The sequence below is a fragment of the Bacillus salitolerans genome (assembly GCF_042680805.1).
Lineage (GTDB): Bacteria > Bacillota > Bacilli > Bacillales > SA4 > Bacillus_CJ > Bacillus_CJ salitolerans.
On the sequence record NZ_JBHUEM010000046.1, the window covers coordinates 70,414 to 128,084 of the forward strand.

Below are 57,671 nucleotides of genomic sequence, written 5' to 3' on the forward strand. Positions count from 1 at the left end.
TTTAAAATTCACTGAAGCTACTGTATTTGAAGGTAAAAAACTAAATGAATTAGTTATTGGTGACACGGTTAAAACTTGGTACGGCAGTCAACCACTGGATAGTAACCCTATGCAAGCATCAGCTTCAAAAATTTCATTCGTTGAGTAAGATTTTATTACGAACTGGTGCGAGAGTGCTGAACAGCAGACACTATTCTGCTAACGGGAAAGGTTTGTTGAAGAAGTAGATCACTCTTTTTTATTGGAGTAGGATAAGCAGATTTAGAGGTTTTTATAATGTTCAGTTATATATTTATGATGGGGGAGATAGTATGAATTATATTTACCACATGGTTCCAAAGAATATGAAGGGTTCGGAGCTGCATCCATTGAATGAACTTAAAAATGAATATCCTGAACTCTTTGAAAGATATATTCAAAAATACTTTGATCATCCTGAGAGACCAAAACTTCTAGAGAAGAAAATACCTAAATTGGATTGCTTATGGAATGATGTATTGCACTTTTTACCAATACACCCCTACCACGTTTATAAAGCTATCACTGACTTAGGAATAAAAACTAAAAAGGAACAACAGTTTTACAAAGTACCTATAGATAAACTGCAGTCAAATAAAACTGCTATATATCTTTATTCAAAAGAAAAATATGACGGCCCATCTGCTGATATTGATATGAGTGAGATTAAAATTTTAAATACTGACGAGTATAAAGAACTAATAGAATTACCAAGAGATACTATAGAATATTATAGAGTTGAGAACGAGAAAGGAAATAGATTTGGACTATTTCCTTATATCCCACATATTCTAAGCCTTGGAAAAGTTAATGTAGAGGATGTTGAAGTTATAACATGGAATGAAAATCAGAACAAATAATTTCATTATTAAACCAGCATATAGAATCTCGTTTCATATTGCGTTAAAGGGTGCGATGATCCAAGAAGGATTATCGCCTATTTATGTTGAAGGTATTAAACAAACGGGAAAGGTTTGTTGAATAACAGATCTATTTAGTGCATAATCCATGAAGGATTATGCTTCTTTTATCGAATACTATCACAAGATAACAAGGAAGTTAATAAGAAGAAATGGTGTGATTTTCTTGAGGAGATTTATTTAGCAGTTTTTGTTACCTGAGTTTAGTTTGAAAAATAAAGTAGTTTCATAAATAAGGGGGAATTATGAATGGGGATTTTATAAGGGTATAACCTTATTTATATTCTTGTAGGTTTTCTATATTATTTTTCGTGATTGAGTTAGCTGTCCGTCGTGGCATTGATAATTCAGAAACAAATGAAATAATTAAAAAACTAATCAGAGAGAAAGATAGAGAAGATAGTAAAAAGAACAAGAATTGAATAATAAACTAGGCTGATTGTAAAAATGGGAATCGCTCATTGCGTTAACGGGGGCAAGAGTAGAATAAGGATACGAGCTACAAATAGAGTAGAGATGCTTCTGGCAAAAAAAAACGAAGAAAGAGAATCACTCTTCCTTCTTACTGAATTGAAGATAATCAAGTTTATTTGAAATATCTTTTAGAACAACATTTCGCTCTCTTTGAGCTCTAATAAGGCTAACAGCAAACCAAATTGCAAATATAAGACCTGCTAAGTATAGAATAATCATTAATAAAAACGGGATTATAGCTAATGCCTCCAACGTAGTACCTCCATTTATGTAAGTTACTAGAATTATAACACATTCCTTTGTAAGGTGATTTTACTGAGTACAAATGAAGTGATCTGTAGTTACATTTAACTCTTATCGCACTATTTAGTACATCCCTACAAGGATAACGGTTCTACTTCAACTATAGGGAGCAATAATGTAATAAGAAGTTGTTATTTCAAAAGTTGCACTGAGTTACGATTTTCTTCTAAAAAGGGAGTGATAAAATGCTTTTAGAAATAAAGGACTATGATGCTTCTGGTTTTTTAGAAATAGAAGAACTTCACAGTTTGAGGTATGAGGGGGATATAGAGTTTAATTTCTTCTTAACCCCCTATCAATAGGAACTAAGCAAAATGAAGCTAGTAATTTATTTTCGATTTTAATAATGACTCCCCATGCAAATCAAGATAGTCCAATTGATAAAGGTAATAAACGTTTCGTGGTAAAATATGGTGATGATTGGAAGACTATCTATAATTCACTATCTGAGTTGGTAAAAGGTTGTAGTGCTGATACTTGGGAAGAATCAGTGATAAGGTTAAGAAATCACTTTAGTTGGGAGTATGAGGGTATTCGATAAGGTGTTTTTTATTGAACTATAGGGAGCTATTCTTCAACAAGGAGAATAGCTTTCTTAATTGAGGTAATGAGCCAATAGATTTGTAACGAAAAAGGACACATTTCGTCTATATAAGGAAGATGGTTAAGGGAGATTTTTTTATGAAAAAAATGAGTTTGGTCTTATCTTTGTTTCTTTTATCATTTGGATTATTTGGTTGCCAGGAAAATAGTGAAGTAAAGGTAGATAATTCACAAGTTAACACCGAAAGATTGGAAAAAATTTCTATTGATTCAACGGAAAGCAATTCCGAAACACTAGTTATCAATGCTACAGAAACAATTGAAATGATTAACGAAGCGATAGAAAATGCTGAAAAACAATTAGGTATTATCAATATGGCAGACCCTGAATTTAAAATTGAAATTGGGGAGGAAACATATTTCCTTTGGATTGATGAAAAGTCTGGAACCATTATGAATATAGAGGATACACATACTATTTACTCTTTATCTGTTAGTTCGGTTAATCAAATTAACGAAATCATCTCATATAATTATTTGAACATTAGAGAAACTGCTTGGAACTTCTTAAAAGAAAAAGGTTGGAGTGATAGTGCCAAGGGAGAGTGGAAAAGTGCAACAGTCACTAAAATCATAGTTAGTGAAGAATATGAGTTGTTAGATAAGAGTTATGATGGTAAAGAGGTATTCTCTGTTCAATTTGAAGATAAAGAAAATGTTGTAGCAAGTACACCAATAATATTGGTTGATTCTGATACAAACAAAGTTATTGGGTATATACCAGGAGAATAACATTTACTTATTAAACTACCGGGTACAAGAGTTCAATAAAGGGTGTGATTATTACGGACAAGAAATTAATCGAGATATATGCTAATTGGCAAGATAAACTTGATGTAGACGAATGGTATTTTAGTAATGCATTTGAAGCACTTTCAGAGGATATGTCCTCTGAAAGTGCTTTTAACTATATTTCAGAAGTTATATATATGATTTTAAATTTGATGAGGATTTTTTATTTTGGGAGACACTTTATTTTTTAATCGACTTATATAGAATTGCGGAAACCACTGAAATACATCCAATACTTGAAAAGAATTCGTCTGCTTTGAGAGAGCATATACAAAAATATAAGGATTCATATTCTACTCCATTTCAAGAATTGCAAAGAATTCTTAGGGCTAATAGATAGTTCAACTTATTCAACAAACGGGGGCGAGAAATGAAATAGAAGAGGCACTGATCTATGAAGGATTAGTACCACTTTTTGTTGAAGTAGTGAGCAGGATTGTTTAAGAAGATATTGAAAGGTGGAGGTACACTGTTGGAATTATGGGATGTGTATGATATAAATCGAGGTAAAACCAATCGTACATGGGTTCGAGGAATAGAGCTTGAACCTGGGGATTTCCATTTAGTTATTCATGTATGTATTTTTAATTCAAACGGGGAAATGCTCATTCAACAAAGGCAGTCCTTCAAAGAGGGTTGGCCTAATCTGTGGGATCTCACTGCAGGAGGGAGTGCCACAGTTGGGGATACAAGTCAAACTGCTGCGCAAAGGGAATTGTATGAAGAGATTGGTTTGAAAGTAGACTTTCAGAATATACGACCTCACTTAACAATTAACTTTCAAAATGGATTTGATGACATTTATTTAATCCAAGAAGATGTGCAATTAGATATGCTTACTTTACAGTATGAAGAGGTTCAAAGTGTTAAATGGGCAAGCAAGGAAGAAATTTTGACGATGATCAAAAATGAAGAATTTCTCCCATACTACGAAAGTCTTATCCACTTACTATTTGATTGCCGAAACAAGCGTGGAACTATTCAAAGGTAAAAGAATTAAATAAACAACATGAGGGCGACGTTCCGCCCTCCGTTGAGTAATGACCAATAAAATTCGAGTTGAGTAAAAAGGGGATTGTATTATGAAAGAATGGTGCGGCTCAGCTGCAATTTGCATAAATGGAAATGAGATACTCATGGTAAGGGAAAATGGTAGTGATAAATGGGCTATTCCCTCTGGTGGAATGGAGAAGGGTGAAACTCCTGAACAATGTTGTCTAAGGGAAATGAAAGAAGAGACAGGCTATGACGTAAGAATTGTTGAGAAATTATTTGTTAAAGAGACTGTTATAAAGGGGATAGATGTAAAAACATATTATTTTATTGTAGAAAAAAATGGTGAGAGTGAAGGCATAAATGATCCGGACAATACTATTGTTGAAACGAGATGGTTGTCTGCTCCAGAATTGAAGAATATGCCCCAAGCATATCCTGAAGATTTAGAAAGACTTCTATCTTTATTAAGCTAAAGGATGCGAATGTTGAATAATGTCATCGCCTTTGTTTATTCTGTTCAAGAGGCAACCTTTGTGTAATTAATAGTCTTATTTATTGGGAGGTAGTATATGAGCAAAATATTTTTTATATTAGCAGTTGTCTTGGGACTAACAATTGTTGGTTGCTCAAAAGGTGAAATGCTAGATTCAAATCCTCCAAGTGTTTATCTGCAAATAGATCAGGAAAAATATCTAACCAAATTAGGAACTTATTGTTGGAAAAACAAATGCGCTGATGTAAAAGCTCCTCCAACTGAGCGGTTAAAAGGAAAGGAACCTATTGTAGTTACTCCTGGGGAGGTAATTTCATTGCTCATGGATTATGAGCCAAAGCCAAACGAGGTTTATTTTGCACAATACATCGATGTAGAAAGAAAAGAAGTCCAACTTAAAGACAATCGTTTCAATGCACCTATACATAAAGGGGTTTATTATTATTCATACCGAGTAGCCTGGATGGATGAAGAAGATAAACATTTATCTCACGGAGATGCATCTTATGATTTCGTTATAGAAGTGAAATAACCCTCTTCAACAAACGGGGGCAATTTTTTAATAGTGCCAGGGACTAATTTAGCAGGATTAGTCCCTGTTCTTATTGAAGTATTGGGCAGCATTCCTGTAATGATTAAAAATGGCATTTGAACAAAAAAATAACCTCTTGGTATGATATAGTGTCCGAAGCTGGCCAGCGAAAGGACAAATTATATATACCAGGAGGCCTTCATAATGAATTATAACCAAAATAATAAGATTGCTCAAATTACTTCTCAAACACTAATTATTGGTGTTGATATTGCGAAATTCAAGCACGTAGCACGTGCTCAAGACTTCAGAGGTATGGAGTTTGGTAAACCTCTATACTTTGAAAATGCGAAAGCTAGTTTTGATACATTTGTTGAATGGATTAGAGAGATTCAGGATCAACAAAACATGATTAATGTAATCATCGGTGTTGAACCTACGGGACACTACTGGCATAATTTAGCTTATTATCTTAAAGAAACTAATCTTAAGCTTGTGGTTGTCAATCCTAAGCATGTCAAGAAGACAAAGGAATTAGATGATAATTCCCCAACTAAGAATGATGTGAAAGATGCAAAGGTCATTGCTCAATTAGTGAAAGACGGAAGATACGCTGAACCTAATACTTCCAGAAGGAATATATGCCGATCTCAGAATCGCTAGAAAAATACGCGATCAATTCAATTATCCGTTGATCTACAAGCAGTACAAGGACAGGTTCACAATTGGATTGATCGATATTTTCCGATTCTTAACAGTTTTCAAGGATTGGGAAGGGCTATCAGCTCTTCAAATATTAAAGCTAAATCTACTACCACATGAGTTAGTTCAACTCCCTGATCAAGAGTTATTAGCTCATATTAGAAAAGCTGTGAAACGTGCAGTGGGCATAAGTAGAATAAAAGAATTAAAGAAGGCAGCCAGTGTTTCCATTGGAATCCGTGAGGGTTCAGATTTGGCCAAATTAGAGTTAAGCACGTTGTTAGATAAGTATGAACTCATTACTAAAAAGTTTGAACAACTAGAGGTTAAAAGGGACGAGCTATTAGAACAAATACCAGGAGTACACCAAATGCTAGCGATTACCGGTATAGGAAAAGATACGATAGCTGCGTCCTTTTGCGGAGGTTGGAGATCTACGTTACTATTCACACCCTCGTCAAATTATTAAACTTGCAGGATTAAGCTTGATGGAGCACACTTCAGGCAAACATAAGGGGCAAACAAGAATTACAAATCAGAGTTGTTATGCCCCTTGTAGCTAAGAATTCTGCTTTTAAAGCCTTGCATGAATACTATACAAAACGACCTGACAATTCATTGAAAAAGATGCAGTCACTAATAGCTTTATGTAATAAATTGATACGAGTTTTATTTGCAATAGGCAAGAAGCAGTTTGTGTTTAGTGAAGACAGAATGTTGAAGGATATTCCTCATATGGCTGAATTGCCAAAGGTAGCATAGTTTTCTCGGTAACTACGTAAAGAACATGGTTTATAAGTAGAGTATTTCAACAATTAATAGACATTTGAAGCATGGATTAGTCAGTAAATCAACTAAAATACGGACATAGATCCTGTCGGGCAGCATAACTGACATCTACCTCTGGAAAGGTTGGACGAAGGAATTTTGGAGCATAGACTCTGTGAGATATGGGAGGGTTGACCACCATGAGAAATGTAGACATCCACCAGTGCGACCATACTTTAACTAATTATCCACTTTTTGGATAGGGGTGGTTTAGGTAGCTACAGTCTTTTTTGCTTCTAAACTCCAAAATTTAACTGAAATACAACTTTATTCCATGTTATCAATGTCTATTAAAAATGGAAGACTATGAAATCATGAGAAAAAACGAGAAATCGAGAGATTTACCTTTATATATAGAGGGAGTTTAGTTGAAAAAATGATTGTCATTAAATCCGAGGTGTACTCAATACAAAGTTTATTATCTGTCGATTGATAGAGAGATATGTCAGAGGAGATATGTTAAATGATAGGATTGTATATTTTATGCTTAATTTTAATGTGCTTTATGGTGGAGTTTATGTTTATTCGTATGCATTTTAAAAAAGCGGGTTATAATCATGGGCTAAAAAGAGATGTTATGATTGTACTTGGTTATCCCGCAAAAAAGGATGGAAGCATGTCTCCAATTTTGCGAGAACGGGTCAATAAAGCAGCAGTTCTCTATCACGCTGGAATTGCTGAAGTAGTTATTTGTTCGGGTGCATCTGTCACAAATAATCATGTTGAGGCAGATGTCATGGCACGAGCCTTAGTGGAGTTAGGAGTGGATGGTAGCCAAATCATACGAGAAACGAAAGCAAGGGGCACTTATGAAAATTTGGTAAAATCCCGCGAAATCATGCACGAGAGAGGATTGAAAAAAGCGGTTATAGTCACCTCACCCTGGCACTTGCGAAAAGCCAGTTCATATGCGTTTCGGTTAGGAATAGAACATACCTTGGAAAATTCTAAAGTGCCAAAAGAATTCATCATAGGAGTAGGAATCATTTACGTTTACGTATACATACAGATGTTCATAATTTATTTACGTTTTCATAAAGTAAGACAATGAACCCTACTACATTAAAAAGGATGAAAATGTCTCTGTTTTATTCAAGAATAGATATAACAGTATGGGTGATTCTTCAACTACTATAAAAAATAAATTATGTAAGGAAGGAAAAAAGGCAATACTTAAGAAGACGCAGCTATTCATTTTTTTTAGGAGAGCGCCTGATTCATAGTCTATTAGAAAGCAAATCTTGAGACTGGATCAAGATGCTTCTGTATCTGTTTCTGTTTCTGTCAATGAAATGGTATATCCTACGCTTTCGAGTCGTCGTATATAGCTAGCTCTTATTAACCCATGACGAAGGAGTTTAGCAATCCACTCAGCATCATTTACATCCGTTTTCCTTCCAGGAACAGCCTTAATGTGTTGTGCATTTACTACAAAAAATTCAATTCCCTCACTTTCTAGTAAATTTACGATTGGTTTCCAGTAAACACTGGTGCTCTCCATAGCAACATGAGTACAATTGTGTTCCTTAATCCAGTCTAGTAGTTTCAACAAAAATACTGTTTTCGTCGAAAATGTTTGAATCTCCTTTCCTTCTGGTGTAAGAATACATGCGGTAATAGAATCTTTATGAACGTCCATCCCACATGCTTGTTCAATGATTACATCCATTGTAATCTTCCTTTCTACGACAAATTATGGAGGCTGGTGCAACAACCAGAACAGGATTAATCTACTATGAGTGCTTCCGCAAGGGAGCAACAGTCAGTGGTGCACCGTGGATGAAGGAGTCAGACTAAAGGATGGGCTCTAACGCACCATAGTGTATCGACCTTCCTCTCCCAGCCGTAGAACAAGTAATGACAGATCCAGAACATTTTCCTTCTCTGTGGTGCAGCGCCGATCTTGCGATGCATGGGAGGCTAAAGGGGGCTTTACACAACAGCTTATATTACAAAAAAGCAATTCTATAAATAGTAGGCTATGTTATAGGAAAAGGTTGATTTATCGTAAAATGGTAGGGTGACTTCTATCTTACATCTGGTTTTATAATTTCCAACTGAACTGGATTTTTATGTTAAAATAAGAATAAGTTTGTGAAGGTGACAGAGGTAAATCAGCATTCTTTAGTAAGGAGGGATTCTTTGAAAGATATAGAGTTAGAATATAAGATAGTTGGTAGTGGGAAGTCTATTCTTATCTTAGAAACAGGGATAGGTGGTTCGTTTTATAATTGGTATCCTTTTATTCAAGAGATTAAAGAAGACTTTACGATTGTTATGTACCACAGGGCTGGATACGGGAATAGTCCAGTTTCAAAAGAACTTCGAACAACTAAAAATATTGCTGAGGAACTTTATGAACTTATTGAAAGAATTGGTATTACTGAAAAATTTGTTCTAATTGGACATTCTTTTGGAGGATTGTGTGTACAGCAGTTCTCTAAAATGTACGCTAACAAAATAAAGGGACTAATCCTTATAGATTCTACCTCGTATAACTTTAACAAGTTATACAATCTTGATATACCTGTTATGAATTCCTTAATTTCAATAGATAAGATGGTAGACAACAATATGGAGAACTCTAAAAAATCAAAAGAAGAACTGAATCGGAAATTCAACAAGATGATTGTTCATTACGAAAATATTTTACCTTACAGCGAAGCAAAAGATTATGAGGAATTGATAACAAATCCCCTATTCTTTAAGACAATTGCTAAAGAATTTGAAAACTGGGGTATAAGTAGCAAAAATATTTTAGAAATGGGTGATTTCCCTGACATTCCACTAATAGTAATCGCCAGAGATATAGAAGTATCAGTAAAGTCTTTTGTTGAACATGACATACCTGTGGAAGAAGCAGTTTTATATGAAGAGGTTTGGCGTGAGTTGCAGATAGAATTATCTCAGCTGTCTAAAAAAGGCGAGTTAGTTGTCGCTGAAGGAAGTGACCATGACATTCACATAGATAGACCTGATATTGTAATTCAATGTTTAAAAAGGTTTTTATAACAATGAATTTCTAATAGGATAGGTATAAAATGAGCTTGGAAATACATTTTCCCAGCTCATTTTTATGTGCATTCTTAATTATTTTGAAATAACATTTGTTATGGTGTAGTTTAGTTTAAGAGGAACATATGAAGATAAACTCGAATAGATACTCGAAGTTACCTTTTATGGATTGCTTTAGAGGTGAAAGATGATGTAAAAGATATTATATGGTTTTGTCGTTATAATTTTATTAAGTATGCCATCGTTTACGTAAATGCTAAAAGTAATAAAATCGAAGAGAACTTGAAAAATTGTTACAGAAGTCACTTGCTTAAGGGGATTTAAAAGTAGCATCTCCATACTTGAATTACTACCATTTAAAAGATGACGCACTAATAAATTTAGGAATAGAAACATTAGAAAAACGAATAGAAGGAATCATAAGAGCCTATGATTTACGAAAAGTTGGATTTATTGTAAATGAATAGCAAAAGAGTCTTAATCCGACGTGAGTAAATATTCGCACGTACCTTTCTCAAGCAATAGCAACTGGCCACATGAGAGGGAATGCTATGGTAAGCAGTGATTATGCAATAAAGGTAGTTAATACTCTGACAAATAATTCTTTAGATGCTTCAACGCACGAAAGGAAAGACAGTTTAAGATAATAAATGATTTATTGGATTTAAGTTACATACATTGTAAAATAGTGTACTTAAATTAACGGGGAGCTAATCTTAAAGAAGGAGATTGGCTTTTTTCTTACAGTAAAGAGCAGGATAACTTACCAAGAAGAAACATAGTATTATTAATTGTATATAATAATTGGAAGTAAGAGAATACAATCCCGACTTATTGACTTAATAGAAGATGGTAGAGGGATAATTCCCCTAGAAAGCAATTCTGGAAAGAGAGTAAATGATGCACCAGTTGGACAAGTTAATGTCCCAATTACATTTCCGTCGAGTGGTATTTGGGAGATTTCCTTAATGGTTGATAAAAATGAATTTAGTAACTTTAAACTTTTTGTTCCTGAAAAGGCTGAAAAACTAAAGAAGCTAGGAAAAATACCACCCTTATTGAAGTATCGGGGCAAGAGTGGAATAATGAGTTGTCGATATGTCAACTTGCAATGGGATCAGCTGTAGGCTGATCCTTCTTTTTAAAGGGTCGATTAGTTTAGGAAGGAATTTATATTAGTTAGTCGAATATTACCTTAATATTACAAATGGAGGATGAAGAAATTTGATAAAAGAAATTGATCCTTTATAGTTCCTAGATTATTACATATGAAAAATTTCATAAAATGCATTTTAGAAGAATGCAAAGAGATAGGGATGAAATTTTTTTAAGGAATTTTAATATGTCCAAGGATGATCTTGAAACATTGTTGTACTTTGGAATGATAAATATAAAAAGAGACATACATGTGTTAGAAGAACAACTTAATAAAATGTATAACTGTAATTTTGAGAACTTCATTAAAACAGAACTTGTTCACTTACAGAACAAATACCCTACCAATAAGACTATCCATTTAGAATTATATTAGATATTGAAGATGAGTTTGCTATCAGTAAGCTGGGGGGCGTTTCAGCTTTTACTGATTGGAATGGAAAAATGTGTTTTATCGTTCTTCCAGAAGAAAACATTCGTAAAACTTTACAGTCTGTTAAGCACATGAATTTCATCATCACTGGCGAATAAGTTCGTTAGAAATGAATGAAGAAAAAGAAACATTACTAGACAGAATGATCCTTGAAGGATTGGCAGAACACTTTGTTGAGAAAGAACTAGGAACTGATTTCTTAGGTCCACACAAAAGTGTTCTAACAGAAAAACAGGCTAAATTCGAATCGAACATTGAACAAATTAATATTTATTTAGAAAACACCCCCAAAGTTATGAACAAAATATTTGGCGAGTATTTAAAGAGATTTATTTAAAAAAATTTGAAGTTAATAGAAAGATTGTGATTGTTGATGAAACTTTTCTTTTAATGGAGTCTCCTTTGTTCTACTTTCAATAGCAAGATTGTGAAAAAATGTACTTATTAACGGGTGCGATTATGGAATAAGGAAAGGTACTGTACAAGCAGAATTAGTACCTTGTGGGAGTAAAGAAGCAGGTTAGATAAAGAGTCATGGTAAGTATTCTAAACATTCTGTTATAATCAAAAAGATTGATTTGGAAAGGGGGTTTTACCAATGATGATAATCGAACAATAATAAATAGGAATAAAGTTAGACAGAATCTACTTGTTCAAGCGTATTCCTTTTTATTTAACCAGGTTAATAAATGAATAATAGTAATTATCGGGAGGAATAGCTATGAACAAAAATATACAAGAGAAGGTTACAGATATTCAAAACAAGGTTGATTTTTCAGGTTCAGTATTTGTTGGAGACAAAGATAAGGTGTTGCTAGAACAAAACTTTGGTTATGCAAATCGTTCTGATCAAATAGAAAATAACTCTGCGACACGTTTTGGAATTGCATCTGGATGTAAATTGTTTACTGCAATAGCGGTCTGTCAACTTGTTGAAAAGGGGAAAATCTCTTTCGACTCTAAATTGACCGATTGTCTTGATATTGAACTAAAACGCTTTGATGAAAAAGTGACTGTCCATCATTTACTGACACATACTTCTGGAATACCAGATTATTTCGATGAAGATGAAATGGATGACTTTGAGGAACTTTGGGTTGCAAATCCTATGTATCACATAAGAAAGTTAAAGGATTTCTTACCACTGTTTCAAGATGAACCTATGAAAGCAAAAGTAGGAGAATCGTTTCACTACAATAATGCTGGTTACATATTATTAGGGTTAATTGTTGAACAGGCAAGTGGACTTGAATTCTCTGACTACATTCAAGAACACATTTTCAATAAGGCTAATATGACGAATTCTGGGTATTTTGCATTTGATTCTCTACCGCCAAATACAGCATTAGGCTATATCGATAAAACTGATGGAACTTGGAAAACAAATATTTATTCATTACCTGTAAAAGGTGGTTCAGATGGTGGTGCATTTGTAACTGCTAATGATATGTCTAAGTTGTGGACAGCACTTATGAATTATCAACTTTTAAATGAAACGTACACAAATAAACTTTTATCCACTCATACACAAGTAAATGACAGTGGCTATTATGGCTATGGTATTTGGATTAAGAAAACCATAGAAAACAATATTCTTAAATATCATATAATGGGTTATGATCCAGGAGTTAGCTTTCACTCTGCCCATTATCCAGACTTATCCATTAATGTAGTTGTTTGTTCTAATAAGTCGGATGGGGCGTTTGAAATAATGAGTGGAATAGAAGAAGAATTGGTAAAAATAAAAGACTTAAAATAGAGATGTATTAGAAGAGCCCAACTTTTTAGGCTCTTCTTTTTAAATACCTAAAAGATTGTGCAAAGATGCGCTTAAAGTAACGGGTAGCTTTTGCACAACAATAGCTTATATTACGAACGGGTCGGATAGTGTAATAAGAGAATCCAGTTGGAAAATAGGGTTAAAATCAATTAATTTACAGTTAAATCGTGACTATATTCGCCATTTAAAGTGATTCTTTTCTTTTTAAAAACTTCTTTTAGAAAATTTAGAATTTAATATGGATTATTATGGTAATATTCTTATATATTACTATTGAGGGGGGCTGTATGATTAACGCGTATAAAGCACTTAAGTTTTTTTTATTACTTATATTATTAGTTATTCTTATAAGTGGATGTTCAAAAACAGCTGTTGAAACAGTAGATACAACAAAACTACAACAAGAGTTAGAACATGCAAAAGAACTAGTTAGTCAAAAGAATACATCACTATATGAATTAGATCAGAAATATAAAAGATTACAATGGGAAGCAGCCAAAACAAATGAAAAATTAAATGAATTACAACAACAAATTAACACATTGGAAGCAGTTCAACATAATTTTTCTATCATTAAAGGTGATATTATTCCTTTACATAATTGGAAGCAAGAAATTAACTTGGTAAATATTCTTGGAGAGCCATTATCAGAGGAGCTCACTTCATTAAGTGGAGATGGATTTTCTGGGACGTTTATAAAAGAAGTGAACTATGAAGGTTTAAAAATTGTTTTATTTTCACCAGATGGAGACTCTTATTGGATTATGAAGATGGATATTGTAAGTAATGAATATATGACTCCAAAGGGAATTAAGGTTGGCGATCATATAGATGCAGCTAAACAAGCTTATCCAAATTTAACAATTTCACTGGATGGGATTAGTAAGGAAAATATCGGCTTTTATGAATTAACTTATGATTATAATTATTTAATATTCAAGGTAGAAAATAGTTTTATCAAAAGTATCCATTTAAAATATGAAATGCCTTAAGTCATTTTTATTTAACTATCGGGGGGGGGGGGGCTATTGCACAACAGCTATATTCGAACGGGATAAGAATGGAACAAGCAACGGGTCAAAGACTCGTTGCTGTTTCATCCGTTTAAAAGTATTTTTGATAAAACTCTTTTCTCAGTTTTCCGCTCAGTTGAGCATAAATACGAGTAGTCTCACTTTTCTCATGCCCTAGAAGGCTTTGAATGACATCGATAGGTGCACCATTATTTAACAGGTGTGTAGCAATAACTATGCCTCAATTGATGAGGATAAATCTCTTTATTTATACCAGCCCTGTTTGATATTCTCTTAATAACATATCTCATTTGTGCGATGATCATTCTGTGTGGAAAGCGTTCCGTAACAAATATAGCTGATTCCATATCAGTCCTTTCATCAAGGTATTTTTTGAGCCAAATATCACATTGGATATTATTAGTTTAGCGCATAGAGTTAGATCTATAAAATCCCTTTTTAGATGGGCTCACGAAGAAGGCAAACTATCAAAAAACCCAACAAGAAAAATAAATGAACCAAAAATGGGGAAACGTATCCCTAAGTTTTTAACCGAGCGAAGGCTTTAGATTTTTACTTGATTCAGCTAAATACTGTTTTATCTGATTTGTCGTAATTCATATGCTTTTAATGTCTGTGGTGAAAATCCTTCAATTCTCTTATCAGCTTTATAGGCTTTTGCCAGGCTTCTGATAACCTCATTTGTCCTACCTCCGAAATATATATAGAAGGATTATTGACAAAAGAAATGAATAGAAAACTGTAAAGTGTATTTTTAAAATAACCCTTCTTTTAATTATAGAGCAATACAAGTAGAAATTTCGGCTAGCCCCAATTATTTGTAGATTTTCTCCCTTGAATTTGTCTAAGGAAACAAGATGGAATGGGGTTTAGTACGTGAGCAATATCCCGATAAACTAGTATTAGTTGAAGCATTATCTACTTCATCAAAAGACAGCGTTCGTACTGTCGAAGAAATGTCCATCATCTCAACTTTTGATGATAACATGTACGCATGGAATGCGTACAAAAGAGTACATAAAGAAAATCCTGAGAAAGAACTTTATGTATTTCATACCTCCAAAGAAAAGCCAGAAGTTATTGAAAAATTTTTTTATTGGCGTGCGAGGCCGAAGATGGAGTTAAGAGTTGAAGATGGTCTTCTATTAGACAAGGTGACTCTTGAATATCAAGGTAAAAAATTACAGCTAGATAATGTATTGGTGGACACTGGGTGCTCAGATAGTATTTTTGACACTGACTTATTGGCTAAAATAGGTCTCAATGTGGATTATATCAATGGGGTACCTACTACTATGTATGGAGTTGGTGGAAAAGGCGAGGTCTGTAATCAACAAATTGTCACTGATTTTTATATAGATGGACAAGCCTTAAATCATTTCCACTTCAACTAGGTATAACACAAGATATTTACGGATTCGACAGATTTACCGGACTTGATTTTAGGATGGAAACAAGTCTGATAGTTGACTTCTCTGAATTAGTAGTGAGTTATAATGGGTTACAAAAGCTGCATTTACTATGAAAATATTTGCCGTCAATTTGACGGTTTTTATTTTAATCATGATGTACTTTAACTAAATTATAGGGGAAACTTCTTTAATAAACAAAATGAGAGGATCTGCTGTGCTATAGTTTCATTTTATAATTGGAAGAAGGGCAAAAACCTGTTTTTATTAAGTTAGGTCAAGATTTTTCAGATGAAGTTTTTATATTTTCGATATTTATAGAGTGGAAGTGATATTTGTGTTGAGATGTACCTGGTGTATGAAAAAAATTAAAGATAACAATCCAGTATTCGGACTATGTGTAAAGTTTGCAGAAGGTATAGATTATTCCGAATCTGAAGGTACAATTATTCAAGTTGGTCTTCGTACTCGCAATACGAGTGTCCCAATGATTGTAACTGCTAGGGATTCAGAGGCCAAAATTCAAGGTACTGATGGTATTTTTGCTATATGCAGCGAGAAATGTGGTACAAAGATGAAAAATACCCTAGAAAATGAAGTATCTTTTAGAGAAATTAAAGATATTTCTCTTGGATGATAACAAAAGAGATTACAACAGTAAATTGAAAAAGTATATAATGTAACTCAATTTTGACTAAAGGGGAGCTAATGTGCAACAAGAAAATGCGATCAGCTACGGCTGGTCTTTTGTTTTATAATGAGGTTAGAGGGCAGGTTTATAAAGAATTGAGGTGTTTTAATGAAAATACTTTTTTCCATTCTTTTTTTACAACTAATAACTTTTCTATTATTCTTTATAGATTTCTATACTATGTTCTCACATCAAACAGTAGTACTAATATGGAGTTCATTAGTCCTTATAGGTTTTTTCTACGGTTTCAAAGGGGTAATCAAGTATAAAGAAGATGTTAGGATGTTTATGTTATCAACTACGACGGTAATAACGAGTGTTTGCTTATTGTTCTTTATGTATTTAATTATTTTGTCATCAATGTAATAAAACAATGTTCGAACAGAAAGGGATTGATATCGTCTGAATTTATAATTTTTGATTAACGGGTGCTAATCTTCAAGAAGGAGATTGGCTTTTTTGTTGAAGTAAAGAGCAGTTTAGCATAATTAGAATTTACCTTAAATTACCAAGAAACAAGTGTGGTCTAAGCTCGTATATTAGGTAACTGAAATAGGGGGGATTTAATGAAACACTTAATTATAATCTTTATTTTGATGGTAATTCTTAGTGGCTGCCAATTGGGTAGAAGTGACTTATTAGATACTTCAAAACTTGAGAAAGAAGAAATTGAAGGGAATTTAACGGAGGAACAACTGAGTGGAATTCCAACCTTATATAAAGCTCCTTCTCTAGAAGTAGCTCTAGATGCCGTTCCTTTCACAGTTAATCTGCCTGAAGCATTACCTTTTGAAACAGAAGGATTTAAGGTAATAGCAATACAAGATTGGGGCGATAGAGATGACAAAAAGGATATTTCAATAGAATTACAGGCTTGGGGAGAAGCATCAGCACCTATGGATAAAAACGTCACTATCATGATACATGATTTCGAAGTGACTTATTCTACTTCTGGTATAAAAATAACATTAGATAATGGGATAGAAGCACGTTATGATATGGACCACAAAGCAGGCGGAAATATCTATTTTGTTCATAAAGGGCTTATTATAAGTATTAGTTATACCGATAAGGAAAAAGAATTCGAAAAAGAAAAAGTGCTAGATGTATTAGTTACGCTAGCCAATCAAATGTTGAAGGAGTAAAATGTTAACACCTAAAAAATTTTTCCTGTTAGAATTTAATAATGGAGAAATGGTATTGCTTAACTTAACGCCTAATAAGAAATATGAAATACTAGATGTTGTCATTGTTCCTGATGAACTAAAGTCTATCTTTAAATAAGAACGGCCTTTATTGTGTTAACGGGTGCAAATCTTTAATAAGTCGGTACTGATCTAAGGAGGATTAGTACCTTCTTTTATTGAAGTATTGGTGCAGAATAGTTCAACAACGTAATTACGAAAAATCTTTCTATAATGCTATTCAGCATAAAGTAAAAGGGGTGTAAAGTAATGAAGCGAAAAATCATACTTCTTATCACTATAACGATAATGATTGGTATAGCAACGTATGGCTATTACTTTTATAATATCCCCCAAAAAGGGAAAGGCTTTACTAAGATGACGATTTATTTAAATTGGGATAAGGAAGGACCATATGTTATTACTGATAGAGAAGTGATAAACACTGTTATAGACACAATCAATTCAGGCTCAAGAAAAAATATTTCAAAAATAATATTTGAAGAAGGTCCAGACGGAAGAATTATTTTTAGTGGGAAGAAAAAAGGTGTTGAAGTCGGAGTTTTTAGTAACGGAGGAAACGTAGTTACCGATAAATATTATATTATTACAGGTTTAAACCTTGATGAGATAATCAATAAAAACAATTAGGTTTTTTACTACCATGAAAATTAAATTCTGGCATGTTGAAAAAATGGCAATACTAAAGAAGACGCAGCTTATTCTTTTTTTAAAATAGGAGCGTCTGATTTGTAGGTTGTAAGATAACTAACTTTGACTGGATCAAGATATTTTAGCTTAAAGGTTGCCTCTTGAACAGAATAAGCAAAGGCGATGACATTATTCAACATTAGCTACCCATTAGTAGAACAACATTCTACCAAATGTGTAATTATTAGTCTTATTTATTGGGAGGTAGTAAATGAGCAAAATATTTTTTATATTAGCTGTTATTTTGAGACTAACAATTGTAGGTTGCTCAATAGGTAAAATGCTAGATTCAAATCCTCCAAGTGTTTATCTGCAAATAGATCAGGAAAAATATATAACCAAATTAGGAACTTATTGTTGGAAAAACAAATGCGCTGATGTAAAAGCCCCTCCAACTGAGCGGTTGAAACCTGGGGAGGTAATTTCATTGCTCATGGATTATGAGACAAAGCCAAACGCAGCTTATTTTGAACAATACATCGATGAAGAAAGAAAAGAAGTCCAACTTAAAGACAATCGTTTCAATGCACCTATACATAAAGGGGGTTATTATTATTCATACCGAGCAGCCTGGATGGATGAAGAAGATAAACATTTATCTCACGGAGATGCATCTTATGATTTCGTTATAGAAGTGAAATAACCCTCTTCAACAATCGGGGGCAATTCTTGAATAAGTAAGTGATCAGCTGCTGCTGGTCATTTTGTGTTTTATCGGGTCGTTTAGTGTAACAAGGGTACAGTATTTTATCTTCATGAGTATTAACAGTAAATTACTATATTTTAGTAAAATCTCTCCTTAAATATAGATGATATGGTAAAATGAGAAAGTATGTTCGTAACACGGTGCTTTTGATATGAAAGGTAAAATAGAAGAGAGGGTTTGTAGTTATGGAGTTTAATATAAAAAACGATTATTTTAATAAAGCTATTTCAGAAGTTAGTAAGTCTGTATCTACTAGAACAACACTACCAATATTAACAGGGATAAAAATAATAGCTGATACTGATGGTTTAACACTAATAGGTAGCAATTCAGATATTATTATTGAAAGAATTCTTCCTAAATCAAATGATGGCGAGAATATGTTAGAGGTACTTAAAACTGGTAGTGTAGTAATTTCTGCAAAGTATCTTAGTGAAATAATTAAGAAGTTACCTAATGACATTTACTTAAAAGTAAATGATAATCAATCAGTGGTTATACAATCTGAAGAAATAGTTACTAAATTAAACGGCATTAATGGAGAAGAATATCCTTCTTTGCCTAAAGTTAATTTAAGTAGTAATTTTAAAATTAAAAGTGATGATTTAATAGATATTATTAAGCAAACTGTATTTGCTGCTTCCAAAAGTGAATCAAAACCCATTCTTACTGGGGTTAATTTTTCTTTTCAAGAAGAATTACTTACTTGTGTTGCAACAAATTCACATAGATTAGCTTTAAAAAAATATAATATTAAATCTAATTTAAATGGTTCCTTTATTGTACCTAGTTCGTCTTTAATTGAATTTTCAAGGTTATTTGGTAGTTGTACAACTGAAATAGATATATATGCAACAGAAACAAATATCGTCTTTAAATCTAATACTATCTCATTATACTCAAGGTTAATTGAAGGTGTATATCCTAATATATCAGCTTTAATTCCAGAACAATCAAACACAATTATCACTTTAGACACGACACAACTATTAAAAGGTATTGATAGAGCTAGTTTATTTGCTAGCGAATGGAGAAATAACAATATTAATTTGCAAATTATAGATAAATCGAGGTTAAAAATCTCTTCAAAATCCTCAGAGATGGGACAAATTGAAGAAGTGCAATACATAAAGGGTATTTCTGGGGTTGATGAGTTAGATATTTCTCTTGATGGGAATTTTATGATGGATGCATTAAAGGCTATTAAAGAAGATGAAGTAAAATTATGTTTCAATGGTTCGATGAGACCTATTTTGGTAATACCCGAAGGAAATGAACAACAATTACAACTAATATCTCCAGTGAGATCCTATTAGATGTGAGATTAGTTGATTCTGTTTGTCTTGCATTTTAAACTTCATATAAGAGCTTCCTTCTTAGATCTTAAGTTTAGAGTGGTGTCTATTCTTAAAATCTTACTGAGGAGCTCTGTTTTTTTCAAATCCGAAAATTAACCAGCTACAGGAATTCTAACGGGTAATTATCTTGAAGAAGGGACAATTTTGTATAATAAGGCATTTGGATTTTTATGGTAGTATATAGTGTAAGTGATTGGAGGGATACGATTGAAACTATGCATAAATTGTGAATCTGATATGGTAGAAAAAAAGAATTTCTTTGCCTTTAAAATTCCTATTGTAATTATTCTTATTTTAATACCCTACGGGATCTTTTTATGTTGGCTTCCGTTTTTAATTCCAGGTAACTATGCATGTAAAAAATGTGGCAGAGAATATCGTAAAGTAAAAAAGAAATAGATTGGCGAGAATTTGAGAAATTAAAGAGAGAAAAAGAAGAAAATGTTTAAGTCATTGTCCCTCAAGTAACGGGGGTATATGTTGAACAAGACAGATTCTAAAAACGTCAGGCATTAAGCCAGCAGGCTTTATGCCTGTTCTTGTTGAAGTGTAAAAGTGAAAGATAGTAGAGGATAGGAAGAGGTAATATATATGGATATTTATGAAGTGGTTATAATAATCTTATTAGTATTTATAGCTTTAATTCTTATTAAAGTAAATCTGGAAAGGTAAAAATTTAGAGGATGTTCTCTATCGCATAATTAGGATTTTTATTAATCATTTGCAGCTAAAGTGCAATATTTCAATTTCATATGGTGCATATAGAGATATATAATTTTCACTAACGGGTGGCGAGAGTGCAATAGACGTGGTATTGATTCATAAGGATTAGTACCACTCTTTGTTGAAGTAAGGAGGCAGGATTGTTTAAAAAGGAGATAAAAACTTTTGGTATTATTAAATAGTAATATTACTCAATTAAGGAGATACAGAATGATGAACCACTTTTACTCTAACAATATAATATTAGAAAATGATATTGTGAGGTTAGTGCCATTTAAAGAACATTACATAGAACAGTTAAAAAAAATTATCTACGATGAAGAAGTATATTACACAATTGAATGTAAAAATGAAGATGATTTGGAAAGGTACGTTGCGGAAACTACTGAACAAAGAAAAATGGGAAATTCATACCCCTTTATAATAGTTGACAAAAGAACTAATGAAGTAGCGGGTTCGACAAGATATGGAAACATTCAATTCAATAACAAGCGGTTAGAAATCGGATGGACTTGGTACGGTAAACCATTTAGGGGGACAGGATTAAATTTTGCTTGTAAATATGAACTATTGAGATATGCCTTTGAAGTTATGAATATTAGAAGAGTGCAATTTAGTGCGGATATAGAAAACATTCGTTCACAAAATGCAATTAAAAAGTTGGGAGCTACCCAAGAAGGAATATTTAGAGCAAACTATATTAATTCGTCAGGGCAAAGTCGAGATGATGTTTACTTTAGCATTATTTACAAAGAGTGGGAAAAAATCAAGAAGAGTGTATTTAAAGAATTCGCTAAACAGATTGACTAATGTTTTTTACATATTTCAAAAATAAGATTGTGAATTATTTAACGTAAATTAACGGGGCTAATGCTGGACAAGGGTAGTCGCCTCTCCGTTTTGCGTAAAGTGTAGGATAGCTTAATTGAAATAGTCCCAATTTGAAATTCATGGGGTGATAATAATATCTAGCAATACAGTATTATATATTATTTTCTTTCTTCTGATTATTATTGAGTTTTTTGTGATAATTTGGGTTAACAAAAGGTATAAATCGATGTTTCCAAACGACAGACTTCAAAAGATTATTTTTAATGTTTTTCTCTTCCTCTTTGGGCTAACTGCAATAATTGTCTTTCTTAGTTCATTAGCGGATACCTTTAGGATGTATTAAGCTAAAGACCAGCTATTAAAGGTCAAGCGACTAAAGAAAATATTTTCAAATATAATTATTGAGCTTTTTAGGAGTGGCAAAGAAACCTAGACCTGTCACTTTAAAAAAATGACAAACATAGGCTATAACTAGTTATTTTCTGTTTCTTTCAAACGAGGTTGATAGGGTTGTCCATCTCTTAATATCGCAAAGATAATGTGTGTTAGTTTACAAGCAATTGCCCCAACAGCTGTACCATGTGCTTTTCCTCGATCACGCATTTTTTGATAAAAAAGGGAAAGTGCGGGGTCATGATAACTAGCAACAAATGCAGCTTGCCATATAGCTCGTCTTAGGTACGGAGAACCACGGTTAGAGAGCTTAGTATTAGATCCAGTAAAGTCACCTGATTGATAGACTGAAGCATCGAGGCCTGCAAAAGCTACTAATTGTCCAGGACGTTCGAAACGGTTAATAGAACCAATTTCTCCTAATATAACGGCAGCCGTTACATCACTTATTCCCGATATAGTTGTAAGAAAATGTTCTTGACGATTAGAAAGTTCAATCATAACTTTTTCAATTTGTTGAGTAAGCTGTTTTTCAAACAAACTTATCTGTTCCAACAATAGGTGGATTTGCATTTTAAACACTTCTGTTCCATTAGAAATACCAAAGCTGCGAGTTGGTCAGTATCAATAGTTAATAAATCTTCTGGTAGGGGATACTTTAGAAGAATTTCAGTAGAAGAAACTCCAAAGACATCAGAGAAAATCTCCTCATATTCAGGAAAGACCTGATCTAGTAACGCAATAATTTTCCATTTAATATCTGAAGTTTGGTCAACCAAAGCATAACGTAAACGCTCTAATTGTCTAAGTTGAAGTAGATCATCCTCTACAAACGGTGTTTCGTCTGGAGAGTCTATCCGAATAACTTGAGCTATAAGGTAAGCATCCTTCACATCCGTTTTTGTTTTACGAATATAAAAATGGCGCAATGCATCTGACTGCATAGGGTTAAATGCAGTAATCTTAAATCCAAGATTATGTAGAAAATAGAAGACAGAAAGCCAATAATGTCCAGTAGCCTCCATACCACAAGAACAATTATCTAGTGATACATTGTGTTTGTTTATATATTCAAGCAGTTTTTCACTGCCTGATTTTGAATTGGCGAAGCGTACTGTCTTTCCTACAGGATCTCCCTTTTCATTTATTAAACCTGCTTCATGATGACGTTTACCAATATCAATTCCAAGATAAAACATGAAGCTGCACAGCCTATAAATAATTGACCAAATGATAAGGCCTCTTTTACTTTATAGATATCCAACCTCGTTCGATATACGACAACTAAGTGTCATCCAGCTCATACGAATAGTTCTATAAAGAAAGAGGTGTCAGTCTTTAGCACGAAGACATAGCTTTAAGGGGGCCGAGCGACAACTTCTACCTGATTTAAAATACATTATACAATGAGTACAATGTTTAAACCCAGAAAAAATCTGGTTAATCATAATATACGAGGGGGCGTATCTACGACAAGCAGATACGCTCTTTCCCTATTGGAGCATTTATTACAATAAGAATATTTGTTAGAGGACTAATATTTTCGGAGGTATGACTGTGGATAGAACAAAGGTAAGAGTTTATTTTAGTCTATTTGGTGATACATTTCCCTTAGATTATGTGACTGAAAAATTAGGGATTACACCTTCTCATACTTATAGAAAAGGAGATGTAATTCCCAATCGTTCAACGACTCTGTTTAGAAAAGAAACTTCTTGGGATTTAGATACTGGTTACCAAGAATCTCTTGATGTAAATGAACAATTACAACAAATTATAACCCAACTTCGAAATAAGGTATCAATAATTAGTGAGATAAAAAAGATTTATTCTGTTGAGTGTAAGTTCTTTATCGTCGTGGAAATAGAAGAAGGAAATACTCCAGGCTTATATTTGGATAGAGATATTATTAACTTTGCATCAAATATTGAAGCTGAATTTGTTATAGATTTATATGCAAACCCTTATAAGGAATATAACGAATAAAGGAAGAACAAACCTTATTCAAGTAACGGGTGCATTTCTTAATGGAGGAGAAATACACTTTTTTGTTGAATTAAGGAATATCTATTGAAAAAAGCATTATAGGGAAGGGCGAAACTATGAATTTGGATAGATATTATTTAGAGATGGCACTTATAGAAGCTGAAAAAGCATTAGAGGAGAATACATATCCAATAGGTGCGGTTATCGTTGATGAAAAATATAAGTTAATTGCCAAAGGGAGAAATAGAGTTCATCCACAACAAGATGCAACAGCCCACGCAGAAATTGATGCTATAAGAAATGCTGGTGAAGCAATATTAAATGCGAAAGTTATACGAGAGAAATTTACAATATATACTTCATTAGAGCCCTGTCCAATGTGTACAGGTGGTATATTGTTTGCAAACATAAAAAAAGTTGTTTGGCTTTTAAACGATGATTTAGGCTTTGGTGGTTACAGAAAAATAAAAGCAACTAATGTTTTTGACGAAAGATTTAATGAAGTTGAACTAATTGAGGAACCGTTTGAGGACTTGAAAAAAAGACAAGAAGAACTAATGGAAAAATGGGCAACAAACCCAAATAACGTTGTGAATTTACGAAATGCTCTAAACAAATAATTGTTATTCAACTACTATTCGAATAAAGGGGGGTGTAAATTGATATTACACACAGAGATATTTGGTGAAGGGGAACCTATTTTATTTCTTCATACTGGGTTACAAACTGGTTTAACAGACTTTGAATATCAAAGAGATTATTTCAAGAAAAAGTTTAAAGTGATTGTTCTAGATTTAAGAGGTCATGGTAAATCGATTGAAAATGATTTTTCAAATTACTTTGAAGATTGTGCTTCCGATTTAGCAGAAACACTAGATAAATATAAACTAGACCGTGTGCACCTTGTAGGCTGTTCATTAGGAGCATTAGTGGGTCTTAAATTTGCAAAAATGTTTCAAAATCGGATTACAACCTTAACTCTTTCTGGGATATTTGCTAAAAAGCCCAGCAATTGGAGTGAAATGAATAAATTACAAATTGAACAACAAAGAGAGTTTCTAAAGAATGAACAAGCAGTACAATATTTTGATACTTTACATTCATCAGATTGGAAGCAGTTCATTTATATGTGCGAAGACGAGAGTTGGTATCCATTCAATGAAACTAGAGATATAAAGACTATATCCTCCCCAATACTTTTTATGGTAGGTGAAGGAAATAAATATGAAACAGCAGGAGCAAGTATGTATCCTGAAATGAATAAACAAGTACATGTTTCAATAATTCCTTTTGCATCACATTTAGTACATTCTGAACAGCCAGAGATATATACGAATATTTTAGAAGAGTTCATAGTGAGATATTCTTGAATTTTACAGGGGCACTTCTTGTTTGAAATGTTCTCTAGTTTAATTGAAGAATTGTCACATCCTTCGGGAAAGACTAGCCAATTCCTTTGGATTTAGGGATATATGGAAAATCAAATGAAGAGGTATCACTCTAAAGGGCTCTCTCATAGTCCAATAACACTAAAATTTAATAAGAATAGTGTTATAGGCGCGAAAAGGTATTAGAAATTACCGTACAAGTCCTACTGACGAAAACCTACTCGATGGAGTGGTGTAATTCATGGTGCGTGATTTGAATGAATATGGTGAGAATGTGGATAAACCTACAATAAAAGGTAATGCTGACGAACTTCAGAATGTACGGGTCTATACCTGCGATACATAGAAATGTGTATATCACCAAATTGTGAGGTTAGATGTGGAAGAGAAAGAATAGCTAATATTAAATCCATGATACGTTACAGGCGTATGAAAACTAACAGGCTTACCGGAAACACCTAAGTTCATTCTTTACTAGATATAATTCAACTTTGTAAGCTGTTAACGTGGAGAGCTTACTTCCAAAGAAGCGTTGGCGAGGAAAACATTAATGATACTAGTTGCTGGATAACCTGCCATAATATCAGTGAACGTGGTGGTAAGTACATTGAAATGTTTAATCCACATGGAGGGATAGTCACTAGACTAAAGAAGAATCATTTAATCATGAAGGCAAATCTTTATCGGTTAATAAGGTTCTAGTGAGACTGATAGGGGTTCAATTGCTACGGGAGACACCACCGACTTATTGAAATGAAAGAATTGAGACATGGAAGGTATTATACTATCAAATTGTTGAGGATTAAATCGAAATGGATTAGGTGGAACGCCGTATGATTCGAGAGTTTCATGTAAGGTGTGAACTAGGGGAAAAGGGAGCGATAACCTCAAACCCTTACCTATCTTTATGAAGGTTTTATTAGATTTTAGGAGGAGAACAATGAAACCATTAATTCCAAAAGAAATGAAAGTTCCTGATTTAAATTCCCGTCAGATAGAAGAATTAACAAATATAGTATTTTTACCAGAAGTTGAACCAACATATTGTGACGCTATCTTTGTTTTTGCAGGTACCCATCCAGGTCATTGGGAAAAAGCGATTGAAGCTTATAAAAAGGGGTATAGTCAAAAGTTAATTGTCACAGGAGGAGTTAGTCCCACAGGTGTTAAACATCCACATTGGAAAGATCAAAATGAATCAGAGGCTAATGTAATTATTTGTAAACTGTTGGAAAATGGTATAAAGCGGGATTCTATTGTTTTTGAAAATAAGTCTCGAAACACGTTGGAAAACGTACTCTTTGCTAAAGAAGTTTTTGATTTTTCTTCAATTAAAAGTTTATTGTTTGTATGTAAAAATCACGCATGTGGAAGACAATATCGAACCTTGGTACAACATATTCCAAATAATATAAGCTATGTATCATTTGGATTTAATGCCCATTATCAAGGGCATACAGTATCAAGGGACGATTGGATGAAAACTGAAATTGGAAGAGCAAGGGTTTTTGGTGAATATTTACGAATTCTTCATTATGGCAAAATGGGGCATATATTCCCTCTTGAAAAGGAAGTTGAGGGTCTTGAAGAATTTTCATCCTAGTACTTAAATAGTTCAACCAAGGTGAAAGTTTGTGAGACGATGTACTTAAAGTAAGGGGTCAAATGTTGAATAAAAAAGAAGGGTCAGCCGAAGCGATCCTTTTTTTTTTAGGGTCGTTTAGTTTACAAAGATTTGGACATTTATGGTAGTATTTTTTAAGGGAGAGAAGGAAATTGTGGAAAATCTAAATCAAAAAATACTTTTATTCGTAATTGTAATCTTAATAGCATTATGCTCATTTTTTATTTTTCAGTGGAATAAAGAGAAAAACCAATCAAAAAGATTTAAATAGTATCAAGGATCACATAGTTTTTAAGAATTTCACCTATTTAACAAAGGAATTAAATGGTATTGCAGATACATTAAACAAATATGATGATGGATTCAATGAACAAGAGATGGACTTATTTACACATTCATTAGATAAAGATATTAGAGCGCTTAATAAAACTGGAATGAATTTATCATATTATTTAAATCCTACAAGCCTTAATGGAATGTTAATATATGAACATTATATATGGAAAATAGAAGAAATTCTGGATGAGATTAATGAAGGGAAAATCTCCGATGAAAATGAAATCCATTTTATTGGCAATGTCATAAAGAAACAAAATGTGCAATTATCAGAATTGTTTTATGGCAAGGAACCAGTTGGTGTAGAAGGTATAAATACAAAAGAAGAAATTATGAAAGTAATTGAAGTAATTGATTTGATGAATACAGAAATTGGAGAAATCGTAAATAAATAGGATAAGGCTTATTGTGTTAAGAGGTCTAATCTTCAGGGAAAGAGACTGGCGTTTCTTATTCAAGAATAGAAGCAGTATAGTGGAAGAAGGATAACTTTTCCTAGCGTAGAATAATTATAAAGAGAACCTTACTAATTTTGTGAAAATAGTAGGGTTCTTTTTAGAATCTAATTGCCAGTAAGCTGGGGGTACTATGAATACGTTTATATATATGGTGAGACATGGTGACTCACCGAAAGTTGGAGATGAAAGAACCAGAGGGTTAACTGAATCAGGAAAATCAGAAGCTATTCGAGTTGCTGATCTTTTAAAAATGGAGGGGATTAACGCTGTTGTATCCAGTCCATACATACGTTCAATCCTAACGGTTGAGAAGTTAGCTGATGAATTAGGACAAGATGTATTGGTTTATGAAGACCTTAAAGAAAGGGTTTTTTCTTCTAAAACTAACAGAATAAGTGATAAGGAATTATTCTCCATACTAGAAAAGTCATTCTCTGATCCAAAGTTCGCTTTAAAAGGAGCAGAGTCTAATATAGCTTGTCAAGAACGAGCAATAAATGTTTTGAAGGAGTTATTAGTTACCTACCGTGGACGAAGAGTAGTTATAGGAACACATGGCGTTGTTATGACTTTGATGATAAATTATTATGACAAATCATACGATTTAGATTTTTTATTAAGTACATCTAAACCAGACATATATAAATTGGAGTTTATAAATCAGGACCTAATAAAAGTTGAAAGACTATGGTATCGTGACCTAACTTGTACTTAAACAAAAAGAGGCAAAAGTGGTTTAAGATGGGTACTGGTCTAGAAAGGATTAGTACCTAATGTTATTGACGTGCCAAGGCAAGTCGTTCATTGCTAACTGGTGAAAGTCCAGTCTAGGTAAGAACCAAGTCGCTTAGTAGCTAACAGGCAACTGCTGGAATAATCCTAAGGTTGAAGCCCTGTAATGCAAATTTTTACAGGTTGTAACATAAAGTGAATCCTGCCATCTCGCCAAGGGTAACCTGTAAACAGGACAAAGAGAAGTCGAGCCTTGCGATAAAGGGCGAAGACCAAGGAAGGTGTATGGAACTTGGAACAACACCGGGGTATGTAGAGGACATGTATAGAAAGTAGTTAACGGTACTGGGGAGACCCTACTTTATCCTAATATAGGAAAGAGAAAGCCTATAAGCATAAGCGAAATGGTAGACTGTAGAGAGGGAGTCTGAGGAGTTCAAGACAAAAATCAGAAACAATTAAAAGATATAATAAACACTCATACCCTTATTGCAGAAGTCGGTGCAATAATTATGTGAAAGGTGTTTGTCTCAAGCGAAAATTATTCTTCAAGTTGTTTAACAAATTGATGAGGATGACACGAAGACCTAACTTATAGGTGGGCACCCTTTTTAATTAATTAATCAGCAATAGGATGGTTGTTTTATAGGTGTTTTTTGATCAAGAAGAAGAAAAACATTAAGATTTGTAAATGAAGTTAGGATAGATGGTCAAAATATTTGAATAGGAAACTATAAGTCTTTAAGGCAATATTAAGGAGGTAGAAATGAAAATAAAAATGAAGTATGTAACTATTATCGTGATTTTCTGGATCTTAATGGGTTGTAATAGTACTAAGTTTGTTCAACCAGATAGCCCGGATAATACTGCCTGGTTAATGAAATTAGCTATTGATAATGATGATTACGAAACTTTTAACTCACTGTTTTCTGATGGGAGAAAGGGTAGTATCTCAAGGAGAGACTTTAAAGAACTACAGGATATAACTACAGCAGGTTTTAATCTAAAAAGATATGAAGTTATTACATTCGAAAATGGGAAAATGTTGTTAGTGAGGCTTACACCATTAAACAAGGATAATGAATATGAAATAGAGGATGTAATTTTAGTTCCAGATGAGATGAATAATATATTCAGTGATAAAGGTACCTTAGTAAAGTAAATCGGCAATAGGCTATCAGCAATGTATAGAAAACTATATATAGTGCTACGAAGAAAGCATTTATTTGTTTATGTTCGCTAATGGTCTGTATAACTAAAGTAGGAATTAACTAGGGTTGTCCCCTATTATACAGAAATTATAGTCTAGATATTAAATCTAACTTATTATATTTTTATCCTTCTCTTTTTTTCCCTTGCTTTATCCATTGGAACGATGGGATTAAGGATTATATTTTTAATGATAGGGTATGTAATAAGAAAAAGAGAAGATGAAAATAATCAAAAAACGTTATAATTTATGGAAAGAAGTAATACCGGCAAAAAAATCTCAATTGGTATGTTTGGAAAGGGGTTTCTCTATGATATGGCAAACGAAAGAACAATTAGTCTCCTTACTATCAAAATTAGTTGAGCACCCGAGTATTACAGGATCTGAGCAAGAAATTTCCATGGCAGAATATATAAAACTGCAGCTTCAGCAACTACCATATTTTCAAGAACATCCAGATTTGTTGCAGCTACACCCTATTCCTGACGGCCGTTTATTTTTAACTGCACTTGTAAAAAAGAGGGATATGGCAGATACAGTTGTATTGATGAGCCACTTCGATGTAGTAGAGGTAGAGGATTATGGCGGATGGAAGAACCTTGCATTTAGACCTGAGGAATTGACGGCTGTTTTCACAGAAAATAAGCAGTTATTACCACCTGCTATTCAAAAGGATATCGAAAGTGGAGATTGGTTATTTGGTAGAGGCACAATGGATATGAAAGCGGGAATAGCCCTTCAAATGTCCATGCTTGAAAGGGCGATTCAAGGTGAAATTAAAGGGAACCTTTTATTATTAACTGTACCAGATGAAGAAGCAAATTCAGCCGGGATGATTGGAGCTGTCCCGAAACTCGTTGAACTAGCCGAGAAGCATAATCTAACCTACAAAGCGTGTTTAAACTCTGAGCCCATGTTTTCTAAATTCCCTGGGGACCAAAATTTCTATATTTACACAGGCTCAATTGGTAAGGTACTACCAGGATTTTTTTGCTACGGTAAAGAGACACATGTTGGCGAACCTTTTTCAGGATTAAATGCTAATTTAATGGTATCAGAGGTCTCAAAAATACTAGAATTAAATACTGAATTTTGTGAAGAGGTTGAAGGGGAAATTACTCCACCTCCGACAAATTTAATGCAAAAGGATTTAAAAGTTGAGTATTCCGTTCAAATTCCTCATTCTGCTGTTACATTATTCAATGTGTTATCGATGAAGCGACCATTAAATGAAATAACTGAATTATTATTTGAACAGATGAAGCTTTCAGCTAAGAATATTGAGGATCACTATAAAAATCAAATTCAGAAATATCAACAATTAGAAAGCTTTCAAGAACCTAACGTAAACGTTAATGTCTTTACTTATGAGCAGTTATATAAGCTTGCTATTCAAAAATTGGGAGAAGAGGAAATAGTAAGAAGGCAAAATTATATAACGGCCAACAGGGCTCAAATGGGGGATCGTGACTTTTCTACAAAGCTTGTTCAAGACCTAGCCTCCTTATGTAAGGAGTACGCTCCAATGATTGTGTTATTCTATAGCCCTCCATTCTACCCAGCGGTACAATCCAGTGACGAGGATATCATCATTACTACGAAAACCAAATTAATAGATTATGCTAGATCCCAGTATAATATTGAACTGAAACCTTTGCATTATTTCTCTGGTTTGTCTGATTTAAGCTATATCGGAGTGAAGGCTTCGAAGGATCAATTAGGCTCGTTACTGAACAATATGCCTTTATATGAGAAGGGATACCATTTTCCTATCGATGATTTAGCCGAGCTTCAAGTACCTGTTATTAACGTAGGACCATTTGGACGTGATCCACACCAATGGACAGAACGACTTCACGTACCAATAAGCTTCGAGGTTTTCCCCGATTTAATATCTTATACGATTAAACAATTAGTTAATCATTAAAAAGACGATGGTAAGGGGAGTCGTTTTTATTAAGCTATATTAGATTTTTAACTAATGAAGTGGCTTCTTTATAGACGCGATTGTGGAAGCAATAGCATCCCCTGAAATTACCTTCCTTCTCCTGTTAACTAGGTGCCATTTGGTGGTGAAATATGATTTAAGTATCTTTCATCACCACTTTTTTTAGGTGAAGATATATATATATAGGATCTTTTTCTTTAATAAGGTTATAGACCTTTAAATCTTTCCTCCTTCTCTGTATGTAATGACCCACAACCCACATATCCATGTATTAGCATGGATCAACATGATGCCCTTTCTAGCACATAAAAATCATCAATAAAGTGCGTCAGTTAACAACTCTTTACTATCTTGTTTCCCCATAGAACATAAAAATAATCGCAACAATCAAAACCTAATACCTAACTAACCCTTTATCATCAGATACATTTTTCCCCTTCTGTAGACAGGTGTTTTGTTTTTTCATAGAAAGGGATAAGAAGGAAGAAAAATAGTGAGCGAAATCTACCGATTTATTTTGCAGAATTACTAAAAAAATAAAAAAACTGGTTGTATTACTAGTGAAATCACCCCCTTTATATATTAAAATGGGAACATATATTCGCATCTGGAGGGGGATGGCATGTTTTATGAAGTTAAAGGTTCTTTTAAGTATCCTGATCTTCCAACTGAAAAACTGATAGACGTTTCTTTGTATTATTCACGAAAAATATTAATTCCGTATGAAATTAGTAAAGAGAGGCCTGTGTTTATTGCATCTGAACTGGAAGATTTGGCTATTCAAATCATGAAGGAGCTGAAAGAGGTTGAGGTGGAACTAAAAAAGAAAAATACAAAAATGAAGATGGATCACTTCGTTCTATTGAATGAAAAATACTCTGATTATTTGGAAAGTAGTAATAATCACAAAAATAATAGGATATTTTCGTCTTTTTTAGATGATATTCATAATCAGTTTCTTTTGATTTTAAGTCTATTTTCATATAAAAACTATCCGTTTGTTCTAGATGATGTATTTAGAAAGCATTTTTTTGAATACCGATTCATTTCTTATCTAACTACGTATTTTTATTATGAGTCCGTTCAATTTGACAAAAAAGTAAGGAAACGTAATGAAAAAGAGTGTGCTATTTTAGATTCACCTATTGATGATGGGATTACCCTTAAAGACTCTATTGCAACCAAGGGTGAAGTAACTAGTAAAAAGGAGACTTTCAAAGAAACAGTAACGAATGATTTACTAGTTGAATCATTTAAGGCGTTATCAGCGTTACAACAAGATATACTGAACTTTTACTATGTCGAAGGCTATAAGGAAAGAGAAATATCAGAAATGCTAAATATATCTCAGCAAGCTGTGTCTAAATCGAAAAGAAAGGCCATTGACAAATTAAAGAAATTAATGAAAGGGGGGTGTGGATATGGAAGAGGCTAAGTTTTGGATTGAGAATATAAGTAATTTTGGTTTTCCTATTGTCATCACAATCTTCTTGTTGGTCCGATTAGAAAAGAAAATAGAGATGCTAAAAAATAGTATTGTCGACCTAAATAAAAATATTAGTAATTCAAGGGGGGGATTTTAAGTGACGGTTTCACTCTACTCAGACGTTATGGAATTTCAAAAGACAAAAGATGATCAAGTTTTTGCGAGGATTTATAAAAAATTGGGACCAAAGATAAATTATTCACTTCTGCAAACTCGTTTAGACGAAAGGGAAGACTTAAAGCAAGAGCTAAGTTTAGTAGTCTATGAAAAAGTGCTCAGCTACTCATTAGATGAAGTACCCGGTTTTGAAGAATTTGAGAAACAGGTATTAAAGAAGTAATATTTTCTGCTATTAGGCTGAATTCTTGACTTTAATCATTAAGGAAATGATCCAGGCTCGAATAATCGAGAGACGCATGTGGAAACCAAGGCTCTTTATCATGAGATTGATGTAATGAAGATTGTGAAGAATTTATATAAAGAGATAGAAGGCTGCTTAAAGTTGTATTTAAGTGGCTTTTTATTAATTATTATGAAAGTATAAAGTTTTCAGCAAGAGAATGGGCTAGTGACTTGGAATCTAGCTCCAGCACCCAGCCAAGATGAAATGGCGACGATCTTTGCCATATCATCCTACTCGAGGTCAAATAACCTGTCATGAATAATAAAAGGGAAAACTACCCTTTTTTTGACAGAACATTTACTCTGCCTTAGGCTAGACGGGGCGCCCTGAACTTTTTGTTCTTCCCTAAGTTAAAGATCCTCTTATCTCATTAAATGTTTTTCTTAATGGAATCCAATCAGATACCTATCTTAATAAAGTGAGTAACTGTTTCGGATGTCTAAGTGGCTAGGTGTGTACTATTAAAATTTGAGTATGGTTAGGTAATCATCCTCCTGTGACTCTCCTCGATGCCATTGCCGGATATTGAGGATATATTTGCTAATAGATTTGATGGGGGAAAGGTGTCTACTTTACCTATTTCATACTTTCCTAGTTCTTGATTTCAAGTATATAAAAATATAATATTTAAACTTTCTGATAATATAGTGGTTGAGGTGTCATATTCTGGTATCATGTAAAATGAGGGGGGGATGACTTATGGGCAAAAGTAAATTCGTTTGGATCTCGGTTATTATCTCAATGGTTTTAATTACAGTAGTCTTATTTAATCTATCAGCAATTACAGAATCATACCAACAGATGAAAGTGGAATCGTCTGAAGGGCATATTAAAAAGACATTGGATTATGAGCAGTTATACCTTATTGAGCGAGAGCAAAGAGTATTAGCAGCATCACCTTTATTAAATGAGTATAACTGGATATCTGATGAAATTATCGAAAGTACCACAAATTTGAGGTTTAACCTCGATTATTTAAAAGATCATCCAGAGTTTGAAGAAGTTGAAATTGAATTCCTGATAAAGACTTATGTAGTTGAAGGTAAAGAGATTGAGTTTATAGCTGGTGAGGGAAAAATCATGAAGGTAAAAGAGGCTGGAGAGTGGAGAAATCCATAATAATACATTGTTGAAAGAGGCCTTTGTTGGAGGAAGGACACTCCCTTTTTGGAATAACTTGAAATTAATATTAATTGCATCTGCATTACAAATTATAACAATTGTATTTTAGTGTTCAGACAAACCGAAAAATAGTAATGGTGCTGCTTTTTCGGTTTCTATCTATTCTGTCTAAATCAAAAGGATGCTGGGGTTAACCCCAGCATCCTTTATTCTTCCGTTACATGATCCATCCGCCACTAGTATGAACTCGTTTTAGAAGTCCGATTCCTGTAACAAATTTAATATCCTCGCCATCACTATTAACATCAAGATATTCTAAAAAAGGATATTCAATTTCAATTAAATCATACTGTGGGTTATCATACATGAAGTCATACATTTCACGAAGCCAATCTCTACCTCTATAATCCAAACTTTCTAGAATGTCTTTTTCGCTAGGTACCATGCTTAACCCAAGTGATACAGCAGATAGAGCTACTCCTACAGGTGTTGGTACTTTAGTGACGAAGAATCCTAATACTGAAGCGAATGTACTTAAACCATTTTCTAACTTGTTGTCATCAGGTTGAATAATACCATCCCTCATAATCTCCCTTTGTGCTCGTTCCATTTTGTACAACTCAGTCATAGATACAATTGTTATTGACGTTCCTTCTCTTGTTCTTGCCATGTCTAATTTCCCCTTTATTAATTATTTGTTTTACACTTTATAAAGGGAGAGTTGTCTAATGAAATACAACCACTATTGAAAAGAATTATTGAGTTTTGATAAATTGGCTTTATTTCACAATGGAATATTCTAAATTAAACGTAGAAAAGAAGCGGTAGTATGTTTCGTTGTGAATAAATAATAGAAGAAAAATTCAATACTTTCACTTTACCCAAGTGGTCTTGAGAAATGTAGATATTGCTAAATAGAATCCCCTTCAAAGAGGTATAGTCAGGAGGAATAGTAAGACAAACTTTTGGATGAGATAAGTGGAGATTTTGATGTGGGCGTGAGTATATAAGTATATGAAGAACTTATCCCGTAAAAGTGATTGAAGGTTTTCGTTCGCCTTTGATTATCTGCTGGGAGAGAAATTTTGTAGCCATAGTTTGTAGTGGTTAAACGGAAGAGTCATCTTTTATAGATTTCTCTTCCGCTACATGGGATTAGGATTAGTTTCGCTGAACGGCATATAGTTCCTCCATCTCAATTGATCGTTTCGTGGCTTCCTTTATGCACTGAATTATTGCATCTTTATAATGAAAGTGCTCAAGTGTTTGAATTCCAGCTTCTGTTGTACCACCTTTACTTGTGACATGTTTCCGTAAAGTTATTGCGTCTTGATTTGTCTGCTTTAACATCTCCGCTGCACCGACTAATGTTTGTACAATTAGCCTCCTTGCAACCGCTTGATCTAGGCCCATAACACTTGCTGCTTCCTGCATGGACTCTACCATATAATAAATATAGGCTGGTCCACTACCTGATAACCCTGTAACAGCATGAAGCTGGGTCTCACAAACCTCAGTGACGTTTCCGACTGCCTCGAATAACTCCTTAGCTCTCTTCACATCCATATCACATGCAAACTCTCCTCGTGCTATTGCTGTTGAGGACTGTCCTATCAAAGCTGATGTGTTTGGCATCGCTCTTATAACTGCTATCTCTTGCTCAAGGATATGTTGAATGGTTTTTGATGAAACACCAGCCAGCAAAGATATGAGAACGTGTTCTTTACGGACGAATGGTTTGATGGATTGTAATCCTTCACCTATATCCATTGGTTTCATGGCAAGAAAGACGATATCTGCGGATTGAATCAGTAACTCCTTGCTTTTTGTAGTCTTTATACCGTAATGCTTTTCTAGCTCAACTAATCTGTTGTCATTCGAACGATTAGAAGCGATAATCTGACTTGTTTTCACGATTTTGTTCTTTATGAACCCACTAATTAAAGCTTCTGCCATAGAACCTGCCCCTAAAAAGGCAATTTTCTTTTCCATTTTGTTTTCCTCCTTTTAATCACTAAAGACTAAGGATTTCTAGATCTTGTTATTTAGAGCTCTCATTAGCACTATCAATCGCCATTCAACCGAGGCAAAAATAAAAAACCTACTCATCCTTATAAAAAGGACGAATAGGTTATTATTCGCGGTACCACCTTGTTTGGCATGAAAAATAATGCCCAGCTCCAATTCCTTTATCGCAAGAGTACGGTTAGGTTTTCCTAACAGCTCATGGGTAGGGTTTCAATGATAAAGAGGACAAGAAGTCTTTCAGCCGGTGGACTTCATTCTCTAACGTATCGTTTATCATTTACTTGATCCAGTCATCGCTTTTATATTTTTCCAATTATCTACTGAAACGGCTTGGTTTGTCAATATATATATTTTACTTAATGATAAACGCGCCAATTTGACCTCCTCTATTGGCTACAACGATTGTATCTTCATACACAGCAGGTGAAGCTTCAATATTAAATCCATTAAATTGCATGGAGTGGATCATTTTTCCTGATGATCCTTTCAATAAATAGATTCCCCCTTGTGAATCACATTGAACAATATAGCCAGTGTTTTCCTTTGTGTACACATCAACAGGGGAAGACCAAGCATAATTAGGCATCTCCCACCGCCATTTTTCCTCACCAGTTTCTTTATCAAGTGCTATTAGGAGACCTGCATTCAGTGATTTATATCGGCAGATTGTGAAAATCACTAAATTTTTTAAATCGTGTTTTCCTATAATGGGTGTAGCAAGTAACCCACCGTTAACAGGATTCTCCCCTAAGATGCTTAAAGCAGGAATTTCTATTTGCCATACAATTTTACCTGTTAATCCGTTTACCTTTCTAAGTATACTGTCCCCTTTTGAGCCTTGCTTATCGACCTCTGTACCTGTGTACAAGTACGGTGTATCATTTTGAATATCAATGACAATAGATGCGTCAGTGTCATCTGTTGGAGGCAGAGCCCAAACTGGACTCATATCAAGCATATCGATTGCTTGTAATGTGCCTTCATTATCAGAAAAGAAAATGAGATTTTTATAGGCAGCGACAGAATTCTCGATTCCTTGATAGAGTTGTTTCTCTATTTTGTACCGATACTTTTGGGTTTCAGGTTGAATAGAGATATGCCCGCCTTGTTTATCAAAAATTGTATTTAATTTAACAGCATAAAAAAGTCCATTTTCTCCGCCTAGAAACATCGTATCAGTATCTCTATTAATAAGAGGTGCCCCATCAAATGCTCCCCACGTCCTGTATGCATAGGAATCTGTTCCTTTGATGAAATGTAATAAAGATCCGTCTAGCAAACTATAAATCCGAAAACCAATATGACTATTTCCTGTTTGCGGAATACCTTGACCCACATATAATAACGGATAACCTCTTGGGTCGAGAGAAATACTCCCTTTAATTGGATTGTTTATTTGAATAGGTGGGCGGCTTTGTTTGCCTGATACATGATCGAAAAAGTAAACATTACCGTCTAATGATGCATAAATCACTTCTACAAACTGTTCATTTGACTTAAATTCTTTCCTAATATTCATCATTTGTTTTAGTTCATGATCCCACTTTATGATTGATGGTTGCCCCGTCCAGCCTGCACCACCGCCCCATTTGGGACTTGAACTTGTTGTAAAGGTCCATTTTTCCTGAAGAGCAAACGGATTTGAAGGAATATTGCCATAAGAAGGGGAGTCTCGTAAATGATTCCCCCTAAACGTGAGTACCCCACTAACATCAGTGTATTGTTGCGGAAACGTTTGAATGACTTCACTTATAAGGTTTCCTTGAGTGGAATATGTAATATTCGTGGGAGCTGTTTTTTGTAATTCGATAATAGGTATGTACAGCTCCCGATTAGACGGAATTTGGTGTTTGGTTGTCGGTGATCGTTCAGAATAGGAATGAGTTGAAGATGTATTATTTGTATTAGCTGCTACTTCTTTATTAACATGAATAGAAGAAGCACATCCCATTGGCAATGCCATTAATTGTAAGGCAACTATTAATGATTTTATGTTCAAATCTATACGTCCTCTCACATGATGATAAGACATGTATATTCATGCGAGAGGAAAAATTTGTATATTTTACATAAAAAATAATAATTATTTGAAAATAATGACAAGTGTTTAAAATAGAGATAAAATTATATATAAATAAAGTCGAAAATATTTTGAAGAAAAGCGATACCTTATATAAATATAATGATTTTCGGAGGAATGATATGAGGAATTCTGCACAAGCGGTTAATCGAATTCACTGTATAACCATACCTACTCCCTTTGCAGTAGGAGACGTGAATGTGTATCTTGTAGAGTCTGAGAAACTAACGTTAGTGGATGCAGGCGTGAAAACAGAAGAGGCGTATGAACAATTTAAAACTCAGTTAGGAGAATTAGGCTACCAAGTGGAAGATATAGATCAAGTGATTATTACTCATCATCACCCTGATCATGTAGGTTTACTTGATATGTTACCGGAACATCTCCCGGTATATGGTCATCGATTTAACAAACCTTGGTTAAGGTTAGAACCAGATTTCTTAGAGTATCACGACGAGTTTTACAATAGCTTATTTATAAATTTAGGGTTGGATGAATCCTTTTTAAAGCTAGCTGAGCGACTAAAGGATCCTCTAGCGTATATGTGTAAGCGTCAATTAACCTATGAATTAAAGGAGAATGATAACGTACCAGGTTTGCCTGGTTGGACTGTGCTAGAGACACCTGGTCATGCCCAGAGCCATATCGCTTTATATCATGAAGGAGAAGGACTGTTAATAGGAGGAGATGTATTAATAAAACACATATCTTCGAACCCTTTATTCGAACCTCCAATGGAAGGAGACAAGCGTCCTAAAACCTTACTTCAGTACAATCATTCACTGAGGAAGATAAAAGATCTAGATCTTTCTATAGTGTTCTCAGGGCATGGGGAAAATATAGATGATGTCAGTTCTTTAATCACGGAGCGGCTACATAAACAAGAAAAAAGGGCAGAGCTCGTATTAGAAATGTTGAAAGAAAAACCAATGACAGCTTTAGAGGTTTGTAAGCAGCTTTTTCCGCAAATCTATAAAAGAGAAATTGCTCTTACCTTATCCGAAACGTTAGGTCAGTTGGATTTCTTAGAGGAAGAGGACTATATTAAAGTTGAAAACGATCAAACGCCATGGATATTTTATGCTAAAGGTGAAAAGTGATGAGACTTAAAGGAAAACGCATTGTGATAACAGGCGCTTCTGGTGGAATTGGTGAACAAATTGCTTACAAGGTTGCACAAGCAGGTGGGACACCCATTTTACTAGCTAGAACCGAAGAAAAACTCCAATCCATATCAGAACATATAAGTAAGACTTATTGTGTAGAATGTCCATATTTTCAACTAAATGTTCAAGATTTAGAGGAGATTGACCGTGTTTTTTCTAACATTACGAGACAGAATGGACCGATACATGGTCTCATTAATAACGCAGGCTTTGGCATTTTCGATCATGTCATCGATATGAGTTTAGATGATATGAAATCCATGTTTGAAGTAAATGTGTTTGGATTGATGGCATGTACAAAGATGGTTCTTCCTCAAATGTTCGAAAAAAACGAGGGACATATTATAAATATTGCTTCACAGGCGGGGAAAATGGCAACGCCAAAGTCAAGTGTCTATTCAGCGACCAAGCATGCTGTATTAGGTTTTACTAACAGTTTAAGGATGGAACTAGCCGGCAGTAATGTATATGTAACGGCAGTAAACCCTGGGCCGATTCGCACGAATTTTTTTCAGATTGCAGATAAATCAGGTGGATATGTAAAAAATATAGATCGGTATATGCTAGATGCTGACTATGTGGCTACAAAGGTTGTGGATGCGTTGTTTACCAGAACACGTGAAATTAACTTACCGGGCTGGATGAACATAGCAAGTACAATCTTTCGACTTTTTCCAGGCATATCAGAAAAGCTAGCAGGAAAGATGCTATCCAAAAAATAGCGGGAAATGTAAGCCTTTTTAGCTAGGGCTTACATTTTTTATTCCACCTTATGTAATAATTACCAAATTTGGTGAGTGTGATATACTTTACTAGGAGAGAGGTGAGGTGTAATATATAAGCCTTTTTGTTTACTAATTATCTTTGTCTTGCTAACTACTGGATGTAATTTTCTAACCGAAAAGACACCCGTTATTGAGAAGGCAAGTCTAACATCAGGTGAACAATCAATTCTTCATGCAAGTCAAATCTCTAAGTATGAAATATTTGATATTAAGCTCCCTGTTAATCATGAAGTGGCTCAATTGGAATATTGGGTCGAAGTCTACAAAGCTGGAGAAAGAACTCAACTAATAAATTAAAATTTCTATAATGTTGAAGAAAATAATACTAAACTCCGACTTTTTTTTCTAGAAAGGGAGCGTCAAGACAGTCAACGCTCTGAAATGATTATTTCACTTTCAAAATTAGAAGGGCTTCATATTACGTCGTTCCCAATGGAAATACAGTAATTCCCACGATTTACATCACAATCCCAAACTAATCCGAATACGAACCAATTCCTTGACCAAGAATATATCCTAGCTGTAACCATTTTCAATCAAGGTAGTGGGGATCCTTATTTAAATGACAACATGTTTGAGGACCCAAAAGGTTTACAGAACATCTTACAAAACCCGTATTTACTTGTGTACAAATGTAAATTGCATACAAATAGAGTAAGAGAGTAATAATGAGGAAAACTGCAGCTATACTTTATTAGCATGGTAAGTATCTGGTACAGAGTTAAGTGAATTTAAAACGAGGTAAAGTAAAAACAAAACAAGGTAAGTAAACAGAGAAACGAGGTAAGTAAAAAGTAAAACGGGGTAAGTAAACAGAGAAACGGGGTAAGTAAAAACAAAACAAGGTAAGTAAACAGAGAAACGAGGTAAGTAAAAAACAAATCGAGGTAAGTAAACAGAGAAACGGGGTAAGTAAAAACAAAACAAGGTAAGTAAACAGAGAAACGGGGTAAGTAAAAACAAAACAAGGTAAGTAAACAGAGAAACGAGGTAAGTAAAAACAAAACAAGGTAAGTAAACAGAGAAACGAGGTAAGTAAAAAGTAAAACGGGGTAAGTAAACAGAGAAACGGGGTAAGTAAAAAACAAAACGCGGTAAGTAAACAGAGAAAACGGGGTAAGTAAAAAGTAAAAAGGGGTAAGTAAACAGAGAAACGAGTTAAGTAAAAAGTAAATCGGGGTAAGTAAACAGAGAAACGAGTTAAGTAAAAAGTAAATCGGGGTAAGTAAACAGTGAAACGGGGTAAGTAAAATCGTAAAGTTGGTGACGCTTTCAAAGGGATTTTCACAATCGTAGGAAGGTCGAACGATTATTTGGCCGTTTTTCCTGATTCCAATCGTAGCCTTTTTATGTATATTCCTAGGTTTAGATAAAAAGGGACAAATTTCATGAATTAGGGAAGAAAGAGATAACCAGCAACTCGATAAATTAACAGATTCAAGTCATGTGTAAAGTGAAAGAATTTCTGATATTAGTAATCATGTCTAATGTTAGCAGTAAGACAGAAATTAGGAGGAATAACTATGAGTCCCATCGTATTTCCTTTTTTTATGATAATCATATTGATTCCTGCAACAATTTATCTATGCTATATTTTGTTTGTTTCGATTTCAAAGATTGAATCAGCAATCAAAACAATTTTACTAGGAATGCATGTAACATTAATTGGTGGAATCATTGTACTAGACACAACTCTTGATATACGTGAACTTGGTTACGTAATGGCTACGATTGGTTTACTCATCTCTTTAGTTGGTGTAAAGAAAAACAAGTAAGACCGCTATTATCGAATTTTCCCCGAAGGAGATTCAAATGGAAATCACTCAAATCATCGACTACTTAATTCATCATTACAAAATTGGAACAATCTCAAATTTTCAACCGCTAATAGGTGGTACAGTAAGTGAATTGTATTTATTAACTACCTATCACAATGATAGATACGTAGTGAAAATGAATCATCCAGAGGTAATTAAAACAGAGGATCGTTTTCTTACCTGCTATAAAGATTTAAGCTTGCTTCCTTCACATTTCTATACGGATTCAAACTATCGATATATCGTGTATTCCTACATTGAAGGCTCAACAAATTACCCTCATCGAAATAAGCAAGAAATGCTAAAGATAGTAGTGGAAGAATTAATTAATCAATACGAAGTAGTACATGATGCGAAAGGCTGGGGTTTTGCGGATGAGGTATCTGAATCATGGCAAAGCTTTTTGATGAGCCGTGTACAAGAAGCAAGTACCCTAGTAAATTCTTATCTTGAACAAAATGATTACACACTAGTGCAGCACCTTGTTCAAACCTCCGAATTAAATCAAGAGACAGTACCATATTTATTGCACGGTGATTGCGGCGTACATAACTTCATATTTTTAGACGGAAAAATAAGCGGTGTAATCGATCCAACGGCGGTCTATGGACATCCCCTTTATGATCTAGTCTATGCATTTTTCTCCTCACCAGATGAGTTAACAAAGGAAGCATTTGATTTTGCGTTTGGTCATTTTAAGTTTAAAGATAACGCTAACTCTAATAACTATGGAGAAGTACTCATCGGTTTATACCTTCGATTAAGTACGTGTATAAAACATCACCCTCACGATTTAGAGAACTATTTAAAAGCCTGGAATTATTGGATAGAGATTTTTCGAAATGACAAGTAATAATGAGGTGATTGAAATGAAGTTGCGTGAACTTGCAGATCTAATATTGATCAAACATACAGTAGGGGATATGGAGACCATTATTTCAGGTTTACAAATGGACTCGCGGAAAATTGAAAAAGGGAATATATTTATTTGTGTACCAGCTATTACAGGTTTTCTTGAGGATCGTCATCTCTTTGCAGAGGATGCTGTGAAAAATGGTGCAGCTGCACTTGTACTAGAAAGAGATGTCGATGTAGATATCCCAAAAATATTCGTGAAAGATGCTAGACATGCAATGGCAGTGATGGCTTCTCACTTTTTTCAATATCCGTCTCATGAATTGAAGCTCATTGGAATTACAGGAACAAACGGTAAAACGACATCTTCTTATATACTTGAAAAAATTCTAGATGATTTTGGATATAAGACAGGCCTGATGGGAAACAACGGAATCAAAATTGATGGGAAGCAGTATCCGACGGATATTAACACCCAGGAGCCACCTTCATTGCAAAAAAACCTTCGTTTAATGAGAGATAGGAAAACAGAATATTGTGTGATGGAGGTTTCTTCACAAGGGTTAGACATGAATAGAGTGTCAGGCTGCAACTTCAGAACGGCTGTTTTCACAAATCTAACTCAAGATCATTTAGATTATCATGGTACTTTTGAAGAATATAGATATGCAAAAGGACTGTTATTTTCTAAGCTTGGTAATACCTTTAATGATCGAAAGAATATGAAATTTGCTGTACTCAATGCTGATGATCCTACAACTACATACTATCGCAAACTAACTTCTGCTGAAGTAGTTACTTATGGGATAACCAATCAGTCTGATGTTATGGCGAAGAATATTACCACTACCTCACAAGGCACTCAGTTCACACTTATCACGTTTAAGGGAGAAATAGATGTAACCCTTCAGTTGGTAGGGCAATTTAATGTATATAATGCATTAGCAGCAGTTGCGGCCTCATTAATAGAAGGTATTTCGCTTGAAAATATCAAAAATAGTTTAGCTGAACTAACAAGCGTTACTGGAAGAATGGAGATTGTTAGTCATGGTCAGGACTATCTCGTGTTAGTGGATTACGCACATACCCCAGATGCATTAGAGAATGTTCTAAAATCAATAAATGATTTTACTACCGGTAAGATCATTACCGTTTTTGGATGTGGTGGAAACCGAGATGTCTCCAAAAGACCTATCATGGGTGAAATTGCAAGTAGATATAGTGATTACTTATTCGTTACTTCAGATAATCCACGTTCAGAAGAGCCAACAAACATTTTAAGGGACATTGAAAAAGGTATTAGGTCAACTACGTCTTATGAACTTATCGAAAGTAGAGAAAAGGCGATCCAACAAGCAATTCAAGTTGCATCGAAAGGTGATGTTGTTTTAATAGCAGGAAAGGGACATGAAACGTATCAACAGCTAAAAGACAAAACCATTCACTTTGATGATAAAGAAGTTGCCCAAAAAGCGATTGTACAAAAGCAAAAACTGTAAAAAGGAACGTAATGTAAAAAACGATTTTTTTTATATGTTTATTTCGTTGACTTTTGTGAATATCTACTGATGAATAATGATAGGTTGATAGAAATCTGAAAGAGGTAACAATTTGAAACATAAATGGCCAGCTCTACTATTTATTTTGTTTATTACAGCTGGAATAGGAATCATGTTTTATCATTCAATTGAAATGGAAAAGCAAGAACAACTGGAAGAGAAAAGAGAGGAAGTAGTTAAGTTATTACAATATAATCTCGAGCAGTTTGACCCAACTCTCCAATCATTTGTTGATGAAGAGTATATGTCTGTAATCGCATCGGCCGTTAATTCAAAAGGATTGTGTACGTTTCGAAGAGGATTAGCAAAAAATCAAGATCCATTTGGAATTCTTACTGTGGAATATGATTTAGTAAAAATGAAGGTGCTTTCAATAGAATTGAGTATTTCTAATGATAAATACATGGATGAATGGGAGAATTTCAAAGATATAAAGTAAGTTATCTCTAACAAATACTTTTCTTCAAGGTGATGTCATGCTTAATGAAAATGTAAAAACGTACGCTGTTTTGAAGGCGATTCAATATATGCAAGAACATTTAGATCAAGACGTTACGTCCGAAGAACTTGCTCTTCATGTTGGGTATAGCCCTTATCATTTTTCTAGAGTTTTTAAGGAAGCAACAGGTGTGTCACCCCGGCATTACTTATCTGCATTACGAATCGAAGCGGGTAAGAGTATATTAATTCAATCATCTTCTACATCTATTTTAAAAGCCCTACTTTCTACTGGTTTTCGAAGCTTAGGAACATTTAGTACAACCTTTAAGAAATACGTTGGGTTGTCCCCTAAACAGTTTCAAGGAAATACGAAAAAACTTCATCAATTTATGAATGAGTTTGAGAGAGAGGAACAATTGGCAAACATCCAGTTAACTCCACCAATCTTAACCTGTCATCTTGATTTTCCGTCTACGTTCAAAGGATTAATTTTTGTTGGACTCTTTCCTCGTCCGATTCCTGATCAAAAACCAGTGGTTGGAAGTGCTGTAAAGCACCATCAAAGATCGTGTGTTTTTACCAATATTCCTGTGGGGACATATTTTATTTTAGCTGCAGCGTTACCATTTAGTTTACATCCAAAGGATTACTTTTTACTTGATCATTCCCTTCGGGGGAAATACAAAGATTCAGTTGAAATAACGGAAAACTCTGATGTAGAGATAGAAATTACGTTACGTAATCGTATTCCAACTGATCCTCCGATTCTAGTAAATCTACCTCAGCTTCTTTTGGAGAAAACAAAAAAGAGAGCAAACTAGAAGAAATTTTACGAATTCTACCTGTTATGATAAAGGAAAGGTTGAAGGAGGCTAAAAAATGTTAAATAAAGTTTGTGTCTTAACAGTGAAAGTACTAGATTTGAATGAAGCAATTGATTTTTATACAAACCGTTTGGATTTTGAAGTTTCAAAGTACTATGGAGAAAAGATTGTAAGCTTAAAACATAATGAAATTCCGATTGTATTAGAAGAAGATCATATAGAGAGTGGGGGAGCAGGTAAAACTGTGCTACTTGGGATTCTCTCACATGATATTGAAAAAGACTTTGCTAAGTTAAAGGAAAAGGGCGTAAAGCTTGTGTTTGAAGAGCCGAAGCCATGTCCGCCAGGTCGTTATTTTATCATCGAAGATCCTAGTGGAAACCAAATTGAAATCGTTGAGTTTTCTAATTAATCGTATGGATAAGCCAGCAATAAAGCATAGCACCTACATAAAGGTTAAACCTGAACTAATTTTTAATACACTTGTTACGGCCAATGAGTGGAATACTTGGTTTACAGATCAAACCACTATACAGATTAATGAGGATGGAACAGGTGAAATTTTGTTTAAATGGTTTGTTGGGGAAAGAACCATTGTAGATGGTGGGAAGATCATCAAGGTTGTTCCAAGTAAAGTATTTGCTTTTCAATGGTCTCCTGGTCAAGAGTTGACGACGGTACACTTTGATTTAGTTCCTTATAAAGATGGTACTCTCGTAACCTTAACTGAGGTTGGCTATTCAATGGTAGGTCAAGACCTCAAAGCATGTATTGGTTGTGCGGTTGGATGGGGTGAAGCTATGACCCTATTAAAATTTTATCTTGAATATGGCATTGTTTGCAAAAATGAATTAATACTGGAATAGGAGGATTTGATGTTTTTTGAGATGACAATTCAAGTTCGTGTTTTAGATATAAAACAAGGACAGGCATGGTATGAATGTTTATTAAATAGAAAGCCAGATTTTATTCCCCATGATGGATTTGCTGAATGGGAGGTAATACCTGGATGCTGGTTACAAGTTGCAGAAGGAACGCCTTCAATGGGGAGTGGTCCACTGCGATTAGCTACAACTGATATAGTAGCTACAAGAGATAGACTTATTCGAGACCTAAAAATCGAGTCATTTGATATTTATTCCCGTGATGAAGTGCCAGTTAAATGGGGGACCTTTGAAGACCCGTGGGGAAATAGGTTAGGTTTCTTTGAATATGCAGACAAAAATGAGGAAAAAGAAAGAATAGAAACGATTCTATTAAAAACACGCTAACTTAAACGTTAGCGTGTTTTCCGTATATATTCTACATGCTATTTTTGGTAAAATATTGTAAGGAATCATAGGGAGATCCGTTAAACTGAAGAATTCGGCAATTTTTGTATAACCAATGAACACATAGTACTGGAGGTATACACTTGAACATCATCGATACAATTCCTTATTTTATGGAACAGTACAAGCCGTCTATTAGTTTTTTACGAGAATACTATAACGAATATCCAACCATTTTTAAGGAATACTTTACCTATCATTGTAAGGATACAGAGGAAAGGCATCTTCAATCATTAGCTAAATATCCAGATTCCTTGGAAACGATTAATCAAGTATACGAGAACATTATACCTATAATTCACGAGATTGAAGAAAAGTATATTCAAATCTACCAAATCACATTCCCAGTTGAAGTGAACTTAATAGTAGGTGGATACGGTTCAAATGCATATACATATCGTCAGATCATTCCTAACATAACCTTTGCCTTAGAAAAGCTATCCCCGACCCCTAACCACTTAAGGTCGATTGTGGCCCATGAATTTGGTCATGCTACACATAATATTCTTTCAGATAAAGCGGGGACGGATTGGCAAAAGATTCTATGGATGAATCCATTAGTATGGCTGAATCAAGAGGGAGCTGCTACTCATTTTTCACGGCGCATTGTCAATAATCTGCCTGCTTCCATGTACTTTTCGTTTAATGATGAGGGGGATCAATGGCTCTCTTTTGCTGAAAAGAACAAAGATGAAATAAAAGAGCTGTTTGCAAAAGATTTCATGAGTAAAACTCCGGTAGACCTATTCAAGGAATGGTTTTCTATTAATGGTGGTAAATTATTTGGTCATAGTAGATTGGCCTATTTTATTTGTGATCTGTTTTTTCAAGACCAAGTGAAGAAGTTAGGGGAGAGGGGTGCTATCACGGCATGGAAAGAAGAAGATTTTGTAGATCAAGTTAAGCAGTGGTTACTTCAGTCCGAGAAATGAAGTAATTCTAGTTTCAGAGTACTTGGTGGATTCGTTCACAACTGCAAAAGGAAGTTAATACCTTTTATCAATTAAATGAAAAATGACTTGACATCATCCAGATTTTCCATTTATGATTGTTTCAATATAAAATTGTTGTTAGCTATGATGAAGAAGAGTAGACTTAATGAACGTTCCAGAGAGCTGATGGTTGGTGCGAATCAGTACGGAATTTTAGTTGAATGGGCTTCTGAGCTACTAGACTGAACAATTAGTAGGTGTAGCGGATTGTCTTACCGTTAAAAAAGACCATGTATCGAGACAAATGTTTGTCTCTGTACAGGTTAAGCGCGTTTATGAACTTAAACGAATGAAGGTGGCACCACGGGTTACTCGTCCTTTTTGGATGGGTAACCCTTTTTGTATGGAAAAAAATATGGGAGGGCTTAAAATGAAACAAACAGTACTAACGGGCATAAAACCAACTGGAGAAATTCACTTAGGGAATTATATTGGAGCGATTAAACCAGCTCTTGAATTGGCTAAAAAGAACGACTATCATACAGCATACTTTGTGGCAGATTATCATGCACTAACAAAATTTCATAATGCCGAAGAATTTAAACGACTGTCTTATGGAATTGCAGCTACGTGGATTGCATTAGGACTAGATCCTACAAAAGCTATATTTTATAGGCAATCAGACGTACCGGAGATTTTTGAGTTGAATTGGATTCTTGCATGTTTTACATCAAAGGGGTTAATGAACCGAGCTCATGCCTATAAAGCGTTAGTAGATCAAAATCACCAAAATGATAATGATCAAGATTTTGGAGTCAATATGGGTCTCTTTACGTACCCTATTTTAATGGCAGCTGATATTTTACTATTTCAATCGGATATTGTCCCAGTTGGAAAAGATCAAGTGCAGCATGTGGAAATTGCTAGAGATATTGCTGAAAGCTTTAATCATGTGTATGGTGAAACCTTTAAGCTTCCGACCTATCAAATTCAAGAAGATACCGCTGTATTGCCTGGCCTAGATGGAAGGAAAATGAGTAAAAGTTACAATAATACCATTCCACTATTTGTTGAACCGAGGCAATTACAGAAACTTATTAATAAAATTCAAACGGATTCCCTGCCGCCTGAAGCACCAAAGGATCCTGATACTTCAAATCTTTTTTTATTATATAAGGAATTTGCCTCACCATCAGAAGTACAAGAAATGAGGGAGCGCTATTTAACTGGAATAGGTTGGGGAGAAGCAAAGAAAGAGTTGTTTCAAGTCATTAATAAGTTTATTCAAGAACCTCGTGAGAAGTATAATGAACTCATGGCTTCGCCTGAACAATTAGATGAAATATTATTAGAAGGGGCTAAGAAAGCGAGAGAAGTATGTATACCATTATTAAAAGAGGTTAAACGGAAAGTTGGTTTTACCATCTAGTCCATTTTCAAAAGTCCATGATATTTGGAGGTTTCCTCCTCCTTCATCTTAATTGTAACGTTGTTTAAACGCTTCACGTCTAATCGATTAAGAAGAGCTTTAACGGGGGAATTAAAAGCATGAATCGAACTTTAAAATTTTTATCCTCATACATTTCAATGTGCCTTTTAATCGGTTTTGTAACATTGCCCATCGTATCAGCCGCTCCAGATCCATTAGAGATTGAGAAAAATAAGGTAGAAGCACCTTTTCATATTATTGGAACAGTTTTGAAGGACGAGATTCATGACGATTTATCAGAGGAAAAAGGACATTACTACCAAATACGAAAAATGACAGTAAAGGTGAATCAACGAATAAAATCCCCTGATATAACTGAGAATAACTCATTAGTTGAGGTTTATTATGTCTATATTCCCACTTGGCAGGACATCAAATATACGGGCTATCATCCAACGAATATAATGGTGAATGATGAGATTGAAGTATGGCTAGAGCGTAGTGAGCTTGGGTGGGAGCCTGCTCTAGGAATGTATACAGTTGAACATTTAAATTTTGCTCATCATCGAATAGAGCCTATTCCAGAACCGGGATGGCATATCGTAAAAAGAAAGGTATTCACTGCCATGTTCGATTACACACCTTTTTTTGTATTAGGTTGTGTGCTCATCTTTGTGATGATTGTCATTTTGACTACCGTCAATAATATGAAACTTAAAGGTAATTAGCGATGAAAGGAGGCTCTCAAGAATGAAAAAATTAACGATTATTTTTTCAGCGTGGCTGTTGCTTTTAGGGTGTGGTCAAGGTGGGAAACAAGACAAGGTAAAGGACATGGTAGGATATATCACCAGCATTGATCACCAAGAAATTTTAGTTACGGAATTGATTGCAGAAAATGAAAAAGCTCACCCTGGTGCTGCATTTTACAAAGTCTCTTCTGAAACTGAAATATCTTCTACTGATGGGAAGGAAATGAGCTTTTCAGATTTGCAAATCGGCATGAAGGTCGAGATGTGGTATACAGGAGAGGTAGAAGAGTCCTTTCCGCAAAGAACATCTGCTGCCAAAATACTAGTTCATACAGATGAACATTCTGTAAACCTGGCCCGTGCCATTGAGGCAGCTATTCATCATATGGAACCTTTATCCATTTGGTGGGTAGTATCCGCCGAAGCTATTGGTGAGGGATATGAGGTCCTCTTATCAGAGTTATCAGGAGAATCGAGTCCTATTCTTATTCAAATTACACCATCCTTTCAAGTGATCGAGTAAAAACCATTGTCATGGAACAATGGTTTTTACTTTAGTTTTGACAAATGGACAGTATTTTTTAAAAACTGTAGCAGAAGGCGTAAGATTTCTATAGTATCTGTTTGCTATTCTTTCTTTTTTTGCTTCCCCGTCTCATTCCCTGTCGTGTATTCATAACCGACCTCAAAGCCAGCTTTCTTCGCTTTTTGACCCTTCACAACGCGGTATTGTTCTTCATTTCTTTGAGCCAAATGAACTCCCTCCTTCATCGCATGTTCATATGGTAGTATGTCCTTATAAAAAAAATTAATTTACAAAAACCTTTTTTACCCCTATGCGGTCTAATGATTGAAATGTTCAAACAACCTACAAGTTTTAGGGAGAGATAGATATGTCTAATGAAGTGCTCGTAATACGAGCTATTAAGGGAGATGAACATGCGTTTTATTCCCTTGTATCAGAACAAAAGGAACAACTGTACAGAATTGCTTACTCCTATTTAAAAAATCAAGGTGATGCTTTAGAAGCTATACAAGAAGTAACATACAGAGCATATAAAGCAATCGGAAAACTAAAGGAACCGAAATATTTTCATACCTGGCTAATTCGCATTATGATGAACTATTGCCGTGATGAATTAAGGAAACAGAAACGCTACTCCTCGCAAGCTGATTATGTACTAGAGCTTGCCATTCATGAAGATTCCTATGAACGATTAGAGATCGAGGAAGCAGTTGACGCTTTAGATGAAAGAAGTCAGCAAGTTATCAAAATGAAATATTTTCTCGATTATAAAATTAAAGATATCGCAGAAGTCATGGAATGTCCGGAAGGTACTGTGAAAACATGGCTCCATAAAGCATTGCAGAGCTTACGAAACCAATTACAAGTCAAAGGAGGGTCATAAAGAATGTTTGAAAAGGAAGAGACGCAGTTAAATAAAATAAAAGACCATTATGATGATTTGGATATCCCTTCTACCATTGATGATTATATCTTGGCAGGTATCCACAAAGGTAAGTCCATCCGAAAACGGGTTACTTCATGGCGTTTAGTTTCTTTGATTGCTAGCATACTGCTTATTGGATCATTTTCAATGATTCAAGTATCTCCAATCTTTGCTGGATATTTAAGCAACATACCTGGTTTTGAAAAGGTTATAGAAGCTATTCGATTTGATAAAGGTTTACTGTCTGCAGTTGAACACGATTTCCTTCAACCAATAAATATTTCCGATGAGCACGATGGAATGAAAGTTACAGTTGATTCTATCATTGTAGATGAAGAGAAGCTCGTCTTGTTTTATACACTTGAAAGTGATCGTGATAGAGAACACGTTATGTTAAGTCAAATTCAGTTTAAAGATAAGGAAAAAAATCAAGAGTTAGGTGTCAGTCATTCTATAGAATCTATTTCTGTTAAAGCAAATGAACCAGCATCAGGTACGATTGATTTTTACCAAATCGAAGGGTGGCCAACTTCTGTTGAGATTTCCCTGAAAGTTGACAAGAACAGTGAAAGTGTCTATGTTTTTCCTTTTTCCATCGATAAAGAAAAATTTGAAGGATTGAAAGAGGAATATATCCTAAACAAAACTGTTACAATTGAAAATCAGGAAATAACTTTTGAAAAGGTCATTATTCATCCTACTCGAATTGCCGTTCATCTATCATTTAATCCAAATAATGATAAGGAAATCTTTAACTTTGAAGATCTTCGAATTGTAGACGGGAAGGGAGAGAGCTGGGGGTCTGCTAATGGGATTGTTGCTTCATATCCTAGTGAGCATGAATGGATTGTATATTTACAAAGTAATTACTTTAGCAACCCTGATGAACTATATCTTGAATTTAGTTCGGTTCGAGCCCTCGATAAAGATGAAATTGAGGTTGTAGTTGATACAGAGCAAGAAAAAATCTTAAAATCCCCGGCAGATGGTCGCATTCTAGATGTTCAGTTGAACGATGACATGCTATCATTCACGCTAAAAGTGGATCCATTTACTGAAGGAGAGGGTTACACCTACAATTTGTTTAAAAGTGAGTTTGTAGATGCAACAGGAGCTACGTTTTCAGCGTCTGGTAGCTTTGCATCTAAGCAGAAATCCGGTATTCATTTAGATTCATTAGACTTTCAGAGCCCAATTACGTTGACGATTGGAAATTATCCTTCTCGTTTGAAAGAACATATACGATTCCAAATTAAGTAAATGTTTTGAAAAGAATTCTTTTAATGACACACCCTATATAAGGTAAATGCAAAGGATAGGTGATCAGCTGAAAAAAACTGTTCAATCTATCCTTTTTGTACTACAAATTCTCTTATATACTACATCTTATATTCTTTAACAAATGATACACAAATAAAGTTATTTAGTATTATAGGATATAGTTGATTGCATCCGACAATCGTTTATGAAAGTTTTTAGGATATTCATGAGTTAATGTTTCCTTAAAGTAAGTGTACAAAATTTAATTTATACTTGTATCATTGTGTAACACATTCTTCTTCTAGAAAAGATTCAAGTGAAAAATAGTATGATATGGGCATTTTATCAAATGGATATTCAATTATATAGTAATGATAGGAGAATACATTTATTTACTTCACTGACGGGGCTATTCTTCCATTACTAAACTATAGAGGCGAATCTTCATTGCAGGAAAGTTTAAATTGTTTCGAGAATATTTAGAGATTAAAAAAATTTTGATTTCCATATACCTATCATCGTAATATGAAAATTAACAGGAGTTGAATTTTATGATTCGTGAAGCTGAAATAACCGATAAAAATCAACTATTCGAACTCTATAAAATGTTAGTTCCCAATAGTAAGAAAATGAATGTAGTTGAAGAACAAATTGAAAAAATCAGGAGAGACCCTAACAATTTCTTGTTTGTGTACGATGTAAGGGGACAAATATTAGGTACACTTACACTAAACATATGTTTACAAGCCCTTCATGGATCAAGACCGTATGGTATTGTTGAAAATATCATCGTCCATGAACATTATCGAAGCAAGAACATCGGAAAAAAATTATTACAATACGCTGAGCGGTATTGTAAATCAATTGATTGCCATAGGATTATGTTATTGAGTAATTCGAGACGGCAAAAAGCACATCAGTTTTTCGAAAGGGAAGGATATGATGGATCCATTAGTAAGGGATTCAAAAAATACTTCTAAGTAAGAGTTAGTTCAATTGTTTACTTCTTATTGATACTGGTGTAGCGGGATCAATAGGAGAACCTAAACTAAGGGATTGGATTTAATGAAATTAAACAATGATAGCCAATATATTAGAGAAGTATATTTAAAAAAGGATCAAATACCTTCATATAACAATTTTCCCTTTTCTCTTCCAATTTTTAGGACGTTAAGTGAGTTGAATTTTCATCCTAATGTCACTTATATTATTGGTGAGAATGGAATGGGAAAATCTACTTTGCTTGAGGGTATTGCAATAGCATTAGGTTTTAACCCTGAAGGGGGTACATTGAACTTTAACTTTTCAAGCTTTGACTCACATTCAAATTTAGATAAGTATATTCGTTTAGTAAAAGGTGTAAATAAAGCAAAGGATAGTTTTTTCTTTAGGGCAGAAACCTTCTATAATATTGCAACTAACATAGAGGATTTAGATAAAGAACCTTCATTTGGAGGGAAAATTATTGATTCCTTTGGGGGAAGGTCACTCCACGAGCAATCTCATGGAGAATCTTTCTTTGCCGCATTTACTGAACGGTTCCAAGGAAATGGTTTGTACATTTTGGATGAACCGGAAGCAGCGTTGTCCCCTTTAAGACAGCTATCATTATTATCAAGAATTAATGATTTAGTTAATCAATCCTCACAATTTATTATATCTACTCATTCACCGATTCTAATGGCATATCCAAATTCAAGAATTATTGAACTAACAGAAAATGGTATTAATGAGGTAAGACTTGAGGATACTCAGCACTACGCTATTATGAAGCAATTCTTTGATGATCGTGATCGATTATTACATCATCTTTTTCGTTAATTTCTGATTGCTCTGGAAAAGTGTGTCTCTACTACTACATGCTATAGGTAGCTTATATACATTTTACCTGAGAACTCGATAGCACATTAGTAATCTAGCACCAAAAAAAGGATAAATGTGAACTAGTTTCCCTGTTCAATCTATCCTTTTTTCCTACAAATCCCCTTATATACTACAACAATATGTTCTTACGATCTTCAACAATGCATAGGTTCGTTCAATCAGAAGACCACATTTCTTCTTGTGGATTTCTTACATGCTAGTAGGTATATGCTAATTTATCCCGCTCCAACTGGCGCTAAGACCCCCACTTCAAAACTTTAGATGAATCGAGAAGTTTAAGTGGGGGATAAGCGCCAGTAAGAACCCGATAATATGAACACAGACTAAGATCGCCACATCCTGTGGCAACGTCTGTGTGACCCACATCATGCGGGCCGGGGCTAACAATCAGTGGGGGATGAGGAAAACCCCCACTGATTGAAGTTTCACTTTATGTACCATTGACTTTATATCCAGATATTCACCCACAAATAAAGTTATTTAGTATTATAGATATAGTTGATTGCATCCGACAAATGTTTATTAAAATTTTCAGGATATTCATGAGTTAATCCTTCAATAATAGTATATGTATATGGTATTTCCTTCTTTTCTAGTAATGAAACGAATTTCTCAGTACCCTCAAAACAATCTTGGTCTTTATCACCACAAATGATGTATCCCTTACTATTTTTTTTCTTTAATCGGTCAAGTAAGACTTCCCATTCTTCAATTTCAGGTAACCAAGGTCCCATGAGGATGTATCCTTTACACTCAATTTCATCATTTAGAATAGCTTTTAATGCTACTCTTGCGCCTGCTGAAAAACCACCAACAATAACCTTTTCTTTTCTTACATTATAGTTTTCACTTAAGTAAGTAAGGTGATCCTTTAATTCTTTTGTCCCTTGTTCAACATTATCCCACATATAAGCATCAGAAAATGCAATACTTGAAGACTGTGGTAGAGCTAAAATGGTTTCCTGAGAAGGCAACTTCCAGCGAGGCTCAGTTATATCTATATTCTCTTGGTTGCCATGGAGTGCCACAATAACGGTTTCTACTTCAGAATTTTTTTCAGATTGTACAACCTTCAGTTGCGGTTTAGTTAATCTTTGGGCAGTTACCTCCCGTTCCTTACAAATTTGCATCATATCTTGAAATTCCTTATATTTATGAAGATTCTTTAGATCATCATCTTGAGAAATGTAGTCGTAACTGTACCAATATCCATTTTCGATGATAGCTTCACGTAATATTGACAAAGCTTCTTGCTCTAATCCAGATGAACTTGCTAAACAATATCGAAAGTTAAAAATCTGGGCTTTGTTACCCTTTACTTGATCTGCGTATTTGGTTATAAATTTGTAAGCTGTTAAGCTACCTTCACTCGCATTGATTTCTAATGTTTTATTTAATAAGCTTGCATATGTTAGTCTTGTCATATTCCCTCCAAAAGAATGAGCTAAAATAAATGTCATGATCAATATCCTAATCTATATCTACTTAGGTAAGAGTATAAAAATTTAATTTTTACTTATATCAATGTTTAAACCATCCTACTTTAATTCTTTAAAAAATCTAAGTAAAAATTAGTATTATATGGGTATTTTACCAAATAGTTGTTAAAACATATAGTAAGAAAAGGAAAATAACTTTATTTACTTCATTAATGGAGAACTAATCTATGAGGGAATAATGGCTTTTTCTAATTGGAAATAAGTAGCGGTTTAGAATGTTTGATTAAGTCCATTATGAATGGTCACATAACACAGATATTGAGCACATTTTCATTACCTTTATAATGTGTAATATGATAATAACGCATGTAATCTTAGAGATTTTTACTTATTTTTTCTTGAGAATTTTAATAAAGCAACATTGTTACTTTTTATAATCATCCTCTTCTATGTCTGTTGTTAAAAATTCATACACTACATCTTGAACAATATCATGTAAATCTTGATCATCTGTATAAGTCTTTATAACCTTTTTATATAATGTGTCATAATCTTGCTGTGTTAAAGGTACTGTTTCTAACGTATGTTGATACTGGTAGAAACAGTTTCGGATCATTTTCTCAATAAGCTGTTTGTTCATGCTTGCCCCCGTAGTTTCGATTTAAAGTAATGATACTAGACCTATATTCTCCAGACAACATTTTTTGCAGGAGATTATGTTTACATATCGAAGCTAGTACTGGGGGGATAATAATTATGAAAGAACGCGAATGGAGAACGGTGTATTTACTTTCTGTTTTAACACTAGGCACAATCACATTTTTTCTTTTAACGGTGTATGACTTAACAGATGAACTAGTT

At 34.2% G+C, this 57,671-nt stretch carries 59 protein-coding genes, 5 pseudogenes and 2 other annotated features (1 of these 66 running past the window's edge); of the genes and pseudogenes, 54 read left to right on the plus strand and 10 right to left on the minus strand.

Going from position 1 to position 57,671, the window contains the following annotated elements:
* Both ACFSCX_RS19410 and ACFSCX_RS19415 read left to right on the plus strand, forming a co-directional pair.
* Nucleotides 1-148, plus strand: a 148-nt coding sequence (locus ACFSCX_RS19410) for a DUF3221 domain-containing protein (protein WP_377930035.1), incomplete at its 5' end; no start/stop codon positions are given.
* A gap of 163 nt (nucleotides 149-311) precedes the next feature.
* On the plus strand, nucleotides 312-878 hold the full coding sequence (locus ACFSCX_RS19415; protein ID WP_377929905.1) for a group-specific protein: 567 nt from the start codon (nucleotides 312-314) through the stop codon (nucleotides 876-878).
* A gap of 609 nt (nucleotides 879-1,487) precedes the next feature.
* Here ACFSCX_RS19415 and ACFSCX_RS19420 read toward each other — a convergent pair.
* Nucleotides 1,488-1,664: a hypothetical protein gene (locus ACFSCX_RS19420; RefSeq protein ID WP_377929906.1), complete on the minus strand. Its 177-nt coding sequence runs from the start codon at nucleotides 1,662-1,664 to the stop codon at nucleotides 1,488-1,490.
* Nucleotides 1,665-2,061: 397 nt separating this feature from the next.
* On the opposite strand from ACFSCX_RS19420, the gene ACFSCX_RS19425 reads away from it, so the two are divergent.
* The 7 genes and pseudogenes from ACFSCX_RS19425 to ACFSCX_RS19455 all read left to right on the plus strand — a co-directional run bounded on the left by ACFSCX_RS19425 (nucleotide 2,062) and on the right by ACFSCX_RS19455 (nucleotide 7,712).
* Nucleotides 2,062-2,256 carry an Imm8 family immunity protein gene (locus ACFSCX_RS19425; protein ID WP_377929907.1) on the plus strand — a complete coding sequence of 65 codons (195 nt, stop codon included), beginning with the start codon at nucleotides 2,062-2,064 and terminating at the stop codon, nucleotides 2,254-2,256.
* 140 nt (nucleotides 2,257-2,396) lie between these two features.
* Nucleotides 2,397-3,050, plus strand: a complete 654-nt coding sequence (locus ACFSCX_RS19430; RefSeq protein WP_377929908.1) for a YhfM domain-containing protein — start codon at nucleotides 2,397-2,399, stop codon at nucleotides 3,048-3,050.
* Nucleotides 3,051-3,582: 532 nt separating this feature from the next.
* Nucleotides 3,583-4,101, plus strand: a complete 519-nt coding sequence (locus ACFSCX_RS19435) for an NUDIX hydrolase (protein ID WP_377929909.1) — start codon at nucleotides 3,583-3,585, stop codon at nucleotides 4,099-4,101.
* Nucleotides 4,102-4,192: 91 nt separating this feature from the next.
* The gene (locus ACFSCX_RS19440) at nucleotides 4,193-4,579 is read left to right on the plus strand and encodes an NUDIX hydrolase (RefSeq protein ID WP_377929910.1); all 387 of its coding nucleotides are present in this window, start codon (nucleotides 4,193-4,195) and stop codon (nucleotides 4,577-4,579) included.
* 96 nt (nucleotides 4,580-4,675) lie between these two features.
* Entirely contained in the window at nucleotides 4,676-5,131 is a 456-nt protein-coding gene (locus tag ACFSCX_RS19445; protein ID WP_377929911.1) for a hypothetical protein, read from the plus strand.
* A 204-nt stretch (nucleotides 5,132-5,335) separates the two neighbouring features.
* A pseudogene (locus tag ACFSCX_RS19450) lies at nucleotides 5,336-6,595 on the plus strand (IS110 family RNA-guided transposase).
* Between the two features lie 529 nt (nucleotides 6,596-7,124).
* A complete protein-coding gene (locus ACFSCX_RS19455; RefSeq protein WP_377929913.1) occupies nucleotides 7,125-7,712 on the plus strand; it encodes a YdcF family protein in 588 nt (195 codons plus the stop codon).
* Between the two features lie 258 nt (nucleotides 7,713-7,970).
* On the opposite strand, the pseudogene ACFSCX_RS19460 reads toward ACFSCX_RS19455, so the two are convergent.
* Nucleotides 7,971-8,330, minus strand: a pseudogene (locus ACFSCX_RS19460) (IS110 family transposase); the annotation flags it as partial.
* 473 nt (nucleotides 8,331-8,803) lie between these two features.
* Here ACFSCX_RS19460 and ACFSCX_RS19465 point away from each other — a divergent pair.
* The 5 genes from ACFSCX_RS19465 to ACFSCX_RS19485 all read left to right on the plus strand — a co-directional run bounded on the left by ACFSCX_RS19465 (nucleotide 8,804) and on the right by ACFSCX_RS19485 (nucleotide 14,036).
* Complete coding sequence (locus ACFSCX_RS19465) at nucleotides 8,804-9,673, plus strand: alpha/beta hydrolase (RefSeq protein ID WP_377929914.1); 870 nt, start codon at nucleotides 8,804-8,806, stop codon at nucleotides 9,671-9,673.
* Nucleotides 9,674-10,227: 554 nt separating this feature from the next.
* On the plus strand, nucleotides 10,228-10,323 hold the full coding sequence (locus ACFSCX_RS19470) for a hypothetical protein (protein WP_377929915.1): 96 nt from the start codon (nucleotides 10,228-10,230) through the stop codon (nucleotides 10,321-10,323).
* A gap of 1,050 nt (nucleotides 10,324-11,373) precedes the next feature.
* Entirely contained in the window at nucleotides 11,374-11,601 is a 228-nt protein-coding gene (locus tag ACFSCX_RS19475) for a DUF2268 domain-containing putative Zn-dependent protease (protein ID WP_377929916.1), read from the plus strand.
* Between the two features lie 384 nt (nucleotides 11,602-11,985).
* Nucleotides 11,986-13,023: a serine hydrolase domain-containing protein gene (locus ACFSCX_RS19480; protein ID WP_377929918.1), complete on the plus strand. Its 1,038-nt coding sequence runs from the start codon at nucleotides 11,986-11,988 to the stop codon at nucleotides 13,021-13,023.
* A 308-nt stretch (nucleotides 13,024-13,331) separates the two neighbouring features.
* Nucleotides 13,332-14,036 (plus strand): hypothetical protein, encoded by a 705-nt coding sequence (locus ACFSCX_RS19485; protein WP_377929919.1) that lies wholly within the window; start codon nucleotides 13,332-13,334, stop codon nucleotides 14,034-14,036.
* Between the two features lie 112 nt (nucleotides 14,037-14,148).
* Here ACFSCX_RS19485 and ACFSCX_RS19490 read toward each other — a convergent pair.
* Nucleotides 14,149-14,476, minus strand: a pseudogene (locus ACFSCX_RS19490) (tyrosine-type recombinase/integrase); the annotation flags it as partial.
* Nucleotides 14,477-14,479: 3 nt separating this feature from the next.
* On the opposite strand from ACFSCX_RS19490, the pseudogene ACFSCX_RS19495 reads away from it, so the two are divergent.
* The 9 genes and pseudogenes from ACFSCX_RS19495 to ACFSCX_RS19535 form a co-directional block, all read left to right on the plus strand.
* Nucleotides 14,480-14,614: pseudogene (locus ACFSCX_RS19495) on the plus strand (integrase); the annotation flags it as partial.
* 321 nt (nucleotides 14,615-14,935) lie between these two features.
* A complete protein-coding gene (locus tag ACFSCX_RS19500; protein WP_377929920.1) occupies nucleotides 14,936-15,472 on the plus strand; it encodes a pepsin/retropepsin-like aspartic protease family protein in 537 nt (178 codons plus the stop codon).
* 373 nt (nucleotides 15,473-15,845) lie between these two features.
* Nucleotides 15,846-16,124 carry a hypothetical protein gene (locus ACFSCX_RS19505; protein WP_377929921.1) on the plus strand — a complete coding sequence of 93 codons (279 nt, stop codon included), beginning with the start codon at nucleotides 15,846-15,848 and terminating at the stop codon, nucleotides 16,122-16,124.
* Between the two features lie 620 nt (nucleotides 16,125-16,744).
* On the plus strand, nucleotides 16,745-17,323 hold the full coding sequence (locus ACFSCX_RS19510; RefSeq protein WP_377929922.1) for a hypothetical protein: 579 nt from the start codon (nucleotides 16,745-16,747) through the stop codon (nucleotides 17,321-17,323).
* A 1-nt stretch (nucleotide 17,324) separates the two neighbouring features.
* Nucleotides 17,325-17,462, plus strand: a complete 138-nt coding sequence (locus tag ACFSCX_RS19515) for a hypothetical protein (protein WP_377929923.1) — start codon at nucleotides 17,325-17,327, stop codon at nucleotides 17,460-17,462.
* A 170-nt stretch (nucleotides 17,463-17,632) separates the two neighbouring features.
* Nucleotides 17,633-18,013 (plus strand): hypothetical protein, encoded by a 381-nt coding sequence (locus tag ACFSCX_RS19520; protein WP_377929924.1) that lies wholly within the window; start codon nucleotides 17,633-17,635, stop codon nucleotides 18,011-18,013.
* A gap of 271 nt (nucleotides 18,014-18,284) precedes the next feature.
* Nucleotides 18,285-18,716 carry a hypothetical protein gene (locus ACFSCX_RS19525; RefSeq protein WP_377929925.1) on the plus strand — a complete coding sequence of 144 codons (432 nt, stop codon included), beginning with the start codon at nucleotides 18,285-18,287 and terminating at the stop codon, nucleotides 18,714-18,716.
* A gap of 248 nt (nucleotides 18,717-18,964) precedes the next feature.
* Nucleotides 18,965-20,095, plus strand: a complete 1,131-nt coding sequence (dnaN, locus tag ACFSCX_RS19530) for a DNA polymerase III subunit beta (RefSeq protein ID WP_377929926.1) — start codon at nucleotides 18,965-18,967, stop codon at nucleotides 20,093-20,095.
* A 975-nt stretch (nucleotides 20,096-21,070) separates the two neighbouring features.
* Complete coding sequence (locus ACFSCX_RS19535) at nucleotides 21,071-21,670, plus strand: GNAT family N-acetyltransferase (protein WP_377929927.1); 600 nt, start codon at nucleotides 21,071-21,073, stop codon at nucleotides 21,668-21,670.
* 492 nt (nucleotides 21,671-22,162) lie between these two features.
* Here ACFSCX_RS19535 and ACFSCX_RS25740 read toward each other — a convergent pair.
* Nucleotides 22,163-23,283 (minus strand): annotated as a pseudogene (locus ACFSCX_RS25740) (IS110 family RNA-guided transposase).
* 352 nt (nucleotides 23,284-23,635) lie between these two features.
* Between ACFSCX_RS25740 and ACFSCX_RS19550 the strand changes: the two are divergent.
* The 12 genes from ACFSCX_RS19550 (at nucleotide 23,636) to ACFSCX_RS19605 (ending at nucleotide 34,774) form a co-directional block, all read left to right on the plus strand.
* On the plus strand, nucleotides 23,636-24,070 hold the full coding sequence (locus ACFSCX_RS19550) for a DUF4279 domain-containing protein (protein ID WP_377929932.1): 435 nt from the start codon (nucleotides 23,636-23,638) through the stop codon (nucleotides 24,068-24,070).
* Nucleotides 24,071-24,186: 116 nt separating this feature from the next.
* Nucleotides 24,187-24,690 (plus strand): nucleoside deaminase, encoded by a 504-nt coding sequence (locus tag ACFSCX_RS19555; protein ID WP_377929933.1) that lies wholly within the window; start codon nucleotides 24,187-24,189, stop codon nucleotides 24,688-24,690.
* Nucleotides 24,691-24,729: 39 nt separating this feature from the next.
* Entirely contained in the window at nucleotides 24,730-25,440 is a 711-nt protein-coding gene (locus ACFSCX_RS19560; RefSeq protein WP_377929935.1) for an alpha/beta fold hydrolase, read from the plus strand.
* Between the two features lie 958 nt (nucleotides 25,441-26,398).
* Nucleotides 26,399-27,061, plus strand: coding sequence for a YdcF family protein (locus ACFSCX_RS19565; protein ID WP_377929936.1), 663 nt, complete (start codon nucleotides 26,399-26,401; stop codon nucleotides 27,059-27,061).
* Nucleotides 27,062-27,459: 398 nt separating this feature from the next.
* Nucleotides 27,460-27,813: a hypothetical protein gene (locus ACFSCX_RS19570; protein WP_377929937.1), complete on the plus strand. Its 354-nt coding sequence runs from the start codon at nucleotides 27,460-27,462 to the stop codon at nucleotides 27,811-27,813.
* A 193-nt stretch (nucleotides 27,814-28,006) separates the two neighbouring features.
* A complete protein-coding gene (locus ACFSCX_RS19575; RefSeq protein ID WP_377929938.1) occupies nucleotides 28,007-28,591 on the plus strand; it encodes a histidine phosphatase family protein in 585 nt (194 codons plus the stop codon).
* A gap of 783 nt (nucleotides 28,592-29,374) precedes the next feature.
* Complete coding sequence (locus ACFSCX_RS19580) at nucleotides 29,375-29,770, plus strand: hypothetical protein (RefSeq protein WP_377929939.1); 396 nt, start codon at nucleotides 29,375-29,377, stop codon at nucleotides 29,768-29,770.
* Nucleotides 29,771-30,128: 358 nt separating this feature from the next.
* Nucleotides 30,129-31,745: a M20/M25/M40 family metallo-hydrolase gene (locus ACFSCX_RS19585; protein WP_377929940.1), complete on the plus strand. Its 1,617-nt coding sequence runs from the start codon at nucleotides 30,129-30,131 to the stop codon at nucleotides 31,743-31,745.
* 643 nt (nucleotides 31,746-32,388) lie between these two features.
* Nucleotides 32,389-33,201, plus strand: coding sequence for a sigma-70 family RNA polymerase sigma factor (locus ACFSCX_RS19590; protein ID WP_377929941.1), 813 nt, complete (start codon nucleotides 32,389-32,391; stop codon nucleotides 33,199-33,201).
* Nucleotides 33,188-33,349 carry a YvrJ family protein gene (locus ACFSCX_RS19595; protein WP_377929942.1) on the plus strand — a complete coding sequence of 54 codons (162 nt, stop codon included), beginning with the start codon at nucleotides 33,188-33,190 and terminating at the stop codon, nucleotides 33,347-33,349. The genes ACFSCX_RS19590 and ACFSCX_RS19595 overlap by 14 nt, the downstream gene beginning before the upstream one ends.
* A complete protein-coding gene (locus ACFSCX_RS19600; protein WP_377929943.1) occupies nucleotides 33,350-33,592 on the plus strand; it encodes a hypothetical protein in 243 nt (80 codons plus the stop codon).
* A gap of 762 nt (nucleotides 33,593-34,354) precedes the next feature.
* Nucleotides 34,355-34,774: a hypothetical protein gene (locus tag ACFSCX_RS19605; protein ID WP_377929944.1), complete on the plus strand. Its 420-nt coding sequence runs from the start codon at nucleotides 34,355-34,357 to the stop codon at nucleotides 34,772-34,774.
* 220 nt (nucleotides 34,775-34,994) lie between these two features.
* Here ACFSCX_RS19605 and ACFSCX_RS19610 read toward each other — a convergent pair whose 3' ends face one another.
* From ACFSCX_RS19610 to ACFSCX_RS19620, 3 genes are all read right to left on the minus strand, one after another.
* Complete coding sequence (locus ACFSCX_RS19610) at nucleotides 34,995-35,447, minus strand: hypothetical protein (protein WP_377929945.1); 453 nt, start codon at nucleotides 35,445-35,447, stop codon at nucleotides 34,995-34,997.
* Between the two features lie 491 nt (nucleotides 35,448-35,938).
* Nucleotides 35,939-36,769 (minus strand): pyrroline-5-carboxylate reductase, encoded by an 831-nt coding sequence (gene proC, locus ACFSCX_RS19615; RefSeq protein ID WP_377929946.1) that lies wholly within the window; start codon nucleotides 36,767-36,769, stop codon nucleotides 35,939-35,941.
* 123 nt (nucleotides 36,770-36,892) lie between these two features.
* Nucleotides 36,893-37,108: a binding site (T-box leader), on the minus strand.
* A gap of 49 nt (nucleotides 37,109-37,157) precedes the next feature.
* The gene (locus tag ACFSCX_RS19620) at nucleotides 37,158-38,804 is read right to left on the minus strand and encodes an outer membrane protein assembly factor BamB family protein (protein ID WP_377929947.1); all 1,647 of its coding nucleotides are present in this window, start codon (nucleotides 38,802-38,804) and stop codon (nucleotides 37,158-37,160) included.
* 203 nt (nucleotides 38,805-39,007) lie between these two features.
* On the opposite strand from ACFSCX_RS19620, the gene ACFSCX_RS19625 reads away from it, so the two are divergent.
* From ACFSCX_RS19625 to ACFSCX_RS19690, 14 genes are all read left to right on the plus strand, one after another.
* Complete coding sequence (locus tag ACFSCX_RS19625) at nucleotides 39,008-39,985, plus strand: MBL fold metallo-hydrolase (protein ID WP_377929948.1); 978 nt, start codon at nucleotides 39,008-39,010, stop codon at nucleotides 39,983-39,985.
* Entirely contained in the window at nucleotides 39,985-40,773 is a 789-nt protein-coding gene (locus ACFSCX_RS19630; RefSeq protein WP_377929949.1) for an SDR family NAD(P)-dependent oxidoreductase, read from the plus strand. Before ACFSCX_RS19625 ends, ACFSCX_RS19630 begins: the two co-directional genes overlap by 1 nt.
* Before the next feature lie 1,586 nt (nucleotides 40,774-42,359).
* On the plus strand, nucleotides 42,360-42,611 hold the full coding sequence (locus ACFSCX_RS19635; RefSeq protein WP_377929950.1) for a hypothetical protein: 252 nt from the start codon (nucleotides 42,360-42,362) through the stop codon (nucleotides 42,609-42,611).
* A gap of 37 nt (nucleotides 42,612-42,648) precedes the next feature.
* Nucleotides 42,649-43,506 (plus strand): aminoglycoside phosphotransferase family protein, encoded by an 858-nt coding sequence (locus ACFSCX_RS19640; RefSeq protein ID WP_377929951.1) that lies wholly within the window; start codon nucleotides 42,649-42,651, stop codon nucleotides 43,504-43,506.
* Between the two features lie 16 nt (nucleotides 43,507-43,522).
* Nucleotides 43,523-45,007, plus strand: a complete 1,485-nt coding sequence (locus ACFSCX_RS19645) for a UDP-N-acetylmuramoyl-L-alanyl-D-glutamate--2,6-diaminopimelate ligase (RefSeq protein WP_377929952.1) — start codon at nucleotides 43,523-43,525, stop codon at nucleotides 45,005-45,007.
* A 112-nt stretch (nucleotides 45,008-45,119) separates the two neighbouring features.
* Nucleotides 45,120-45,506 carry a hypothetical protein gene (locus ACFSCX_RS19650; RefSeq protein WP_377929953.1) on the plus strand — a complete coding sequence of 129 codons (387 nt, stop codon included), beginning with the start codon at nucleotides 45,120-45,122 and terminating at the stop codon, nucleotides 45,504-45,506.
* Nucleotides 45,507-45,543: 37 nt separating this feature from the next.
* The gene (locus ACFSCX_RS19655; protein WP_377929954.1) at nucleotides 45,544-46,329 is read left to right on the plus strand and encodes an AraC family transcriptional regulator; all 786 of its coding nucleotides are present in this window, start codon (nucleotides 45,544-45,546) and stop codon (nucleotides 46,327-46,329) included.
* A 58-nt stretch (nucleotides 46,330-46,387) separates the two neighbouring features.
* Complete coding sequence (locus ACFSCX_RS19660; RefSeq protein ID WP_377929955.1) at nucleotides 46,388-46,744, plus strand: VOC family protein; 357 nt, start codon at nucleotides 46,388-46,390, stop codon at nucleotides 46,742-46,744.
* The gene (locus ACFSCX_RS19665; RefSeq protein ID WP_377929956.1) at nucleotides 46,719-47,198 is read left to right on the plus strand and encodes an SRPBCC family protein; all 480 of its coding nucleotides are present in this window, start codon (nucleotides 46,719-46,721) and stop codon (nucleotides 47,196-47,198) included. Before ACFSCX_RS19660 ends, ACFSCX_RS19665 begins: the two co-directional genes overlap by 26 nt.
* Nucleotides 47,199-47,207: 9 nt before the next feature.
* The gene (locus tag ACFSCX_RS19670; RefSeq protein ID WP_377929958.1) at nucleotides 47,208-47,603 is read left to right on the plus strand and encodes a VOC family protein; all 396 of its coding nucleotides are present in this window, start codon (nucleotides 47,208-47,210) and stop codon (nucleotides 47,601-47,603) included.
* A 143-nt stretch (nucleotides 47,604-47,746) separates the two neighbouring features.
* Nucleotides 47,747-48,595, plus strand: coding sequence for a M48 family metallopeptidase (locus ACFSCX_RS19675; protein ID WP_377929959.1), 849 nt, complete (start codon nucleotides 47,747-47,749; stop codon nucleotides 48,593-48,595).
* Between the two features lie 135 nt (nucleotides 48,596-48,730).
* Nucleotides 48,731-48,978, plus strand: a binding site (T-box leader).
* 47 nt (nucleotides 48,979-49,025) lie between these two features.
* A complete protein-coding gene (locus ACFSCX_RS19680; protein ID WP_377929960.1) occupies nucleotides 49,026-50,024 on the plus strand; it encodes a tryptophan--tRNA ligase in 999 nt (332 codons plus the stop codon).
* A gap of 119 nt (nucleotides 50,025-50,143) precedes the next feature.
* Nucleotides 50,144-50,752, plus strand: coding sequence for a hypothetical protein (locus ACFSCX_RS19685; protein ID WP_377929961.1), 609 nt, complete (start codon nucleotides 50,144-50,146; stop codon nucleotides 50,750-50,752).
* A 22-nt stretch (nucleotides 50,753-50,774) separates the two neighbouring features.
* Nucleotides 50,775-51,299: a DUF3221 domain-containing protein gene (locus tag ACFSCX_RS19690; protein WP_377929962.1), complete on the plus strand. Its 525-nt coding sequence runs from the start codon at nucleotides 50,775-50,777 to the stop codon at nucleotides 51,297-51,299.
* A gap of 104 nt (nucleotides 51,300-51,403) precedes the next feature.
* Here the strand turns inward: ACFSCX_RS19690 and ACFSCX_RS19695 are convergent, their stop codons facing one another.
* Entirely contained in the window at nucleotides 51,404-51,529 is a 126-nt protein-coding gene (locus tag ACFSCX_RS19695; protein WP_377929963.1) for a hypothetical protein, read from the minus strand.
* Between the two features lie 140 nt (nucleotides 51,530-51,669).
* Between ACFSCX_RS19695 and ACFSCX_RS19700 the strand changes: the two genes are divergently transcribed.
* The 4 genes from ACFSCX_RS19700 to ACFSCX_RS19715 all read left to right on the plus strand — a co-directional run bounded on the left by ACFSCX_RS19700 (nucleotide 51,670) and on the right by ACFSCX_RS19715 (nucleotide 55,308).
* The gene (locus ACFSCX_RS19700; protein ID WP_377929964.1) at nucleotides 51,670-52,185 is read left to right on the plus strand and encodes a sigma-70 family RNA polymerase sigma factor; all 516 of its coding nucleotides are present in this window, start codon (nucleotides 51,670-51,672) and stop codon (nucleotides 52,183-52,185) included.
* A 3-nt stretch (nucleotides 52,186-52,188) separates the two neighbouring features.
* Nucleotides 52,189-53,487, plus strand: a complete 1,299-nt coding sequence (locus tag ACFSCX_RS19705) for a DUF4179 domain-containing protein (RefSeq protein WP_377929965.1) — start codon at nucleotides 52,189-52,191, stop codon at nucleotides 53,485-53,487.
* A gap of 551 nt (nucleotides 53,488-54,038) precedes the next feature.
* Entirely contained in the window at nucleotides 54,039-54,467 is a 429-nt protein-coding gene (locus tag ACFSCX_RS19710) for a GNAT family N-acetyltransferase (RefSeq protein WP_377929966.1), read from the plus strand.
* Nucleotides 54,468-54,552: 85 nt separating this feature from the next.
* Complete coding sequence (locus ACFSCX_RS19715; RefSeq protein ID WP_377929967.1) at nucleotides 54,553-55,308, plus strand: AAA family ATPase; 756 nt, start codon at nucleotides 54,553-54,555, stop codon at nucleotides 55,306-55,308.
* 539 nt (nucleotides 55,309-55,847) lie between these two features.
* Here ACFSCX_RS19715 and ACFSCX_RS19720 read toward each other — a convergent pair.
* Together ACFSCX_RS19720 and ACFSCX_RS19725 are read right to left on the minus strand one after the other, a co-directional pair.
* Nucleotides 55,848-56,795 (minus strand): alpha/beta hydrolase, encoded by a 948-nt coding sequence (locus ACFSCX_RS19720; RefSeq protein ID WP_377930036.1) that lies wholly within the window; start codon nucleotides 56,793-56,795, stop codon nucleotides 55,848-55,850.
* 439 nt (nucleotides 56,796-57,234) lie between these two features.
* A complete protein-coding gene (locus tag ACFSCX_RS19725; RefSeq protein ID WP_377929968.1) occupies nucleotides 57,235-57,450 on the minus strand; it encodes a YqzH family protein in 216 nt (71 codons plus the stop codon).
* 116 nt (nucleotides 57,451-57,566) lie between these two features.
* On the opposite strand from ACFSCX_RS19725, the gene ACFSCX_RS19730 reads away from it, so the two are divergent.
* Nucleotides 57,567-57,671, plus strand: partial view of a hypothetical protein gene (locus tag ACFSCX_RS19730; RefSeq protein WP_377929969.1) — the 5' portion only. Its footprint extends 75 nt past the window's final position; only the first 105 of its 180 coding nucleotides appear in the window; its start codon is at nucleotides 57,567-57,569; its stop codon lies off the right edge, out of view.

What these genes read in the sequence shown, in the direction of transcription:
- ACFSCX_RS19430 (WP_377929908.1), top strand. Translation starts at nt 2,397, where the DNA reads ATGAAAAAAATGAGTTTGGTCTTATCTTTGTTTCTTTTATCATTTGGA.
- ACFSCX_RS19655 (WP_377929954.1), top strand. Translation starts at nt 45,544, where the DNA reads ATGCTTAATGAAAATGTAAAAACGTACGCTGTTTTGAAGGCGATTCAA.
- ACFSCX_RS19725 (WP_377929968.1), bottom strand. Translation starts at nt 57,450, where the DNA reads ATGAACAAACAGCTTATTGAGAAAATGATCCGAAACTGTTTCTACCAG.
- ACFSCX_RS19440 (WP_377929910.1), top strand. Translation starts at nt 4,193, where the DNA reads ATGAAAGAATGGTGCGGCTCAGCTGCAATTTGCATAAATGGAAATGAG.
- proC (WP_377929946.1), bottom strand. Translation starts at nt 36,769, where the DNA reads ATGGAAAAGAAAATTGCCTTTTTAGGGGCAGGTTCTATGGCAGAAGCT.
- ACFSCX_RS19485 (WP_377929919.1), top strand. Translation starts at nt 13,332, where the DNA reads ATGATTAACGCGTATAAAGCACTTAAGTTTTTTTTATTACTTATATTA.
- ACFSCX_RS19590 (WP_377929941.1), top strand. Translation starts at nt 32,389, where the DNA reads ATGTTTTATGAAGTTAAAGGTTCTTTTAAGTATCCTGATCTTCCAACT.
- ACFSCX_RS19500 (WP_377929920.1), top strand. Translation starts at nt 14,936, where the DNA reads ATGGAATGGGGTTTAGTACGTGAGCAATATCCCGATAAACTAGTATTA.
- ACFSCX_RS19670 (WP_377929958.1), top strand. Translation starts at nt 47,208, where the DNA reads ATGTTTTTTGAGATGACAATTCAAGTTCGTGTTTTAGATATAAAACAA.
- ACFSCX_RS19570 (WP_377929937.1), top strand. Translation starts at nt 27,460, where the DNA reads ATGGACTTATTTACACATTCATTAGATAAAGATATTAGAGCGCTTAAT.
- ACFSCX_RS19685 (WP_377929961.1), top strand. Translation starts at nt 50,144, where the DNA reads ATGAATCGAACTTTAAAATTTTTATCCTCATACATTTCAATGTGCCTT.
- ACFSCX_RS19680 (WP_377929960.1), top strand. Translation starts at nt 49,026, where the DNA reads ATGAAACAAACAGTACTAACGGGCATAAAACCAACTGGAGAAATTCAC.
- ACFSCX_RS19610 (WP_377929945.1), bottom strand. Translation starts at nt 35,447, where the DNA reads ATGGCAAGAACAAGAGAAGGAACGTCAATAACAATTGTATCTATGACT.
- ACFSCX_RS19700 (WP_377929964.1), top strand. Translation starts at nt 51,670, where the DNA reads ATGTCTAATGAAGTGCTCGTAATACGAGCTATTAAGGGAGATGAACAT.
- ACFSCX_RS19580 (WP_377929939.1), top strand. Translation starts at nt 29,375, where the DNA reads ATGAAAATAAAAATGAAGTATGTAACTATTATCGTGATTTTCTGGATC.
- ACFSCX_RS19645 (WP_377929952.1), top strand. Translation starts at nt 43,523, where the DNA reads ATGAAGTTGCGTGAACTTGCAGATCTAATATTGATCAAACATACAGTA.
- ACFSCX_RS19605 (WP_377929944.1), top strand. Translation starts at nt 34,355, where the DNA reads ATGGGCAAAAGTAAATTCGTTTGGATCTCGGTTATTATCTCAATGGTT.
- ACFSCX_RS19505 (WP_377929921.1), top strand. Translation starts at nt 15,846, where the DNA reads ATGAAAAAAATTAAAGATAACAATCCAGTATTCGGACTATGTGTAAAG.
- ACFSCX_RS19515 (WP_377929923.1), top strand. Translation starts at nt 17,325, where the DNA reads ATGTTAACACCTAAAAAATTTTTCCTGTTAGAATTTAATAATGGAGAA.
- ACFSCX_RS19555 (WP_377929933.1), top strand. Translation starts at nt 24,187, where the DNA reads ATGAATTTGGATAGATATTATTTAGAGATGGCACTTATAGAAGCTGAA.
- ACFSCX_RS19705 (WP_377929965.1), top strand. Translation starts at nt 52,189, where the DNA reads ATGTTTGAAAAGGAAGAGACGCAGTTAAATAAAATAAAAGACCATTAT.
- ACFSCX_RS19455 (WP_377929913.1), top strand. Translation starts at nt 7,125, where the DNA reads ATGATAGGATTGTATATTTTATGCTTAATTTTAATGTGCTTTATGGTG.
- ACFSCX_RS19470 (WP_377929915.1), top strand. Translation starts at nt 10,228, where the DNA reads ATGGTAAGCAGTGATTATGCAATAAAGGTAGTTAATACTCTGACAAAT.
- ACFSCX_RS19480 (WP_377929918.1), top strand. Translation starts at nt 11,986, where the DNA reads ATGAACAAAAATATACAAGAGAAGGTTACAGATATTCAAAACAAGGTT.
- ACFSCX_RS19565 (WP_377929936.1), top strand. Translation starts at nt 26,399, where the DNA reads ATGAAACCATTAATTCCAAAAGAAATGAAAGTTCCTGATTTAAATTCC.
- ACFSCX_RS19625 (WP_377929948.1), top strand. Translation starts at nt 39,008, where the DNA reads ATGAGGAATTCTGCACAAGCGGTTAATCGAATTCACTGTATAACCATA.
- ACFSCX_RS19475 (WP_377929916.1), top strand. Translation starts at nt 11,374, where the DNA reads ATGAATGAAGAAAAAGAAACATTACTAGACAGAATGATCCTTGAAGGA.
- ACFSCX_RS19415 (WP_377929905.1), top strand. Translation starts at nt 312, where the DNA reads ATGAATTATATTTACCACATGGTTCCAAAGAATATGAAGGGTTCGGAG.
- ACFSCX_RS19630 (WP_377929949.1), top strand. Translation starts at nt 39,985, where the DNA reads ATGAGACTTAAAGGAAAACGCATTGTGATAACAGGCGCTTCTGGTGGA.
- ACFSCX_RS19715 (WP_377929967.1), top strand. Translation starts at nt 54,553, where the DNA reads ATGAAATTAAACAATGATAGCCAATATATTAGAGAAGTATATTTAAAA.
- ACFSCX_RS19425 (WP_377929907.1), top strand. Translation starts at nt 2,062, where the DNA reads ATGACTCCCCATGCAAATCAAGATAGTCCAATTGATAAAGGTAATAAA.
- ACFSCX_RS19640 (WP_377929951.1), top strand. Translation starts at nt 42,649, where the DNA reads ATGGAAATCACTCAAATCATCGACTACTTAATTCATCATTACAAAATT.
- ACFSCX_RS19635 (WP_377929950.1), top strand. Translation starts at nt 42,360, where the DNA reads ATGAGTCCCATCGTATTTCCTTTTTTTATGATAATCATATTGATTCCT.
- ACFSCX_RS19660 (WP_377929955.1), top strand. Translation starts at nt 46,388, where the DNA reads ATGTTAAATAAAGTTTGTGTCTTAACAGTGAAAGTACTAGATTTGAAT.
- ACFSCX_RS19690 (WP_377929962.1), top strand. Translation starts at nt 50,775, where the DNA reads ATGAAAAAATTAACGATTATTTTTTCAGCGTGGCTGTTGCTTTTAGGG.
- ACFSCX_RS19445 (WP_377929911.1), top strand. Translation starts at nt 4,676, where the DNA reads ATGAGCAAAATATTTTTTATATTAGCAGTTGTCTTGGGACTAACAATT.
- ACFSCX_RS19585 (WP_377929940.1), top strand. Translation starts at nt 30,129, where the DNA reads ATGATATGGCAAACGAAAGAACAATTAGTCTCCTTACTATCAAAATTA.
- ACFSCX_RS19575 (WP_377929938.1), top strand. Translation starts at nt 28,007, where the DNA reads ATGAATACGTTTATATATATGGTGAGACATGGTGACTCACCGAAAGTT.
- ACFSCX_RS19595 (WP_377929942.1), top strand. Translation starts at nt 33,188, where the DNA reads ATGGAAGAGGCTAAGTTTTGGATTGAGAATATAAGTAATTTTGGTTTT.
- ACFSCX_RS19520 (WP_377929924.1), top strand. Translation starts at nt 17,633, where the DNA reads ATGAAGCGAAAAATCATACTTCTTATCACTATAACGATAATGATTGGT.
- dnaN (WP_377929926.1), top strand. Translation starts at nt 18,965, where the DNA reads ATGGAGTTTAATATAAAAAACGATTATTTTAATAAAGCTATTTCAGAA.
- ACFSCX_RS19720 (WP_377930036.1), bottom strand. Translation starts at nt 56,795, where the DNA reads ATGACAAGACTAACATATGCAAGCTTATTAAATAAAACATTAGAAATC.
- ACFSCX_RS19510 (WP_377929922.1), top strand. Translation starts at nt 16,745, where the DNA reads ATGAAACACTTAATTATAATCTTTATTTTGATGGTAATTCTTAGTGGC.
- ACFSCX_RS19525 (WP_377929925.1), top strand. Translation starts at nt 18,285, where the DNA reads ATGAGCAAAATATTTTTTATATTAGCTGTTATTTTGAGACTAACAATT.
- ACFSCX_RS19550 (WP_377929932.1), top strand. Translation starts at nt 23,636, where the DNA reads ATGACTGTGGATAGAACAAAGGTAAGAGTTTATTTTAGTCTATTTGGT.
- ACFSCX_RS19535 (WP_377929927.1), top strand. Translation starts at nt 21,071, where the DNA reads ATGATGAACCACTTTTACTCTAACAATATAATATTAGAAAATGATATT.
- ACFSCX_RS19710 (WP_377929966.1), top strand. Translation starts at nt 54,039, where the DNA reads ATGATTCGTGAAGCTGAAATAACCGATAAAAATCAACTATTCGAACTC.